Source organism: Pseudomonas sp. NPDC087598 (assembly GCF_044743525.1).
Classification (GTDB): Bacteria; Pseudomonadota; Gammaproteobacteria; order Pseudomonadales; family Pseudomonadaceae; genus Aquipseudomonas.
The window spans coordinates 1-41,420 of the sequence record NZ_JBIUWQ010000058.1 but is presented as its reverse complement, the minus strand read 5'-3'; the positions used below and the strand labels follow the sequence as shown (position 1 = coordinate 41,420).

At 57.1% G+C, this 41,420-nt stretch carries 44 protein-coding genes and 1 pseudogene; 19 read left to right on the top strand and 26 right to left on the bottom strand.

The genetic code is table 11. From position 1 onward, the window contains the following. Positions 1–189: 189 nt before the first annotated feature. Both ACIOWE_RS24590 and ACIOWE_RS24585 read right to left on the bottom strand, forming a co-directional pair. Positions 190–795, bottom strand: coding sequence for a pyridoxamine 5'-phosphate oxidase family protein (locus tag ACIOWE_RS24590; protein WP_401396880.1), 606 nt, complete (start codon positions 793–795; stop codon positions 190–192). Between the two features lie 19 nt (positions 796–814). Continuing rightward, the gene (locus ACIOWE_RS24585) at positions 815–1,300 is read right to left on the bottom strand and encodes a GNAT family N-acetyltransferase (RefSeq protein ID WP_401396878.1); all 486 of its coding nucleotides are present in this window, start codon (positions 1,298–1,300) and stop codon (positions 815–817) included. A gap of 141 nt (positions 1,301–1,441) precedes the next feature. Between ACIOWE_RS24585 and ACIOWE_RS24580 the strand changes: the two genes are divergently transcribed. Genes ACIOWE_RS24580 through ACIOWE_RS24570 form a run of 3 tightly spaced genes read left to right on the top strand, consistent with a single transcriptional unit; the run spans position 1,442 to position 3,474 of the window. Beyond that, positions 1,442–1,867, top strand: a complete 426-nt coding sequence (locus ACIOWE_RS24580; protein WP_401396875.1) for a YybH family protein — start codon at positions 1,442–1,444, stop codon at positions 1,865–1,867. Between the two features lie 40 nt (positions 1,868–1,907). Continuing rightward, positions 1,908–2,252 (top strand): YciI family protein, encoded by a 345-nt coding sequence (locus ACIOWE_RS24575; protein ID WP_008081988.1) that lies wholly within the window; start codon positions 1,908–1,910, stop codon positions 2,250–2,252. Beyond that, on the top strand, positions 2,245–3,474 hold the full coding sequence (locus ACIOWE_RS24570; protein WP_401396872.1) for an RNA polymerase sigma factor: 1,230 nt from the start codon (positions 2,245–2,247) through the stop codon (positions 3,472–3,474). The genes ACIOWE_RS24575 and ACIOWE_RS24570 overlap by 8 nt, the downstream gene beginning before the upstream one ends. A 122-nt stretch (positions 3,475–3,596) precedes the next feature. Here the strand turns inward: ACIOWE_RS24570 and ACIOWE_RS24565 are convergent, their stop codons facing one another. Next, on the bottom strand, positions 3,597–4,322 hold the full coding sequence (locus tag ACIOWE_RS24565) for an SDR family oxidoreductase (protein WP_166219071.1): 726 nt from the start codon (positions 4,320–4,322) through the stop codon (positions 3,597–3,599). 111 nt (positions 4,323–4,433) lie between these two features. Between ACIOWE_RS24565 and ACIOWE_RS24560 the strand changes: the two genes are divergently transcribed. Beyond that, entirely contained in the window at positions 4,434–5,270 is an 837-nt protein-coding gene (locus ACIOWE_RS24560) for a LysR family transcriptional regulator (RefSeq protein WP_401396869.1), read from the top strand. A gap of 98 nt (positions 5,271–5,368) precedes the next feature. Here the strand turns inward: ACIOWE_RS24560 and ACIOWE_RS24555 are convergent, their stop codons facing one another. Then, on the bottom strand, positions 5,369–6,223 hold the full coding sequence (locus ACIOWE_RS24555; RefSeq protein WP_401396866.1) for a LysR family transcriptional regulator: 855 nt from the start codon (positions 6,221–6,223) through the stop codon (positions 5,369–5,371). An 89-nt stretch (positions 6,224–6,312) separates the two neighbouring features. On the opposite strand from ACIOWE_RS24555, the gene ACIOWE_RS24550 reads away from it, so the two are divergent. Next, positions 6,313–6,753 carry a multidrug/biocide efflux PACE transporter gene (locus ACIOWE_RS24550; protein ID WP_201237121.1) on the top strand — a complete coding sequence of 147 codons (441 nt, stop codon included), beginning with the start codon at positions 6,313–6,315 and terminating at the stop codon, positions 6,751–6,753. A gap of 164 nt (positions 6,754–6,917) precedes the next feature. Here the strand turns inward: ACIOWE_RS24550 and ACIOWE_RS24545 are convergent, their stop codons facing one another. Continuing rightward, a complete protein-coding gene (locus ACIOWE_RS24545; RefSeq protein WP_401396864.1) occupies positions 6,918–7,676 on the bottom strand; it encodes an SDR family NAD(P)-dependent oxidoreductase in 759 nt (252 codons plus the stop codon). 121 nt (positions 7,677–7,797) lie between these two features. On the opposite strand from ACIOWE_RS24545, the gene ACIOWE_RS24540 reads away from it, so the two are divergent. Next, complete coding sequence (locus tag ACIOWE_RS24540; RefSeq protein WP_401396862.1) at positions 7,798–8,694, top strand: LysR family transcriptional regulator; 897 nt, start codon at positions 7,798–7,800, stop codon at positions 8,692–8,694. A gap of 124 nt (positions 8,695–8,818) precedes the next feature. Here ACIOWE_RS24540 and ACIOWE_RS24535 read toward each other — a convergent pair whose 3' ends face one another. Together ACIOWE_RS24535 and ACIOWE_RS24530 are read right to left on the bottom strand one after the other, a co-directional pair. Next, positions 8,819–10,432 carry an inorganic phosphate transporter gene (locus ACIOWE_RS24535; RefSeq protein ID WP_401396860.1) on the bottom strand — a complete coding sequence of 538 codons (1,614 nt, stop codon included), beginning with the start codon at positions 10,430–10,432 and terminating at the stop codon, positions 8,819–8,821. Positions 10,433–10,707: 275 nt separating this feature from the next. Beyond that, positions 10,708–11,730, bottom strand: coding sequence for a transporter (locus ACIOWE_RS24530; RefSeq protein WP_401396857.1), 1,023 nt, complete (start codon positions 11,728–11,730; stop codon positions 10,708–10,710). 276 nt (positions 11,731–12,006) lie between these two features. On the opposite strand from ACIOWE_RS24530, the gene ACIOWE_RS24525 reads away from it, so the two are divergent. Together ACIOWE_RS24525 and ACIOWE_RS24520 are read left to right on the top strand one after the other, a co-directional pair. Further along, the gene (locus ACIOWE_RS24525) at positions 12,007–13,629 is read left to right on the top strand and encodes a methyl-accepting chemotaxis protein (RefSeq protein ID WP_401396854.1); all 1,623 of its coding nucleotides are present in this window, start codon (positions 12,007–12,009) and stop codon (positions 13,627–13,629) included. A gap of 110 nt (positions 13,630–13,739) precedes the next feature. Further along, a complete protein-coding gene (locus ACIOWE_RS24520; protein WP_401396851.1) occupies positions 13,740–14,180 on the top strand; it encodes a hypothetical protein in 441 nt (146 codons plus the stop codon). Between the two features lie 278 nt (positions 14,181–14,458). Here the strand turns inward: ACIOWE_RS24520 and ACIOWE_RS24515 are convergent, their stop codons facing one another. Further along, positions 14,459–14,764 carry a PepSY domain-containing protein gene (locus ACIOWE_RS24515; protein WP_401396848.1) on the bottom strand — a complete coding sequence of 102 codons (306 nt, stop codon included), beginning with the start codon at positions 14,762–14,764 and terminating at the stop codon, positions 14,459–14,461. Positions 14,765–14,934: 170 nt separating this feature from the next. Between ACIOWE_RS24515 and ACIOWE_RS24510 the strand changes: the two genes are divergently transcribed. Then, a complete protein-coding gene (locus ACIOWE_RS24510; protein WP_401396845.1) occupies positions 14,935–15,813 on the top strand; it encodes a sterol desaturase family protein in 879 nt (292 codons plus the stop codon). 1 nt (position 15,814) lies between these two features. Here the strand turns inward: ACIOWE_RS24510 and ACIOWE_RS24505 are convergent, their stop codons facing one another. Together ACIOWE_RS24505 and ACIOWE_RS24500 are read right to left on the bottom strand one after the other, a co-directional pair. Beyond that, on the bottom strand, positions 15,815–16,498 hold the full coding sequence (locus tag ACIOWE_RS24505) for a helix-turn-helix domain-containing protein (RefSeq protein ID WP_401396842.1): 684 nt from the start codon (positions 16,496–16,498) through the stop codon (positions 15,815–15,817). Then, the gene (locus ACIOWE_RS24500) at positions 16,499–17,617 is read right to left on the bottom strand and encodes a glycerophosphodiester phosphodiesterase (RefSeq protein WP_401396839.1); all 1,119 of its coding nucleotides are present in this window, start codon (positions 17,615–17,617) and stop codon (positions 16,499–16,501) included. 223 nt (positions 17,618–17,840) lie between these two features. Here ACIOWE_RS24500 and ACIOWE_RS24495 point away from each other — a divergent pair, with 223 nt between their 5' ends. Next, positions 17,841–18,167 carry a DUF2025 family protein gene (locus ACIOWE_RS24495; RefSeq protein ID WP_401396836.1) on the top strand — a complete coding sequence of 109 codons (327 nt, stop codon included), beginning with the start codon at positions 17,841–17,843 and terminating at the stop codon, positions 18,165–18,167. A 126-nt stretch (positions 18,168–18,293) separates the two neighbouring features. On the opposite strand, the gene ACIOWE_RS24490 is transcribed toward ACIOWE_RS24495, so the two are convergent. Together ACIOWE_RS24490 and ACIOWE_RS24485 are read right to left on the bottom strand one after the other, a co-directional pair. Continuing rightward, complete coding sequence (locus ACIOWE_RS24490; protein WP_401396833.1) at positions 18,294–18,602, bottom strand: antibiotic biosynthesis monooxygenase family protein; 309 nt, start codon at positions 18,600–18,602, stop codon at positions 18,294–18,296. Further along, on the bottom strand, positions 18,599–19,300 hold the full coding sequence (locus ACIOWE_RS24485) for a CTP synthase (protein WP_401396830.1): 702 nt from the start codon (positions 19,298–19,300) through the stop codon (positions 18,599–18,601). Before ACIOWE_RS24485 ends, ACIOWE_RS24490 begins: the two co-directional genes overlap by 4 nt. A 185-nt stretch (positions 19,301–19,485) precedes the next feature. On the opposite strand from ACIOWE_RS24485, the gene ACIOWE_RS24480 reads away from it, so the two are divergent. Next, complete coding sequence (locus ACIOWE_RS24480; RefSeq protein WP_401396827.1) at positions 19,486–20,400, top strand: LysR family transcriptional regulator; 915 nt, start codon at positions 19,486–19,488, stop codon at positions 20,398–20,400. Here ACIOWE_RS24480 and ACIOWE_RS24475 read toward each other — a convergent pair whose 3' ends face one another. The 4 genes from ACIOWE_RS24475 to ACIOWE_RS24460 all read right to left on the bottom strand — a co-directional run bounded on the left by ACIOWE_RS24475 (position 20,401) and on the right by ACIOWE_RS24460 (position 24,423). After that, a complete protein-coding gene (locus ACIOWE_RS24475) occupies positions 20,401–20,934 on the bottom strand; it encodes a DUF1003 domain-containing protein (protein ID WP_201237135.1) in 534 nt (177 codons plus the stop codon). A gap of 140 nt (positions 20,935–21,074) precedes the next feature. Continuing rightward, on the bottom strand, positions 21,075–22,394 hold the full coding sequence (locus tag ACIOWE_RS24470; protein ID WP_401396824.1) for a methyl-accepting chemotaxis protein: 1,320 nt from the start codon (positions 22,392–22,394) through the stop codon (positions 21,075–21,077). Between the two features lie 187 nt (positions 22,395–22,581). Next, positions 22,582–23,658 carry a diguanylate cyclase gene (locus ACIOWE_RS24465; protein ID WP_401396821.1) on the bottom strand — a complete coding sequence of 359 codons (1,077 nt, stop codon included), beginning with the start codon at positions 23,656–23,658 and terminating at the stop codon, positions 22,582–22,584. A 156-nt stretch (positions 23,659–23,814) separates the two neighbouring features. Next, a complete protein-coding gene (locus tag ACIOWE_RS24460; RefSeq protein ID WP_401396818.1) occupies positions 23,815–24,423 on the bottom strand; it encodes a TetR/AcrR family transcriptional regulator in 609 nt (202 codons plus the stop codon). Positions 24,424–24,639: 216 nt separating this feature from the next. Between ACIOWE_RS24460 and ACIOWE_RS24455 the strand changes: the two genes are divergently transcribed. After that, on the top strand, positions 24,640–25,695 hold the full coding sequence (locus ACIOWE_RS24455; RefSeq protein WP_401396815.1) for an MBL fold metallo-hydrolase: 1,056 nt from the start codon (positions 24,640–24,642) through the stop codon (positions 25,693–25,695). A gap of 21 nt (positions 25,696–25,716) precedes the next feature. Here ACIOWE_RS24455 and ACIOWE_RS24450 read toward each other — a convergent pair whose 3' ends face one another. The 3 genes from ACIOWE_RS24450 to ACIOWE_RS24440 all read right to left on the bottom strand — a co-directional run bounded on the left by ACIOWE_RS24450 (position 25,717) and on the right by ACIOWE_RS24440 (position 27,174). After that, positions 25,717–25,986: an XRE family transcriptional regulator gene (locus ACIOWE_RS24450; RefSeq protein WP_401396812.1), complete on the bottom strand. Its 270-nt coding sequence runs from the start codon at positions 25,984–25,986 to the stop codon at positions 25,717–25,719. Between the two features lie 9 nt (positions 25,987–25,995). Next, positions 25,996–26,313, bottom strand: coding sequence for an XRE family transcriptional regulator (locus ACIOWE_RS24445; protein ID WP_401396809.1), 318 nt, complete (start codon positions 26,311–26,313; stop codon positions 25,996–25,998). Between the two features lie 93 nt (positions 26,314–26,406). Continuing rightward, positions 26,407–27,174: an AraC family transcriptional regulator gene (locus ACIOWE_RS24440; protein WP_401396806.1), complete on the bottom strand. Its 768-nt coding sequence runs from the start codon at positions 27,172–27,174 to the stop codon at positions 26,407–26,409. Between the two features lie 112 nt (positions 27,175–27,286). On the opposite strand from ACIOWE_RS24440, the gene ACIOWE_RS24435 reads away from it, so the two are divergent. From ACIOWE_RS24435 to ACIOWE_RS24415, 5 genes are all read left to right on the top strand, one after another. Then, a complete protein-coding gene (locus ACIOWE_RS24435) occupies positions 27,287–28,099 on the top strand; it encodes a sulfite exporter TauE/SafE family protein (RefSeq protein ID WP_401396803.1) in 813 nt (270 codons plus the stop codon). A gap of 75 nt (positions 28,100–28,174) precedes the next feature. Continuing rightward, a complete protein-coding gene (locus ACIOWE_RS24430; RefSeq protein WP_401396883.1) occupies positions 28,175–28,537 on the top strand; it encodes a hypothetical protein in 363 nt (120 codons plus the stop codon). A gap of 32 nt (positions 28,538–28,569) precedes the next feature. Beyond that, positions 28,570–29,244 (top strand): DUF6933 domain-containing protein, encoded by a 675-nt coding sequence (locus tag ACIOWE_RS24425; RefSeq protein WP_401396800.1) that lies wholly within the window; start codon positions 28,570–28,572, stop codon positions 29,242–29,244. A 110-nt stretch (positions 29,245–29,354) separates the two neighbouring features. Next, the gene (locus tag ACIOWE_RS24420; RefSeq protein ID WP_401396798.1) at positions 29,355–30,251 is read left to right on the top strand and encodes a hypothetical protein; all 897 of its coding nucleotides are present in this window, start codon (positions 29,355–29,357) and stop codon (positions 30,249–30,251) included. 349 nt (positions 30,252–30,600) lie between these two features. After that, on the top strand, positions 30,601–31,797 hold the full coding sequence (locus tag ACIOWE_RS24415) for a hypothetical protein (RefSeq protein WP_401396795.1): 1,197 nt from the start codon (positions 30,601–30,603) through the stop codon (positions 31,795–31,797). A 3-nt stretch (positions 31,798–31,800) separates the two neighbouring features. Here the strand turns inward: ACIOWE_RS24415 and ACIOWE_RS24410 are convergent, their stop codons facing one another. From ACIOWE_RS24410 to ACIOWE_RS24390, 5 genes are all read right to left on the bottom strand, one after another. Beyond that, a complete protein-coding gene (locus ACIOWE_RS24410) occupies positions 31,801–32,787 on the bottom strand; it encodes a hypothetical protein (RefSeq protein ID WP_401396792.1) in 987 nt (328 codons plus the stop codon). A 57-nt stretch (positions 32,788–32,844) separates the two neighbouring features. Further along, positions 32,845–33,177 (bottom strand): hypothetical protein, encoded by a 333-nt coding sequence (locus ACIOWE_RS24405; RefSeq protein WP_401396790.1) that lies wholly within the window; start codon positions 33,175–33,177, stop codon positions 32,845–32,847. A 136-nt stretch (positions 33,178–33,313) separates the two neighbouring features. Then, on the bottom strand, positions 33,314–34,021 hold the full coding sequence (locus tag ACIOWE_RS24400; RefSeq protein ID WP_401396787.1) for an HNH endonuclease: 708 nt from the start codon (positions 34,019–34,021) through the stop codon (positions 33,314–33,316). A 119-nt stretch (positions 34,022–34,140) separates the two neighbouring features. Then, positions 34,141–34,674: a Bro-N domain-containing protein gene (locus tag ACIOWE_RS24395; RefSeq protein WP_401396784.1), complete on the bottom strand. Its 534-nt coding sequence runs from the start codon at positions 34,672–34,674 to the stop codon at positions 34,141–34,143. Positions 34,675–35,262: 588 nt separating this feature from the next. After that, positions 35,263–35,457: a hypothetical protein gene (locus ACIOWE_RS24390; protein ID WP_401396781.1), complete on the bottom strand. Its 195-nt coding sequence runs from the start codon at positions 35,455–35,457 to the stop codon at positions 35,263–35,265. Between the two features lie 1,207 nt (positions 35,458–36,664). Between ACIOWE_RS24390 and ACIOWE_RS24385 the strand changes: the two genes are divergently transcribed. Next, complete coding sequence (locus ACIOWE_RS24385; RefSeq protein WP_401396778.1) at positions 36,665–37,912, top strand: type II toxin-antitoxin system RelB/DinJ family antitoxin; 1,248 nt, start codon at positions 36,665–36,667, stop codon at positions 37,910–37,912. Next, positions 37,909–38,745, top strand: a complete 837-nt coding sequence (locus ACIOWE_RS24380) for a hypothetical protein (RefSeq protein WP_401396775.1) — start codon at positions 37,909–37,911, stop codon at positions 38,743–38,745. The genes ACIOWE_RS24385 and ACIOWE_RS24380 overlap by 4 nt, the downstream gene beginning before the upstream one ends. Here ACIOWE_RS24380 and ACIOWE_RS24375 read toward each other — a convergent pair. Both ACIOWE_RS24375 and ACIOWE_RS24370 read right to left on the bottom strand, forming a co-directional pair. Next, a complete protein-coding gene (locus ACIOWE_RS24375) occupies positions 38,742–39,968 on the bottom strand; it encodes a hypothetical protein (protein WP_401396772.1) in 1,227 nt (408 codons plus the stop codon). The two genes, ACIOWE_RS24380 and ACIOWE_RS24375, sit on opposite strands and share 4 nt — an antisense overlap. Before the next feature lie 999 nt (positions 39,969–40,967). Next, positions 40,968–41,366, bottom strand: a pseudogene (locus ACIOWE_RS24370) (ribonucleotide-diphosphate reductase subunit beta); the annotation flags it as partial. Positions 41,367–41,420 lie beyond the last annotated feature (54 nt).

The window sequence follows — 41,420 nt, the reverse complement described above, 5'->3', positions numbered from 1 at the left end:
TCTCCCACGGATCTGTACTGCGTCAACAGTCAGAATCTGGCTTTGTCCCTTCTCCTCCCTTCAAGTACCAGCATACAAGCTGGCTTGCCAGCGATAGCGGTTGGTCAGTCGACATCAATGTTGGATGTGCCGACGTCATCGCTGGCAAGCCAGCTCCCACAGGGTTCTGCGTTGTTTGTAGTTCCGCGTTTAGTAGAGCGTGTCGAGCACCCTTTTTGGCGCTTCGCGGTCGTAACTGTCCGCATCGAACTGACCGTCATTCAAGCGCTTGTGAAAGGCCCCGGCCGTCGGCAACGCCGAACGCGGTAAATGCGTTTCAGGGTTCCACGCATCGGAGCGCACAAACGCTTTCGAGCAATGAAAGAACGCTGCTTCCACCGTCACCAGCAACACGGTTTTCGCCGGTTTGCCATTCACCGCAAAGCTTTCCAGCAACTCCGGATCAGCGCTGATCTGCGCCGTGCCATTGACCCGCAAGGTCTCGCCAATCCCCGGGATGATGAACAGCAGCGACACCCGTGGATCGTGCAGGACATTGCGCAAGGTATCGATGCGGTTGTTTCCCGGGCGATCCGGCAGGGCCAGTGTGCGTTCGTCGATGATCCGCACAAACCCCGGCGCATCGCCACGCGGTGAATTGTCGAGGCCATCGGCGCCGACCGAGCTGACCACCACCAAGGGCGAGACGCGGACCATTGCCTGATAGTCGTCGTTGAGAAAGGTGATCTGCTTGCGCACCGCACGTTCGTGAGGCAATCCGTAAATAGCTTCCAGTGCTTCGATTGAATCGATCATCGTGTATCCCCTCGATGACTTAAAAGAACAGTCCCATACGCCGCTCGTAACCGATTCGACCCTTGTACGCTTCGCCGCTGTCGACGTAGCCGTATTTGGCGTACAGCGCGATGGCGGCGTCGTTGTCGGCATCCACCGACAACTCCAGTCCCTTGATCTGCGGCCATGCCTCGCGCGCAACTTGCGGCAGCGCTTGCAGACATGCCTTGCCGTAACCCTTGCCCTGGGCGCGATGATCGACCTGCAACGCATGCAACGTGGCACTGTGTTCGTCGGCCCAGGCGGGCAAGACCGGCGGGCGTTTGAGCAACAGGAACGCCACCGGCACGTCATCGGCCAACAGCGCAAAGCCTTTCACGCCCGGGCCGGGTTTCGACAGCAAGGTGTGCAGGGCGCCGTGAATGTCGCCGGAAAACTTGATCTGCTCGGGATGGATCTCAATCGCCTCGACCTGCTGACGCTGTAAAGCGTTCAGGCTGTCGTACGGCACGAGTTGGGCTGACACGGGAATTTCCTTTTTCCTACAAAGATGAGCCTCGGATTCTAGCGATTTTGTCTGCGGCGGAAATTTTTTGTTTCGTCTGTCGATCCGTCCATCCTCCGAGCGACTAAAGGTGTCTTCACAACAAAAACCACGGAGAACACCATGAGCGCACAAAGCGATATTCAGACCCTGATCAATACCTACCGCGAAGCCGTCATGACCAAGGACGTCGAGAAAGTCATGGCGCTGTACGCCGACGACATCGTTTCCTTCGACGCGATCAAGGCCCCGCAATTCAAGGGCAAACCGGCCTACCGCGCGCATTGGGTGGCATGCATGGAAATGTGCCCCGGCCCGCACATTTTCGAATTCCACGAAATCGCCATCGAGAGTGCCGACAACATCGCTTTCGCCCACTGGGTGGCCAATTGCGGCGGCACCAATGACAAGGGCGAAACCCAAAGTTGCTGGATGCGCGTCACCGCCTGCTATCGGCAAGTCGGTGGGCAGTGGCGGATCGTCCATGAGCACTGGTCGGCGCCGTTCGATCCGATGAGCGGCGCCACCCTGTTTGATGTGCAACCCTGATCTTCAGCCATAGTTGATCCGTTCGAATCGGGAGAACGCCATGAAATATCTATGCCTGGTCTACAGCGATGAACGCCTGCTGCATTCCTCGCCCGACAGCCCGGAAGACGCTGAATGCTGGGCCTACGCCGAGTCGATTCAAGGCAGCGGGCGGATGGTTGCCGCCGAAGCGCTTGAGTCGGTGCAGACTGCGACCACCGTGCGCATGCGTAACGGCAAACTGTCGATCACCGACGGTCCGTTCGCTGAAACCAAGGAGCAGTTGGCCGGGTTCTACCTGATCGATGCCAAGGATCTCAACGAAGCGATTCAGGTCGCCGGGAACATTCCGGCGGCCCGGGTCGGCAGTGTCGAAGTGCGTCCCGTGCGGCAGTTGAATGTCTGAGGTCAGGGCGCGGGTCGAGCAGGTCTACCGCGAAGACTCACGGCGGATTCTGGCAACGCTGATTCGCCTGCTCGGCGATTTCGACCTCGCCGAAGAAGCCTTGCATGAGGCGTTCTTCGTCGCGGTCGAGCGCTGGCAGCGCGACGGCGTGCCCGACAACCCGCGCACCTGGCTGGTGTCCACCGGGCGCTTCAAGGCGATTGATGTGTTGCGCCGACGGGCGCGCTTCAAGGCTTCGCAACCGCTGCTGCTGGCGCAACTTGAAGAGCTGGAACAGTCCGACTGGAGTGGCGAAGACGTGGAAGACGATCGCCTGCGGCTGATCTTCACCTGTTGTCACCCGGCACTGGCGGCGGATGCGCAAGTGCCGCTGACCCTGCGTGAAGTCTGCGACCTGACCACCGAAGAAATCGCCCGGGCGTTTCTCTCGGCGCCGGCGGCGATTGCCCAGCGCATCGTGCGGGCGAAAGCCAAGATTCGTGACGCGAAAATCCCCTATCAAGTACCGAGCCTGAGCGAACTGCCCGAGCGCCTCGACAGTGTGTTGCGGGTGATTTATCTGGTGTTCAACGAGGGGTATTCGGCGTCGGTCGGCGCTGAGTTGACCCGCGAAGATCTGACGCGTGAAGCGATCCGGCTGGGGCGCTTGTTGATGGAGTTGCTGCCGGAGCCGGAAGTGATGGGGCTGTTGGCGATGATGCTGCTGCATGAGTCGCGACGGTCGGCGCGCACTTCGCCCAGTGGTGAACTGGTGCTGCTGGATGATCAGGATCGTGCGCAATGGGACACCGATCTGATTGCCGAAGGTTGTGCGCTGGTGGAGCGGGCGCTGACCACGCGACGGTTCGGGCCGTATTGTTTGCAGGCGGCGATTGCGGCGGTGCATGCCGAAGCGCCGACGGCCGAGGAGACGGATTGGCAGCAGATCGTCGGGCTGTATGACGTGCTGTTGCGGGCGGTGCCGTCGCCGGTGATTGAGTTGAACCGTGCAGTGGCAGTGGCCAAGCGTGACGGGGTGTTGGCCGGGTTGCGCTTGATTGAGGGGATTCTGGATCGCGGCGATTTGCAGGATTACCACCTGGCGCATTCGGCGCGGGCGGAATTCTGTCGGCAGTTGGGTCGGGTGGAGGAGGCGCGGGCGGCGTATCGGCGAGCCTTGGAGCTGACTCGGCAAGAGCCGGAGCGGCGGTTTATCGAGGCGCGCCTGTCGCAATTGGATTGATCCGAAACCTTCAATGGCAGTGCCGACCCTTTCGCGAGCAGGCTCGCTCCCACATTTGGAATGAGATCATCTGTGGGAGCGAGCCTGCTCGCGAAGGGGCCAGTCAAGCCAACATCAAAACATCAGGCTTGCTGGCGGGTCGCGGCCATGACGATCTCGCGGATACACACGCCCTGCGGCTGCTCATACGCATAGGCAATCGCCGTCGCCACATCCTCGGCACTCAACACCGTACCGCCCATCTCCTGCTTCCACGCCTGATAACCGGTCTTGATCGCCTCATCAGTGGTGTGGCTGAGCAACTCGGTCTCCACCGCCCCCGGCGCAATCGTGGTCACGCGCACGTTGTGCGGTGCCAGTTCTTCACGCAGGTTTTCCGACAAGCCATGCACGGCAAACTTGGTGCCGACATACGCCACATGATTGGGGAACGTCTTGCGCCCGGCCACCGAGCTGACGTTGATGATCGTCCCGTGTTTACGCTCGACCATCCCGGCCACTACCGCGTGCACACCGTTGAGCAGACCCTTCACATTGACGTCGAGCATCTGCTCCCACTGCGCCGGATCCTGCTCGGTCATCGCCCCCAGCAGCATCACGCCAGCGTTGTTGATCAGCGCGTCGGCCGGGCCGAAGCGAGCTTCTGCTTCAGCCACTGCGGCGAGCAGCGCAGTGCGATCGGTGATGTCGACCTGACGGCTGAGGCTGTTCGGCAGCTCCAGCGCTTGCAGGCGTTCAACGCGGCGCGCCAGCAACAACAGTGGGTGGCCAGCTGCGCTCAAGCGGCGTGCAGTGGCTTCGCCGATGCCCGAACTGGCTCCGGTGATGATGATCAATGGCTTGCTCATGGTCGAACTCCTGAAATAAGAATTTCAAATGACTGACGAATGGGGGCAGTATATTTAGCCCTTTCGAGGCTGAAAAATGCCTTATTTCTCTGTCAGCTATCGGAATCGTCTATGGATATCCGCCATCTCAAAGCCTTCCTCGCGGTGTTCGAAGAACGCAACATCACCGCCGCAGCGCAACGCTTGTTCATCAGTCAGCCGACGCTGTCGGTAACGATCAAGCAGCTGGAAGACGAACTCGGCGCGGCGCTTTTCGTGCGGCAGCCGCGCGGGGTCGAGGTCAGCGCTGAGGCGCGGCTGTTGTACCCGCAGGCGCGACGGATGGTGGCGGAAGCTGAGGCGTTGAGCCGGATGTTTCGTGGCCGGGAAAATCGTGCGCCGTTGACACTGGGCATCGAGGGCGATGTTGCCGCCAGTCATATCGAAGCGTTCGTGCGCATGGCGCATCAGGCGTTGCCGAACTTGCTGCTGACGCTGGAGGAGGGCTGCATCGGTGACGGTCGCCTGGCGGTCGAAGAGATGTGCTGCGAGGACGAACTGTTTCTACCGCTGTGGGAAGAACCCTATGTGCTGGCGCTGCCGCTGGGGCATCCGCTGGCATCGGCGCAGTCCGGTTGGGCGCCGATTGAGGACTGGATCACCTGCCCGCAACATCCATCGCATCAACGCTTGATGGCGTTGTATGGACGCTCGCCGGAGGCGGTGGCGGGGCATGCCGGGTCTTTGCACCAGGCGTTGCACATGGTCGCGGCCGGGGTTGGCGTGGCGATGTTGCCGCAGTCGCTGGTGAACGGGCATGCGCGAGTGGCGGTGCGCGCTCTGCATCTGCCGGCGCCGACCCGGCGGGTGGGATTGTGTTATGCGGCGCAGGCGCTGGAATTGCCGGCGATGCGTGGATTGCATGAGTATTTTCAGGTGAACCGGCCGGCAGCGATCGAAGCGGCTTGATCGGTTGTCTGGGCTGACGCCTTCGCGAGCAGGCTCGCTCCCACATTTGGAGTGCATTCCCCTGTGGGAGCGAGCCTGCTCGCGAATGGGGTCACCGCCTATTCCAGCATTTTGCTCAGCAACCAACTCCCCGCCGGCCCCGGCGGATACAGCCGCGACCACAACGCATCGACAAACACCGGTTTCGGCCAGCCGCGCACGTTCAGTTCCACCAGCGTGTCATTGCCGAAACGCCCCACCAGCCAACGCGGCAGCGGTGCCCAGCCGAAGCCCATTTCAGCCATTTCCATCAGCATCAGGTAGCTCGGCGCCGACCACACACGGCCCTTTGCGCGACTGTCGTACGGATTGACGATGGTCGCCAGGCGCAGCTCGCGATGTTGTTCCAGAAGGGCCTGATCGATGTGTTTCAGCGTTGTCAGCGGGTGTTCACGGCTGACGAACAAGGCGATATCGGTGCGTTCGGCGACGGTCGAAGTCACCAGATCCGGCGGGTAATGCTCCTGCATTTCGGCAAAAGCCAGATGCGCTCGGCCGCGCTGGACCAGTTCGATCAAGTCATCACATTCGGCAATCAGGCATTCCAGCTCCAGATCCGGATAACGCTGCTCGAACTCGACCAGCGCCGCTTCGAAACGCGCCGATTGATAGGTGTCGGACAGTGCCACGGTCAGCTTCGGCTCAACGCCCTGGGCCAATTGCCGCGCAGTCATTTCCAGACGGCTGTTGGCCGCCAGAATCGCCTCGGCCCGTTGCAGCATGACGTGGCCGGCCGGGGTCAGGGTTGGCTTGCGGCTGCTGCGGTCGAACAGCACCAGGTCCAAATCGATTTCAAGACTCGCCACCGCCGCACTGATGGTCGACTGACTGCGCCCCAGCTTGCGCGCCGCCGCGGAAAACGAACCCTGCGTTGCTGCTTGAACAAACGCCAACAGCACTTCTTGCGAAGCCATGAACTATCGCCTTGATCGATGGTTATTGGTTATGAAGTATCGGCGTGAGGATGGATCATGGCAACCATCTTCACTCAAGGAGTCAGGTCATGACTGCCAACAAGTCCATCACTGAACGTATCTTCCAGGCCATCGGTTTCGAACTGCTGGCGATCATTATCTGTACGCCGCTACTGGCGTGGATCATGCAAAAACCGCTGCTCGACATGGGCGCGGTCACGGTGTTGATCGCCATGTTGGCGCTGGCCTGGAACGTGGTGTTCAACCGCTTCTTCGACCGCATGCTTGAGCGCATGAACATCGCGCACAACGGCTGGGTGCGGGTGGTGCACGCGTTGTTGTTCGAGGGTGGTTTGATCGTGATGGGCGTGCCGCTGATTGCGTGGTGGCTGTCGGTCAGTCTGTGGCAGGCGTTCTTGCTCGACATCGGCGTGTTGCTGTTCTTCCTGCCGTACACCTACGTGTATCACTGGGGCTATGACGTGCTGCGTGAACGCTTCATGACCCGCCACATCTGTGAGGGTCAATAAAAACTGTGGTGAATATAAAACCTGTGGCGAGGGGATTTATCCCCGATGGGGCGCGCAGCGGACCTTCTTTTGATCCAGAAAAGAGGGGCCTGCTGCGCAGTCCATCGGGGATAAATCCCCTCGCCACAAAGGCTATCACCAACAGATTTTTAGTGAGTTGGGGGTTAGAGAAACATCCCGCCGGATGCCTCAACCCGTTGCCCGTTGATCCACTGCGCCCCCGGCGACAGCAGCAGTGATAGCGCGCCTCCAATGTCATCCGGCTGGCCGGCACGACCCAGCGCGGTGTTTTCGGCAACCATTGCATTCACTGCCGCATTGTCGCGCACGGTGCCACCGCCGAAGTCGGTTTCAATGGCGCCCGGTGCCAGGGTATTCACGGTGATATGCCGTGAGCCCAGCTCTTTGGCCTGATAGCGGGTCAGGACTTCAATCGCACCTTTCATCGCCGCATAAGCACTGGCGCCCGGAATGCTGAAACGCGCGAGACCGCTGGAGACGTTGATGATCCGCCCACCATCGTTGATCAGTGGCAGCAGTTGCTGAGTGAGGAAGAACGGCCCTTTGAAATGCACGTTCATCAGCATGTCGAATTGCTCGACGGTGGTCTCGGCGAAACTGACATGCAGACCAAACCCGGCGTTGTTGACCAGAAAATCGAAACGCTGGCGCTCGAAGGTTTGTTGCAGCGCCTGCTCAACCTGCGCACCGAACGCGGCGAAGGTTTCACTGCGGCCGACATCCAGTTGCAGCATCACGGCTTTGGCGCCGAGTTTTTCCAGTTCTTTGACCAGTGCCTGCGCTTCGTCGGCGCGGCTGTTGTAAGTGCCGATGATGTCCACGCCCTGAGCGGCGAGGTGCAGGGCGGCGTTCTTGCCCAAGCCACGGCTGGCGCCGGTGATCAATGCGATTTTGCGGTCCATGTGAAGTCCTCGATGGGTGGTGAGTGGTGATGATGCAAAGTTTATTTATCCGCCCTGAGGTGATAAACAGAGCAAAACCGGAATCACTGGTCGGATCGGCCGAACAATTAACAGGTGGCTCATGAACAAACTGGAATTGCTGCGCACCTTCGTCCGGGTCAGCGAGTTATCGAGTTTCACCCTCGCCGGGGAAAACCTCGGCCTGCCGCGTTCGACGGTGTCCGAGCATGTGCAGGCGCTGGAAGCTCTGCTCGGCACACGATTGCTGCAACGCACCACGCGCAAGGTGCAAGCGACGCAGGATGGCCTGGTGCTGTACGAACGCAGCAAGGATCTGCTCTCGCACATGGACGAAATCGAAGGTTTGTTTCGTCAGGATGAGGCCTCGCTGACCGGGCGCATTCGCGTCGATATGCCCAATATTCTGGCGCGGCGGCTGGTCATGCCGCGGCTGCCCGAGTTCATGGATCGCCATCCGAATCTGGAACTGGAAATCAGCAGCACCGACCGTCGCGTCGACCTGCTGAGTGAGGGCTTCGATTGTGTGGTGCGGATTGGCGCACAACCGGATCAATCCGTGGTGGCGCGGCACTTGGGCGATTTTCCGATGATCAACTGCGCCAGCCCCGCCTACCTCGCGCGCTACGGCGTGCCGCAGACGCTGGAAGACTTGGCGCAGCACCGATTGGTGCATTACGTCGGTGTGTTGGGTTCGCGTTCGGAAGGGTTTGTGTATGAGCAGGACGGTCAGGTGAAACGCTTGCCGATGGCCGGCAGCGTCACGGTCAACAGCACCGATGCCTATGAGTCGGCATGCCTGGGCGGTTTCGGTCTGACGCAGGTGCCGCGCACCGGCATGCAGCCGCATCTGGAAAACGGCGAACTGGTCACCGTGCTGCCGCAGTACACGGCACCGGCGATGGGCATTTCATTGTTGTATGCGCGGCAGCGGCATTTGCCGTTGCGGGTGCGGGTGTTCATGGACTGGCTCGGCGATCTGATTCGCTCCGCGCTCTAAACCTGATCACCGTTCAAAACTGTAGGAGTGAGCCTGCTCGCGATAGCGGTGTGTCAGTTTAATCAATGTCGACTGATACACCGCTATCGCGAGCAGGCTCACTCCTACAGGGGACTTTCTCCGGTCAGAAAATCTGGGTGAATAGCCAGTAGAGACTGCCCGACAGCAGGATTGCCGCCGGCAACGTCAGCACCCAGGCCATCAGCAAATTGCGGATGGTCTTCATCTGCAAACCGCCGCCATTGGCAACCATGGTCCCGGCCACGCCCGAGGACAGCACATGGGTGGTCGACACCGGCAAACCAAACATGTCGGCGGCGCCAATGGTCAGCATCGCCACGGTTTCCGCCGACGCACCTTGCGCGTAAGTCAGGTGGGTCTTGCCGATCTTCTCGCCCACCGTCACCACAATCCGCTTCCAGCCGACCATGGTGCCCAGCCCCAGGGCGATGGCCACGGCGATCTTCACCCACAACGGAATAAACCGTGTGGCGTTGTCGATCTGCTGCTTGAACAGTTGCAGTTTGCTGCTGGTGTCAGCGTCAAAGTTGCCGACCTTGTTCTTGTCCATCAGGCGAATGCTTTCGCTGGCCAGGTACATGTCGTTCCGCACGTTGCCCATGGCTTCCGCCGGGACTTTCGCCAGCGAGCCGTAGCCTTTGACTTCTTCGCCGATGTGCCCGGTGAGGGAGGCGAGTGCGGGGATCAACTGCGGCGTGGCTTCCTTGCTGCGCACATAATCGGAGAGCACGGCGCGTGGATCGGCCGGTGTCGGCAGCGGCGCACTTTTCACCAGTGCTTGCTGGGTTACTTGCGCGACGGCGGCGAACTGCAGCGATTGTTCTTCGGGCATGGTGCGGTTCAGCGCGTAGGCCATTGGCAAGGTGCCGACCAAAATCAGCATGATCAGGCCCATGCCTTTCTGGCCGTCATTGGAGCCGTGGGCGAAGGACACACCGGTGCAGGTCAGAATCAGCAAACCACGAATCCACCACGGTGGCGGCGCGTTGCCTTCCGGTGCCTTGTACAGCGAACGGTTCTTCACGAAGGCGCGCAATGCCAGCAGCAACAGCGCCGCGCAACCGAACCCCACCAGTGGCGACAGCAGCAGCGCGTAACCGATCTTGGTTGCCTGCGCCCAATCGACACCGCTGGTGCCGTCGCGCCCGTGCATCAAGGCATTGGCCACGCCGACGCCGATGATCGAGCCGATCAGCGTGTGCGACGACGAAGCCGGCAGGCCCAGCCACCAGGTGCCGAGGTTCCACAGAATCGCGGCGATCAGCAGGGCGAAAATCATCGCGAAGCCGGCGGACGAACCGACTTGCAGAATCAACTCGACCGGCAGCAAAGCGATGATGCCGAACGCCACCGCGCCGCTCGACAGCAGCACCCCGAGGAAGTTGAAGAACCCCGACCAGACCACCGCGACATTCGGCGGCAACGAGTGGGTGTAAATCACCGTGGCCACGGCGTTGGCGGTGTCGTGGAAACCGTTGACGAACTCAAAACCCAGCGCAATCAACAGTGCCACGCCGAGCAGCAGGAACGGTGTCCAGGTGGTGACCACCGTGCCCAGCTCGTGCATGTCATGCATCAGGCTGTAGGCGGTGAACAACATCCCCATGGCCAGTACCGCGAAAAAGATCACGTAGGTGAAGGGGCCGGTTTTCTTGTCCAGCGCTGGCCTGCCGCTGGGGGCGGACGCCTGGCTGGTGGTCAGGGAGGGAGTAGCCATGAGCGGACAATCCTGAGCGAGGGAAGGAGTGTCGCCCATGATCGTTGCAGAATGTTACAGAGAGACTGCGTCAGGTCAGTGTTTGCTCCATTAGCCTGACCATTGATCTGAAGATGAGCGAGAACTCCTGTGGCGAGGGAGCTTGCTCCCGCTCGGCTGCGCAGCAGTCGTAAATCAGCCAAAGCGGTCTCACTGATACATTACGGTGAATGGTTTCGGGGGCGCTTCGCACCCCAGCGGGAGCAAGCTCCCTCGCCACAGGGGACGGTTCAGCCTTAATAATCGCCGCGTTTACGGAAGGCCCAGCGCCCGGCAATCACCGTGAACGTCGCCACCAGCGCCACCAATATCCAGAACCCTTCCGGATCCTGCGACAGCGGCACGCCGCCCACATTCATCCCGAAGAAACCGGCAATGATGTTGATCGGCAGCGCCAGCACCGTGACCACGGTCAGGGTGAACAGGGTGCGGTTGCTCTGTTCGTTGAGGTTGGCGGCGATCTCTTCCTGGAGCAGTTTGATCCGCTCGCCGAGGGCGGTGAGGTCGTTGATGATCAGCGCAAACTCTTCGGTGGATTTGCGCAACTCCTTGACGTCCTCCTTCTGCAACCACGGCGGCGGGCGATTGAGCAGGCGCAGCAAGGAACCCGGTTCCAGCGCCAGCAGCCGCTGCAAGCGCACCAGCACCCGGCGGTTGGCGCCGAGTTCGGCGCGGTTGGTCGACAGCCGCGAGGAGAGCAATTCGTCCTCGACTTGATCGACGCTCATGCTGGTCTTGCGCACGATCTGCGTCAGCACTTCGCCCTGATCGCGCAGCAGGTGCACCAGCAGTTCCGACGGCGAACGAAAGCGCTCACCGGCCTTCACCGACGAGCGCAGTTTGTCCACCGAGTGCAGCGGTTGCAGGCGTGCGCTGACAATCAACTTGCTGCGCACGCAGACCCACAGCGTCGAGACATCCGAGGAGACCATGCTGCTGAGGTTGAACACCACGTCGTTGACCACCGCCAGCAACGCCGAATCGACATGCTCGATGCGTGTCGAACGCGAGCCTTCGTGCAGCGCTTCGAAAAACTCTTCGGGCAATTGCAGATGACTTTTCATCCAGCGCTCACATGCCGCGTGCGCCAGGTTCAGGTGCAGCCAGAGGAATTCGTCGCTGTCGCTGTCGTCTTGCAGGCAGCGCAGAGCGGTCGCCGAATCGACTTCGCGACCGCGTTCACCGGGCAGGAAACGGAAACCGTAGAGCAAACCAAACAGGTCAGGATCGCGATGGCTGGTATCGAGGCTGTGGTTCATGAAGGCTCGCTGCGAAGAGGGCGCGTGTGTCGCGGGAATGGCAGGTTCACTGAGCCGAATCATCGCAAGCGGATGTGACATTTATGTGTCGATAAAGTGACGCCAGATCAATGTCTTACCGGCGGTCGAATTTTCTTCAAGAAGCGCTCTGGCACGCCGATCACGCTTAGGTTACGTTGCGCGCGCTTGGCCATGAGCCAAGGCTCGCCGACATGGATGTCCGGCACAATCCCACGCCTTATCGGGCGTGCCTCATCCCTGTCATGAGTACCTGCGATGCTGCAAAAATCCCTGAGAGCGCAAATTCTCGCCCTGCTGAGCGGCAGCCTGCTGGCGATGCTGTTGATCGCGCTGGCCTGTTTTCATTTCCTGTCCAACGGCGTGCAAAGCTACAGCCAGTTGATCACCGGCCCTCTGCACACTTCGCAACTCATCGACGAAGCCAACCTGCAATTCAAGGTGCAGGTCCAGGAATGGAAAAACGTTCTGCTGCGCGGCAAGCAACCGGCGGATCTGGCCAAGTACTGGGGCCAGTTCGAAGACCGTCAGCGCGATGTGCAGAACATCCTCGGTGAGCTGGCCAGCCAGAAAGGCATCGAGCCGAGCCTGAAAAGTCGCATCGAGCGTTTGCGCGAAGAGCATCGTCAGTTGGGCAACGCTTACCAGAAGGGCCGCGATGCCTACGTGGCAGCGGGCAGCGATCCAACGGCGGGCGACACCGCAGTCAAAGGCGTCGACCGCGCGGCCAGCGATCAGATGAGCGAACTGGTCAGCGAATTGCGCAAGCAGGGCACCGAGCAGTCGGCGCAGATCAGCGCCGAGGCTGATCGCACGGTGTTGCTGGGCATTCTGGTGATGCTTGCTTCGGGTCTGCTGATTGGCCTGTTGAGCCTGTGGCTGGTCAACCGCAAGCTGGTCGAGCCGATCCGCAACCTGATTGATTACGTCAGCCAATTGAGCCGCGGCAAACTCGCCGAACGCGTGGTCAGTGACCGTCAGGATGAATTGGGCAACCTCGCCGCTGCGGCCAATACCCTGCGTGATTTCCTCGCCGACACTTTTACCCGCTTGCAACGCAGCGCCAGTGATCTGGACAGCGCCAGCGGCGAGTTGAACGCGATCGCCACGACCATGGCTGGCGGCACCAACGAGCAGTTCAACCGCACCGATCAAGTGGCCACGGCGATGAACGAAATGTCCGCCACCGCCCAGGAAGTGGCGCGTCACGCCGCCGATGCGGCGCGTGCCGCCGACGATGCCGACCAGTCCGCCCAACAGGGTGAGAAGGTCATGCAGAGCACCATCCACAGCATCACGCAGATGCGCGGCGAAATCGCCAACACCGCCACGGTGATCCGTCGTCTGGAAGCCGACAGCGGCCGCATCGGCAAGGTGCTGGAAGTGATTCGCGGGATTGCCGAGCAGACCAACTTGCTGGCGTTGAACGCAGCGATTGAAGCGGCGCGGGCGGGTGAGGCCGGGCGTGGTTTTGCCGTGGTCGCTGACGAGGTGCGCAACCTGGCGCAGCGTACGGCAGAGTCGATCATCGAGATCAATCAGATCATCCAGAGCGTGCAGACCGGCGCGGTGGACGCGGCCCAGGCCATCGACAGCGGCCAGACCCGCAGCGACGAAAGCGTCGAGCAAGTGACTCAGGCGGGCGCGATGCTGGAGCGCATCACCCACGCAGTGGAGGCGATTCGCGACATGAACCGTCAGATCGCCACGGCGGCGGAAGAGCAGACATCGGTGGCCGAAGATATTTCGCGCAACCTCACCGAAATCACTTCGATCGCGAGCACCAACCTCGACAACGTCCAGCGCACCGAAACCGCCAGTCAGAACCTGCATGGTTTGTCCGGGCAACTGAACGAAGTCACCGCGCGCTTGAGCGCCTGACGCGATTGAGCGTGTACCGGTTCGGATACCGAGTCGGTACACAGTCGATCTCAAGTTGCGCTGACCCGCGACGATGACCGGTTATCTATAACCGGCATTGGAGCATTCCCATGGTCAGCATCACCTCTGTTTCGATCAACCAGACTGTCACCACACCCACCAGCAAAACCTCGATCACTGATGTCGGCGACGACACTTCCACCAGCGCAACCGCCAGCACTGGCGCAGCCACCGACGCGCCGAAAGCGGCTGGCGGCGCAGCACCTTCGGGCGGTAGCAGTTCCAGCAACAGCGACGAATCTGACACGGTGAAAGAACTGCGTAAGCAGATTGCCGAGTTGCAAAAGCAATTGCAGGAACAGCAGCAGGCGTTGCAAGCAGCCCAGGCGAAACAGGAAAGTGCCGACGCCAAGGCTACCGAAGTGGCCTCCGCACAAGCGCAGGTCACCGCCACTTCGGCCTCGCTGTCCACCGCAACAGCTTCATTGTTGCAGGCCTTGCAGGATTCCGATTCAAGCACCTCGGGTTCGCTGGTCAGCACCTCGGCGTAATCCCTGTAGGAGCTGCGGTACGCTGCGATCTTTTGATCTTGATTCTAAAGATCAAAAGATCTCAGCCTCGTTTCACTCGACAGCTCCTACAGAATATGGATCGGCCATAAATCCTCCGGCAGGCAGAAAAACCTGTAGGAGTGAGCCTGCTCGCGATGGCGGTGGATCAGTCGATGACCCACCGCCATCGCGAGCAGGCTCACTCCTACAGGGGATTTGTGTCGGGCATGAAAAAGCCGCACGATCGGTGGATCGTGCGGCTTTGGATGGGCGTTGAATCAGGTGTCTTGCTTGTTGGTCAGCACTTTGCCGGTAGTGGCGTCGAAGTCCACGTCGAATTCTTTGCCGTCAGCGGTTTTCAATTCAACTTCGTACTCGTAGCCGTTGAAGTGGTTATCCAGGTCGGTGTCGGTGATGGTCGCACCCGGATGCAGTTTCAGCGCTTCGGCGTTCATCGACTCCAGCGACTTGATCTTGCCGGACTTGACCAACTCAGGGATCTGGTCGACGCGGACATCAGCCTGGGCCAGGCCAGCGGTGAGGGTCAGGGCAGCGGCGGTAAACAGGGCAGTCAAGGTTTTCATCGGTTCAATCCTTTTGGGTGTTTATCTAAGCGGATGTGCTGTTTCAGTGGGTTCAGATTAATCGTCGCAACTTAACTCACCCTTAATCTCGCCTCGGCGGTTTGCGTCGTTTGTTCAATTACTTCACATCGTGAAGTTTCATGCTGTGCCTTCGATCAATGGAGGTGCACATGAAACGTTTGATGGCCGGGTTATACGCGCCGCTGTTCTGGGGCGGCTTTATCGGGCTGGGCTTGTGGCTGGCTGATGTCTCGACCCTGTGGCTGTTGCCGCTGTTTGTTGCCGCGCTGGCGGTGTCGTTTATCGCGGAGTGGGCAATGCCTTATGAGGTGCGCTGGAATCGTCCGGCCGGTGATCGCCGCCGCGACATCCTCCACGCGCTGGTCAATGAAGCGTTGAGTGCCTTGGGGTTACTTGCACTACCGGGGCTGGTCGCCGTGCTGGCGATTGACGGTGTATGGCCAAGTGGCTGGCCGTTGTGGTTGCAACTGGGGCTGGCGATTGTCATTGCCGATGCCGGTATCAGCCTGATGCATTACGCCAGCCATCGCGTGTCGTGGTTATGGCGATTGCATGCCGTGCATCACAGTGTTGAACGTTTATACGGTTTCAACGGATTGATGAAACACCCGTTGCATCAACTGCTCGAAGCCTCGGCGGGGTTGCTGCCATTGCTGGTGCTGGGCATTCCGTTGCAGGTCGCGACACTGCTGGCGTACGCCATCGCGATCCAGCTGTTGTTGCAGCATTCGAATGTCGATATGCGCCTCGGTTTTCTACGCTGGATTTTCGCCTGGGCACCGCTGCATCGTTTCCATCACATGAAATATGGTCGTTCCGGCGACGTTAATTTCGGGTTGTTCTTCACCGTGTGGGACTGGCTGCTGGGCACCGGTTTCTACACCGAGGATTACCGCATCGGCCAGGACGATTTGGGGATTGGCAGTCGCCCGGATTTCCCCCGCGACTATGTGGCGCAATTGTTTGATCCGTTCGCAACAGTGGGGTTGAGTCGCGAGCCGCGAGTGCCCGATGCGCTGCGCCGCTGACTCAGTCGAGCAGTTTCAGATCGATGTGTTGCAAGGCCTGACGTGCAGTGACGCCGAAGAGTTTTTTCAGGCTGCGGGAGAAGTGCGCCGAATCGGCAAAGCCTGCGTTGTGTGCAGCGGATGTCACCGGGTCGCCCGCCAGAATCGAGGCCATCGCCCTGCGCAAACGCCGCCACAACACCAGCCTGCGCACCGGCAAACCGACCTGGCTGACCAACAGTCGCTGCAACTGACTCAGGGATAGATTCGCTGTGTCGGCGACGGCGCGGGCGGCGACCTTATCGGACAGCGAAGCGTCCACTGCGGCCAACGCACGTTCGATGCGCGGGTCACTCAGCGAACGACGCGAGCATTGGCGTATCGCCCGATCAAGCGCGGGCAACGTCAGTTCGGCGTTAAACAACGCATCACGCAACGTGTCTGCTGCAAACATCAACGGTTCGGCGTAAACGGTGAACAGCGGATCCGGCGCTTCAACAATCGCATGGCGCACGTTGGAGGCAATCAACAGCCGCGGGGCGCTGACGACTTCACCCTCGAGCAACACCGTCGCCGGTCGCTCGGGGGCAAGCATGATCTGGTGGGCATAGTGGCAATGGGGCGCAGTGCGCCCCGACACTCCGTGGATCAGGCCATAGTCGTGCCCCAGCCAGAGGCGGCCTGTCCACTCGGTGTTTGTTGTCACTCAGAAACCGTTGTTCTTCAACACCTGATCGACACTGGCAGCGGCCGGGCGTTTATAGAACTTCAACAGTTCGCTGGCGCGGTTGGTGAAAATGCCGTCCACGCCTGCGGCCATGACTTTCTCGAAGTCCACCGGCTCATCGACGGTGTAGACGTGCACCAGCAGGCCCTGATCGTGGGTGTATTTATTCATCCACGGTTGCACCAGATCCGAATAGCTCTGGTCGCCGCCCTTGGTCAGCTTCGCCGAAGGACCGGTGCCGATTGCACCTTGCGCCTTGGCGTAATCGATCCACTGCTTGAATTCAGCTTCGGATTTCGGTTCCTGCTTGCCGTAGAAAACGTTCTTGTCCTTCTCGCCGGAGTCGGCAAAGGTCACCTTGGATTTTGGTTCGATGCTGCCTTCGCCGACCCACAGCAGGAGGATCTTCGGCACTTGCGGCATTTCCTTTTGCAGCAGTTCGAGGCTGTTCTTCTCGAACGTTTGCAGGATCACCTTGCCTTTGCCCTGACCGACGCCCAGTTCGCTTTTCGCCAGTTTCGAACCGGTTGGGCTCAGCCAGCCGCGATCCTGCAGTTTTTCTTTCAGGTCTTTCTCGATCCCGGGGAACAGTTGCGGCTCCTTGGTCTCGATGTACAGGCCCGGCTTGTGTTGCGGGTTGGCCTGGGCGATGTCGATGATTTCATCGAGGGTGAGGATTTTCAGCCCGGCGTAGGACGGGCGGGCGCGATCCGGGTAAGCCTTGTTGTACCAGCTGCCGGCGTCGAGGGTTTTCAGTTCGGCCATGGTGAAAGCTGTAGCCGTGCTGTCCTTGCGCTCCGGGAACTTGGTCGCGACGTCGGTGGTGCGTTGCAGGTTGTTGTCATGCAGGGCGAACAATACGCCGTCCTTGCTGCGTTGCAGGTCCATTTCCAGATAGTCGGCACCCAGGTCGCGCGCGAGTTTGTAGGAGGCGGCGGTGGATTCCGGTGCATCGAACGACGCGCCACGGTGGGCGATCACCGCCGGGTGCGGAATGCCGTGAGCGGCGGCCAGTGCATCGACATCGGCGGCGTGAGCCTGACCGAAACCGAGCATCAGGCTCAGCATGAGGGCGCTTTTGGTGAAAGTGGCGGGCATGTTCGAGTTCCTTTCGCAGGGCATTTTCAGAGACGTATCTTTTAACAACTGAATCGATTGCGTGCTATCGCCAGACCGACATAAACGTATTAAAAGCAATTTTTCCTGCACTTTTGTGGCGCTGTTTGCAGTACGCTTGCCCTCGGCAGCCGCCCCGGCAGAGGGCGCGCCCACTGTTTCGCCCTGCGTGTAAACCATCGATCAACATTTCGTGAGGTTTACCATGCGCATCACCTCCCAACTCATCTGCCAGGCGGCCGACGACCTCAAGGGTTTTGTCGGCCTCAACCGCAAGACCGGTCAATACATCGTGCGCTTCAGCGAAGACTCGTTCGGCATGGACGTGGCGGATGACGGCATCATTCCCACCAGTGAATTCGTCTGGGCGCAGGTTTCGGACACGACCATGGCGCTTAAACGCGAGTTGATCCAGTTGCTGCTGGATCAGAATATCGATGACCGGATCCACATCACCGAGCCGTTGCGGGTTTATATGAGCAAGGTTGAAGTGCCGGAGATTGTCGCGGTGCGGAGTTTGGTGCGGGGCTGAAGTTTTGCTGTGAGAGTGAGGGCCTCTTCGCGAGCAGGCTCGCTCCCACAGGGGGGCTGAGGTGTTCACAAGTCCCCTGTGGGAGCGAGCCTGCTCGCGAAAGCGGCCGAAAGCATGACACTGCAATTACTGACTGAATTGGTACTCACGCTCAACCCGACACACCCGCGTCTGAAACGCCGAATACCAGACCGCCCGGCCACGCTCCTGAATCACCCGATGCTCGGGATGCTGCCGCCACGCCAGAATCGCCGACTCACTGTCCCAGTACGAAATCGTGATCCCCACCCCATCGGCCCTACGGATCGAATCAATGCCAAGAAATCCCGGCTGTTCGCTGACCAATTCCATCATCCGTTCGGAGGCTGCGGCATAGCCGTTATCACCCTCGGTACGGGTCGAAGTGAAGATCACTGCGTAACAATCTGCTTTCATCGACGTTGCTCCGCGCACGCTTCGACAAACGTCCGCACCAGTGGCGGCATCTGGCCCTTCAGCGCGGCGCGTTCCGGCTGGAACAGCGTGGCGACGAAAAACGGATGCCCGTTCAACTCAATCGCCCGCAGGTCTCCCGTCGAATCATGGCCCACCGCGTGTAGCTGATGGCTCAGCAACTCGCTTTCGAACTGCGGATTCACACCAAAGCGACAGCGATAACCTTCACGAATCTCGGACGTTTCGTACGCCTGGGCGATCAACGATCCGGTCACCAGATGAATGCTGTCCACGGCCTCGACCAGCGAACAGGTCAGCGGCGTGAGCACGGCTCTTGCGGAATCGGGCGAGGTTTCGCCATGTTCGGCATCGGCCCAGCCCAGCACGTTGCGGGAAAATTCCAGCACCGCATGCTGAAAACCGCCGCAGGTGCCGAGGAAAGGGCGCTGTTGCTCGCGGGCAAAACGGATCGCCCTTAGCGCACCCTCTTCGCTTTTGTAGGGGCTGGCGGGGACGCACCAGAAACCGTCGAAGTCTTGCAGCGCGGTGTTGGCGTCGATTTGATCGGTGGCCAGCCAGTGGAAAGTCAGCGGACGATCGAGGTGTTCGGCTACCTGCCCGAGGGCTATGGGAATGGCCTGGTGCGCGGTCACTTGCGGGTCGTAATCGCCGATCAGGGCGATGGAAATGGCGTCCATGGGATTTCCTGTATTTGAAGACAATGGAGCATCTTTGTGGCGAGGGAGCTTGCTCCCGCTCGGCTGCGCAGCAGTCGTCGCGTTTCAGCATGAAAATGCTTGGGACCGCTTCGCAGCCCAGCGGGAGCAAGCTCCCTCGCCACAGTGGATCTGCGCAGTTGTGTGCTGCCGGTGCTCACTATAGATTGGCGTTCACGCACTCAATATTGGCGTTTCCCCAAGTGATCAATGCAGCAACGCACTATCGGCTCGACTACCCGGATCTGGCGCTGATCCTCGCCCTGGTGCGCGGCGGCTCTCTGGCCCGCGCTTCGCAGCTTTTAAAAGTAGACGTGTCGACCGTGTTCCGCGCCGTACGCCGTCTCGAAGCCGCCCTCGGTCAGCAACTGTTCGAAAAAAGCCGTGCCGGTTACTTGCCGACGACGCTGGCACAAACGCTCGCCGAGCAGGCAGAACGTGCCGAACAAGCACTCGAAGCTGCGCGTATCGGTGTCGAGCAGGGCGGTGAAGTGGTCAGCGGCACGGTGCGCCTGACCTGCACCGACTCGGTGTTGCAAGGCTTGCTGTTGCCCGCGCTGGCGCAGTTCATGCCCAACTACCCGGCGCTGACCATCGAGTTGAGCACCTCCAACGATTTCGCCAACCTCAGCCGCCGTGACGCCGACATCGCCCTGCGCCTGACACGCACACCGCCGGAGCATCTGGTCGGACGGCAATTGGCGAAGATTTCCTACAGGGTCTGCTCCAGCGAGCGCTATTTACAGCAGGTTGATACGTCAGATCTGGCCGCGCTGACCTGGATCGCTCCGGACGACTTTCTGCCTGATCACCCGACCATCGCCTGGCGTCGCCAGCAGTTGCCCGGTGTGATCCCGGGTTATCGCTGCAACAGCATGCTTTCAGTCACCGAGTTGGTGCGCGCCGGTCTCGGGGTTGCGGCGTTACCGGATTTTCTGATTACCGACGGTTTGCAGGCCTTGAGCGAACCGTTGCACGGCTACGACACCGCGCTGTGGCTGCTGACCCGCCCGGATTGCCGGGCATTGCGTTCGGTGGTCACGCTGTTTGATGAACTCGGACGGGCGTTGCGTCTGCCGTGATCAACGTTGCGGGTTCTGACACACATGTGCGTGTAGTTCGCGCGTCAGGCCTTCGATGCGTTCGGTCAGGCTCTTGGTCATTTCGGTAAGGCGGGTGTTCTGCTCCAGCAGTTCAAGTAACTGCGCGGTGTTATGCGCCGCCTGAGCCTGGCGTTCGGTGTTGGCTTGCGCCAGGGCTTCGCGGTGCAGCGCGTCGGCGTCCGCTTGCGCCTTGTCACGCGCAGCCTGCCGGGTTTGCGCGAGCAGGATCAGCGGCGCGGCGTAGGCCGATTGCAGGCTGAACGCGAGGTTTAGAAGAATGAACGGGTAAACGTCGAACGTGGTCACGCCAAACACGTTGAGGCTGACCCACAACAAGACGATCAGCGTTTGCGCACCGAGAAACGTCGGTGTGCCGAAGAACCGTGCGAACGCCTCGGCGCGCAATGCGAATGTGTCATTGCCGAAGGTTGTCGCCAGATGAGCGTGGGGGCGGTGAAAACGCAAGTGATCGACGGGGGCTGATTCCGGTGTTGCGGTTTTTTCAGTGGTCATGGTGCACTCGGCAGGGCTTGGGACTGAAGCTCACTATAGCCCTGCATTGTGGCGCCTGACCCTTTCGCGAGCAGGCTCGCTCCCACACAGGATGGTATTTCCCAGTGGGAGCGAGTCTCGGTCTACTGACCCTGAATCGATTACCCCGGCGCCCGCTCATTGGCAAACATGCTCACGGCATCCACCGCTTCACTGGCGCCGTCGCGAATCTGCAGAATCACCGTCCCTGCCTGATCCGCCAACTCGACCCCTTGAGCCGCGCGACCACGGGTGCCTTCCATGCTCTTGATCGCCTGGCGGGTTTCCGTCTGGATCAAACCGATCATGTTGGAAATTTCCGCTGTCGAGCCACTGGTGCGTGCCGCCAGCTGCCGCACTTCATCGGCCACCACCGCAAATCCACGACCCTGTTCGCCGGCCCGTGCCGCTTCGATGGCCGCGTTCAGCGCGAGCAAATTGGTCTGATCGGCAATCGCCCGGATGGTGTTGACGATGGCAGTGATCTGCTCGGAGCGCTCGCCCAGTTGCGCGATCAACGTTGAAGATTGGGCAATGTCCTGAGCAATTTCACGCATCTCGCTGGCTGCTTGTTGAATCACCTGCGTGCCTTGTTCAGCGACTTTTCGGGTCTCGACCGAAATGTGATAAGCCGCGCTGGCGCTTTGTGCATCCTGTTCATGCTGCTCAACCCGCGCGGTGACGTCCGAGGCGAACTTCACCACTTTGCACAAACGGCCGGAGGCGTCGTAGACCGGGTTGTAATTGGCTTCCAGCCATACGGTTCGGCCGTATTTATCAACACGTTCGAACTGGCCGTGGAAGAGTTCGCCCTGATTCAGCCGTCGCCAGAAGTCCTGATAAGCGCTGCTGTTGACCAGTTCCGAGGTACAGAATAAACGGTGATGTTTACCTTTAAGCTCGGCGAGCGTGTAACCCATCCGCGTCAGAAAATTCTGGTTTGCCGTGAGAACACTGCCGTCGAGGTTGAACTCGATAACCGCCATCGCCCGGTCGATCGCTTGTAACTTGGCGTTGGCTTCACTCTCCTGCTGCATTTTGGCTGTGACGTTCATGGCGTATTTGACCACTTTCACCACTCGCCCCGACGCATCCTTGATCGGGTTGTAACTCGCCTCGAGCCAGACCGGTTGTCCCTTGCTGTCGACACGCTCAAACGTTCCGGACTGGAACTGACCGTTTTTCAGGCGTGACCATAATTCGCTGTACTGCGCACTTCGGCCAAACTCGGGGGTGCAAAACACGCGATGCGCTTGGCCGATCGCCTGTTCGGCGCTGTAACCCATGGTCTTGAGGAAGTTGTCGTTGGCGCTCGTTACCACGCCGTTGAGGTCGAACTCGATTACCGCCATGGAGCGATTGATCGCTTCCAGAAGGCCGTTCTGTTGGGTGAGGGTTTCTTGAAGGTCGTTGAGGGCGGTTTTGTGGCGATTGAAAAACATGGGCGCAGTACTCTGGAAGTAGGGAAAGGCTGGATTTATGTCCCTGTTCCCGCGTGGTCAGGCCAAATGGGTGAAAAAACATTCGGCAACGACTGCAAAATGCCAGCATCCCGACTGACGGCCCAATCTTATACAAGCTTTGTGATCTTGTACAAGAAATGGCGCTCTTCAAATGTTTTAAAAGTATTCAGTGGCTGAACTGGCTGGTGTCATTCGCAGATGAATGACTCAACGCCACGCTGATGGTGTTGCGGCCGGTATGTTTGGCGGTGTACAGCGCCTTGTCGGCATCTTCCAGCCAGGCAATCGCATCGCTGTAATCAGGTTGGAACCGAGCCAGACCGATACTCAGGCTGACGCGCATTTCTGGCACATCCGGATGACGGTATTGATCCAGCGCCTGGCGCAATTGCTCCATCAATACTTCGGCCTTGTTCAAAGGCAGATCCGGCAGAATCACGCAGAACTCATCACCGCCGTAGCGCCCGGCCAGTTCACCGGCATCGAGCAGGCGTTTCAATTCGCGGCTCAATTGCTGCAGCACCGCATCGCCGACGATATGGCCGTAGCTGTCATTGATCAGCTTGAAGTGGTCGATATCGATCAGCGCCAGCACGGCCTGCGTTTTGTGCTGACGGCATTGCTGAAACTTCAGGTGCAGCAGGTCTTTCCAGGCGCCGTGATTGAGTAATCCGGTCAGACTGTCGGTGCGACTCAGGGCGCTTAACGTGCGTTTGTGCTGCGCCAGTTTGATCGCCAATTGGTAACAGACCATGCCCAATGCCAGCGGATACAGGGTGAGCATCGGCAAGCAGGCCCAGACCTGGGTCTGCGTCATCATCGGGTTGAACTTGAAGCCGAAGATCAATCCACCGAGCAACATGCCCGCGACTTGAGCGATGGCACCCAGGACAAACAGGCGTCGACCGCCGGCGGCGACGTTGTTCATGGTCATCATCGACAGAATGGTTACGGTGGTCAGTGGATTGAACTGACAACACGCGGCCCAGAAACCGCCGCACAGCGAGTCATACAACAGGTTGCGGCGTTCGGCCTGATAGGGGAAAGCCGAGCGGGTCGATACTTGAAAGGCCAGATGCGGCCAGACAAACCCGTTGAACAGCAACAGCACCCAGAGCCAGGTCGGCATGTTCAGCGGATACAGCGCCGCGCCGACGCTGAAAAAACCAACACCCAAGCCGATGGCCCGGGGCAGGTAGATGCGTCTGGCGAATGACAAGCCTTTGCCGCGTTGGTTTTCCATGATGTCCTGCGCGCAATTCATTCTGAAATACTTTGCAGTATCTTTTTCAGGTCGACCGTCCGTCGGTCAATTGGCGACATTGTCATTTATTCCAACGGGAATAATCAGTGTCCTTCCGAGCCATTTAATCGCTGGTGCGCGCAGGACAAGGCTGTTTTAGAGCTGATAGTGCGCCAGAAACATCTCCAGCGCCGATTCGGCCACGGTGTTCTGCATGTCGGCATCCAGTGGAGGCTGACCCAGCGACATCTGCGGCCAGAAGCCGAAGGTCTTGAGCAGCCCCTGCACCTGGTGCGCAGCAAACTCCGGATCGACTGGCTTCAGTCGGCCATCGGCCTGCGCGGCGCGAATCCACACGGTCAACGCTTCCTCACGTTCGCCCATGCGCTCGACCATGTTTTGCGCGCGCTCCGGCGAGTGAATCGCTGCGGCAATCGCCACCCGTGCCAGCGTCAGGAAGTTTTCGTCCGCCATCATCTGCACCTTGGCTTGCAGCATCTGCCGTAACTGATCGCGCAACGGCTGATCAGGGCGATAAGTGACCGACTGCTCGGCGCTGATCCGCGTCCATAACTGGTTGAGAATTTCGGCGAACAACTCCTCCTTGCTGGGAAAGTGGTTGTACACCGTGCGCTTCGATACACCGGCGGTGGCGGCAATCTTGTCCATGCTGGTGATTTCGAATCCGTTGTCGCGGAATTCGGCAATCGCCGCCTGAATGATCGCTTCGCGTTTACGGTCGGTGAGTCTCTTTGGAGCTGTCATAAGTACGCTTCGGCAGGTAAATATTGGAATTACACTTGGCAGTTTACTTGTCAGCAGCTTTGCTGCAACCTAGAAACTACACCGACCAGTGTAATGTTGCGTTAATCCTCGCAACCTAAAAAACAGAAAGTTCGGCTGATGCGTGCGTGCCTTGGCCATTTATCGTCCCACCGTGAAAAACCGTGAATTGCGCGGTTTTTCTGGAGTCTTTCAGTCATGGCCAATCCAGTTTCGCTCCCGGATAAAATTTCCACGCCTGAAGCCTCTCGACAGGATCAGGGGCTGTTCCGCAACCATGCCCCAGTGCAACGCGAAGGCTTGCGCAAGATGCTGCGGATCATGTGGAACATGATTTTCCACAAACCGCGCAACACCCGGCCTGCCGCGCCGATTCCGGTGCAAACGCTGACCCGCGAAGATCTGCTCGCGGCGCCGAACCACAGCGTCTATCGCCTCGGTCACTCGACCCTGCTGCTGAAGATGCAGGACAAGTTCTGGATCACCGACCCGGTCTTTGCCGAGCGTGCCTCGCCTGTGCAATGGGCCGGCCCGAAACGCTTTCACCAGCCGCCGATCAGCCTCGACCAGTTGCCGCCGATCGAAGCGGTGATCCTGTCCCACAACCACTACGATCACCTCGATTACGAGGCCGTGCTCAGATTGGCGGTCAAGACCAATCTGTTCCTCACGCCGCTGGGCGTTGGCGACACCCTGATCAAATGGGGCATCGACGCCAACAAGGTCCGCCAGTTCGACTGGTGGCAAGGCACCGAAGTCGCCGGCATCCGCTTCATCGCCACACCATCACAACACTTTTCCGGCCGTGGCCTGTTCGACAGCAACAGCACCCTGTGGGCCTCCTGGGTGATGATCGACGGCGACACACGAATCTTCTTCAGCGGCGACAGCGGCTACTTCGACGGCTTCAAACGCATCGGCGAACAGTACGGCCCCTTCGACCTGACCCTGATGGAAACCGGCGCCTACAACGTCGAGTGGCCGCACGTGCACATGCAACCCGAACAAACCCTGCAAGCCCACATCGACCTCAAGGGCCGCTGGCTGTTTCCAATCCACAACGGCACGTTCGATCTGGCAATGCACGCCTGGCACGAACCGTTTGACCGGATACTGTCACTGGCCTGGGAGCGCAGTGTTTCGATCACCACACCGCAAATGGGTGAAGCATTCAACATCGCTCAACCACAACGCGGGGATGCCTGGTGGCTGGCGGTTGAAGGGGAGAGTGGGGCGGTGGTGCAGAACGCCTGATGTGTTGCAGCCGGTTCGCTCCTAAACGGGCGAACCGGTTATCTCGGAGATATTCACCAGGTAATCAGCCATTGCATGAACCGGTTCATCCCGGAAGTGCCCACGAAGAATTTCCTGAAACTTTTCCAGCGGTAACCCAATTTTTTTTGCTACCTCAGATTCACTGATATCAGTGGTCTCGATCAGCGAAACCATTTTTGCTACGTAGCTGGATTTGGTCAGCATGTCGTCAGCATTCTCAAGACCCAGATCTTGGTAGACGTTGCCGACGCTTTCTTCGATTTCATTCATGTCCTGTCCTTACTCCGCCATCGCATAATCCCCACGCCCCGCCGTTTCCGCAGTCATTGCGTTCAGACTCGCACTTCGCCCCGGCGCAAACCCGGGAAAGAACACCAACCCCTGCGATTCAAACCGATACGCCAATGCCAGACGCGCCGCGTCCGCCACCTCTTGCTGCGCTTCAAAGCGCTGAATGTCTTCCGCCGAAACCTCGGCCTCCCGCGACAGCTGATCCACGCTCCAGCCCAACATCGCTCGGGCCTGGACGCAGTGAGTCGGGGTGAACTGGAAAAGGGCAATGCGTTCGAGGATGTGATTCATCGCAAGAGAGGCCATGGTGTGCTCCGGGCTCAAGAGTGCTGATTGAAAATGTACTGTGTTTTTGTACAGTTGTTTTCGGCCCGGATCAAACGCATTTTTTGATTTGCGCTAATTTGCCGCCTCCAACCAGACGGACGGTGGCTGACCGAGAATGCGCCGGAACATCGTCGAGAACGCCGCGGGGCTTTCATAACCGAAGTCCAGAGCAATACGCGTCACCGCCTCACCCGCGGCCAGACGCGCCAGCGCCAGTACCACACAGGCCTGTTGCCGCCATTGACTGAAGCTCAACCCGGTCTGCTGACGAAACAATCTGTTAAACGTACGCAAGCTTATGTGTAACTGGTCGGCCCAGTGTTGTGGCGACTGATGGGCGTTGGGTTGATGCAGAAATGTCTGACACAACTCGAGGAGTTTTCCGTCAGTCGGCAACGGAATATGCAGCGGTAGCGGAGCGCTGCGTTCCAGCTCATGCAACAACAAGTCGATCAACACACCGTCTCGACCGTGAGCGTCATACACCAGCGGCACCTCCACAGCCTCCATCAGCAAGTGGCGCATCAACGGCGAGATGCTGATCACCTGGCAGCGCTCCCCCAAGTCCACCGCACCCGGCTCGATATACACACTGCGAGTGCTGACCCCCAGCATCAACACTTCATGCGCCACCCCCGGCGGAATCCACACAGCCCGCTGCGGCGGCACAACCCAGTTGCCGTCGTGGGTGCTGACCTGCATCACCCCGGTTGCGCCGTACAGCAATTGCGCCCGCCGATGCGTATGAAAGGGCAGCAAGTGACCGTGGGAATAATCCGTACCGATCGCCACCACCGCGCGCGGCGTGTCATCCAGCAGATTGATCGAAACATTGCGCATCGAGTGGCACTCAGCAGTTGGCGTAAACGCAAACATTATTGGCTGACTTGCTGAAGCAGGCCAAGCGCTGGCGCTCTATCGTCGACCACTCCCACCCCACGGACGACGCGCCATGTTCTACCTTCTACTGACACTCTTTGGCTGCCTGACCGGCATCACCGCCGTACTCTTTGGCTTCGGCGGCGGCTTCGTCGTCGTGCCGCTGCTTTATCGCATGCTCACCGCCAGCCACGTCGCCGACGACCCCATCGGCCAATCGGCCATGCACATCGCCGTCGCCACCTCGACCTGCGTAATGATCGTCAACGCCCTGATCGCCACCGACAAACACCGCCGCGCCGGCAACCTGATTCGTCATTACCTGTGGCCGTTGGGCGGGTTCATCGGGCTAGGCGCGGTTATCGGCGCGATCGCGGCGGTGTGGGTCAGCGGTGAAGTCATTCGCTATGCCTTCATCGCCTACCTCGGCGTGACCATCGTCGATTGCTTGATCAGGCGCGGATTCCTCACACACACGGAAGGCGTCATCCCACGTCGACTCGGCAATACAGAAACGTCCGCCGGCGGCGTAGGAATCGGCGCCATCGCTACCTTTCTCGGTGTAGGAGGAAGCGTCATGACCGTGCCGCTGTTGCGTCGTTGCGGGCTGAGCATGTCCCAGGCAACTTCCATGGCCAATCCGCTGAGCGTGCCAGTGGCACTGGCGGGCACCCTGACTTACATGGCGCTGGCCGGTTTCAGCGAGACAGACTTGGGGCCATGGTTTGTCGGGTATGTGGATCTGCTGGCGTTTGCGGTGCTGACGCTCGGATCGTTGCTGGGGATTCGACTGGCCACGCCGTGGATCGGGCGGATACCGGATCGGGTGCATGCCTGGATCTATATTGGGTTGCTGGTTGTGGTGATGCTAAGTATGTGGACGTAATGAGTTGATGCTTTGTATCGTTGAGGCATCAGACGACACATTCGAACGTTTCAAGAAAAAGTGCAGAGGGGAACCATTTCGATGATTGAAAGTGACTGGAAGAAGTTCAAGGAGCTGCGCAAGATTGCACTTGACCGATTTTGCCAAGGCGTTCTCGCCGACACCAAAACCATTACTCAGCACGGTGCTCTTTCGGCGCATTCCCGCTACGGCATGATTTACGGACTGATCAATGATCGGAATCGCGATATGGCTCGAATGTTCGATGGTCTCGCTCGATCCTCCGCGTCATGGAAATTGACCTTGATGGTCTCGCATGACCTGCTGACTGACGCGGAGTTATCGATATTGAGCGATGACGCCCGCAGGGCGTTTTCCGATATTGAGCGCCGACCCTACGAAATCGACTGGGTTGAAGAAACTGCTCATCACGACTGATTGATGCGCCCCATACTTACTAGAGAACCGGGATGTTGATCTTCAATTGCACCGAAGCTGCCAGCAAGTTTTTCAGCCGCATCCATAAAGGCAAAAAGATTACGCCGGTGGACGACAAACCGCCGTCGCGAGCTATCGAAGATGACGAGGCCAGCCGTTCCGTAGAACAGTGGCTAGTCCATGCGATCACTGTGCAACGTAAGCACGTTTTGTTTGTTATCCATGTGAAAACCCGTTACTGCATGGTCTTCGCCGATGCGAAAAAGGCTGACGCAGAAGGTTTTGTTGCCTGGTTTGCTGATCGTTGGCGTGAAGGGTTGATCCGCGATGCGATAAATCACGGCCTTATGGATTGGGTCGATGCCGGCATCATGCCGGGGCGTATGGACCAAGGTTGTCGCGAGTACAGCTTTTATCGGCGCAGCCATCGCAGCGCACAAAAACACATTGATGAAATCGCTTGGTATTTCCAGGGCAGTGCAGCTGAGTGGGGCTGTTTACCACAGGGTGAACGTGCAGCCATTGGTTTCGATGCCGCGATGAATGACACGCCCAGAAGTAGCAAAGGTCAGAAAGATACCTACTGGCCGAATGTTGAAATGGTCGCTCATTGGTTACGGGAATATTGCGCTGTTGACGAGGCGGGTATCGAAAGTGCCTTGGAGCGGCGTCTGGCGGCGTGGAGAGAGATCGAAGCTTTTCATTAAGCGCCAGGGTGCAGCCGAAATGTGCGGTTGCACTCGATTCTCTGATATAGCCTCGCCATAATCCGCGGCGTTTCTTTCGGGCGCCTGCTCGCTCACTCAAGGATGAATTGATGCATCGCGGATTGTTACGTTTTTCCGGCGTTTGTGTGCTCGCCGGTTTATTGCTCTCAACCCGGATATGGGCTGACAACAGCAAGCAGGTTTACACCGGCACATTGGGTAAAGCAGCGATTGTCCTGGAACTGGACACGCGCAATGGAGAGGGTCGTTACTTCTACAAAAAGTACCGCAGAGACCTTGCGCTCGACGGTAGCCGAGAGGGCGACGTACTGGAGATGGTTGAAGGCTCTCCAATGGACAGCGATTCGCGCCCGACCCTGCGTTTGCAGCCCAGGCTCAATGGCTGGACCGGTGAATGGAATAGCCCGAGCGGCAAATCCCTCAAGGTCGAATTGCAACCCGCCACGATCCCCGACGTCCCCGAAGGTGCATTGCCATACTTCGCCGAACTGCATGACAACTTCCCGTACGAATACCTGCGCCTGCAAGGTCTTCAACTTAAAAAGGGCAGCACCCAAACCTTCATGGGGTACACGCTGCAATGGTGGAGCGAGCCGACGTCGGAGACATCGCTGTTTGAAGTGGTCTCGGGCTACTCCCCTGAAGAGCGTCAGCGCATCAATCAACAGTTGATGGGGCGTTTATGGGGCGAAGTCGTAGCGTATTTCAGTTGCTCGGGGAGCTACTCACAATCCAGTCAGCCGCTGTGGATTGCGCCCGCTGTGATGAGTGTGCGCATTTCGACTGAATATTATTGCGGCGGCGCGTACCCGAATCAGAACAATGAATCGCTCAACCTTGATATCAAAACAGGGAAATTACTGACCCTTGAGGACGTTTTTTGGGTGGGCCAGGGCAAGCCATTGCATTACGAGTCTTACGAAGGATTTGTAGGGGCTTCCTCTGAGGACTATTACAATTATCGCTCCAAAGAATTCGCTCCTTAGCTCGTCACGCAGTTATTAAAACGCTATCCCAAAGAAATGACGGTGACGGCTGAAGGTGAAAACGACTGCGGGTACAACGAGCCAGAACCCTGGCAATTTCCTTCGTGGTACTTCTCGGAAAAAGGCATCACGTTTACACCGTCCTACCCGCATGTCTCAGCAGTTTGCGGAGACGTCGAATGGGGTCTTCTGCCTTATGATCTAGTCAAACATCACCCCGGCGGCGTCGCACTGCAATTGCCCTGAATCGATGTTTAAACAGAACCTCGATTCCTGAGTCTATCCCAGCCATAATTTGCCCCGGCGTTCAAACCCTGGCGCCGCCTCCGCCTCTTTCAAGGATCGATCAATGCTCAAGGGACTGATGCGCCTGGCTCCATGCGCTGCTGTGCTGTTCTCAATGCTGTCCACCGCGCACGCCGAAGACAACCGCATGGTATTCACCGGCACGCTGGGCAAAATGCCGATCGTCTTCGAAGTCGATACCAGCGACCCGGAGCAAGTTACCGGTCGCTACTTCTACGAGAAATTTCACCGCGATCTAGAGCTTAACGGCACCTATAAAAATGACGTCTTGCTGCTCACAGAGGGCAGCGATCGTATGGAACCGGGCAAACCGTTACCGACGCTGAAACTGCAACAGATAGATGGCGGCTGGAAGGGTGAATGGCAAAATCCGAAAGGAAAAAAGCTGCCCGTACTGGTCACCGATACGCCACTTCCCGAAGTGCCGGCGAATGCACTGCCTTACATCGCCAAGTTGCCCAAGACCGAGCCTTACGAATATCTGCGGCTTCAGGGCCTGAAACTCAAAACCGGTAAAAAGCAGGACTTCATGGGCTACACCCTGCAATGGTGGGAAGAGCCTGACACCAAGATGACCATGTTCAGCATCGAGTCCGGGTTGCCAAAAGAAGATCTGCAACGGGTTAACCAGCAATTGCTCGGGCGCTTGTGGGACGAGGCCATCAGTTACTACGGTTGCCAGTTGCGCGGTCGCGGTTATGCCGAATTCCTTCAGGACGTCACCCCGACGTTTATCTCGCCCAGTGTCATCAGCCTGAACATTTCCACCAGCTACGACTGCGGCGGCGCACACCCGGACTTCGGTGATTCACCGCTGAACATCGATGTGAAAACCGGCCACCCGTTGTCGCTCGAAGACGTGCTCTGGGTAGGCGAGGGGCAGCCAATACTTCACGCCGATCGTTACAGAGGCGGTGACCAGCCGTTGACCGAGGCCGAAGATGCAGCACGCTCCAAGTACCAACGTGAAGTATTTATGCCGTGGCTGATCAAACAACTCACCGCGCTGTACCCGGATGAAATGAAGAAACCGGCGGAGGGAGATGAAGACAGTTGCGACTTCACCAATGAAGACAACTGGAGCTATTCCAACTGGCACTTCACAGAAAAAGGTTTGTACTTGGGCGCATATTTCGCCCGCGTAGAGCGAGCCTGCGATTCACCTGACTGGTCGATCCTGCCGTACTCGCTGATCAAACAATACCCCGGCGCCGTCAAACTGCAACTGCCCCAGGGCTAACCGTCACTCCAGACCCGGCGCTTCACGAATAATGAAGTGATCCAGGTTCTCGATATCGGCATTGAAGACCTCGAAAGGCTTTTCGGGGTTCTTCTTGCCCGGCACCTGCTTCAACTCCGGCGTCACCCCATAGAAGAAACAGAACAATGCCTTGTCGCTATCCACCGCGTGCTTGATCTCTTCCAGAAACGCCTTGCGCTTGCGGTAGTTGTCGATCAGCTTCTTGTTCAGATAAACGCTGACCGGATACGGCTTCTTCTTACTGTCCTCGGGCTTCTTGAACCAGACCTTGTCCTCGAAATCGATACGAAAACTGGCGCTGTGGAAGTCCTCGATCTTCTTGATCCGCCCCCAGTAAATCAGCCCCTTGTTGTCCGTCAGATACTCGATCTTCTTGAAGAACGAACTGTACGGCGCCGAATGCTCGCCGACCTTCAACGGCATCCGCTTGAGCAACTCCTTGTCCGCGAAGTTCGAAACAAAACACTCCACCGGATGCGCAAACACACTGGTCTTGTCCGGCGCCGACTCACGACTCGCCGACTCTTTGCCACCGTCCGCCGCCACCCGCACCGGATCATCGCGCAACACATCCGCCGCCCCCGCTGGCGCGACAGGCTTGCGCACATACTCACGCCGGGTGAGCAACAACTCCGATGGGAAGTGCTCCTCTTTCCCGTCATCAACCTCGCCATCCGCCGTTTCAACACCAGACGCCGACGCCTTCAAACTCACATACGGACAACCCGCCACATGCTGCGTAGTGGGCAGATTCTTAAAGTGCGGCGTGCGCACGTAATTCACGTTCTTGGCGTTGAACGTACCCAACTCGTTGGACGCCTCGAACGCTGAACGACAGGCATCGTTGGAGCATTGGAAGTGTTCCTTCGCCGAGTCAAACGCCACCGTCTCATCGAAATTGAGATCGCGAACATCATAGATCGACAACTTGTCGTCGAGGCTGAGGCAGTAGGCGAGATCGAATTTCATGGTGGGGCTCGGATCCTTGAGTGGGGGAGGGGTATTAATAGCGGGAGGTGGCGCGGGTTACCAGTAATGGATCTCGCCACCCAGCATCAACATAACAGCAATAAAACCGAGATTGCCAAACAGGAAGGGCAGGATGGTAATGACGATTTGGATAACAACTGCGATTTTAAAGCCAACGGAAAGGCCATAGCGCTTCCAGTAAATAGCATGCAGCACCATGGTTAGTGCATTTGCGACCCAGACTGCTCCAACTGCCATGATTTCGTTCTTTTGAATGATGCGCAGGGCCATCATGAGCAAGCCAAAAAAAACGATGAGGAATGAGGCGACTAAAAGTCGCGATGGACTTGCTTTGATTGAGTTGGCTGGCGGCATGTGATGTTCGTCCATGTGTGTGTTCGAGAGTGCTCTCGGTCACGGTAAGCATTGTTCAGCAGCACACAAAATTGTGGCGAGGGAGCTTGCTCCCGCTGGGCTGCGAAGTTGCCCCAAAACCAGCAAATACGGTTAACGAGGTACGCCGCAATTATTCCTTTTCTAGTCTTCCAACGTTGTCATAAAGCCAAGTAGTGAAATCCTCTCTGTCATCCGAATGGTGGCAACGCTGGTGACAGTTGGGACAAAGCGCCACGACATTCGAAGGCTGGTCTGATCCTTCTTGCGACATATGCTTAACGTGATGCACTTCCAGAAATGGTTCCCCATCCTTCTTAAATGGCGCTGCTTTGCCACAGCCTTCGCACTTCCCATTGGCTTGCTGACGAACCCAGCCCCTCAATTCAGGATCGCGAAAGTAAACCCTTCTGGTGGATTCGGTCCAAACAGGATTTTTTATTCCTTTTGGTATGTATAGGAACGGTTGCCGCTCAAATTTGACCGCCCGTTGTTCGAGCTTTTCTTCATCCGCTGTGGGATCAAAGTCCTCAGGAGTAACAACACCGGAAGCATCGAGCGCTGTACGAATGCTACGCGCAACATTAGCGCCGACATTCTTGGCAGGTTTGTAACCCTTGATAGGTTCACGGCCCAACTCGACCATGACTGAAGAAATGTTCTGCATCCGAAATTCGATAGAGCTCTTGGTTCGGTCAGCCAGTACGCCCTCGCGAAGTACGCGGTTCTCGTGGGCCTTGTTGTATGCCTGTTCTTTCTGTTCACACGACCACATCCGGAGATAGGCATCGACCGCCGCCTGAATCTCTACGTCACTCCAGTCGCTGTTACTTTTTTCCATAACCATACAGTCGCCGAGGGTTGAAAATCCTCGGACGATACTGAGTGGCCATCACATCTGTCTACGAAAAATCCTACAGAAAAAAACGACGAATCCTGCGCGATCCCACGAATCCATCCCTAGCCCATTGAGTGCTTAGAGAACTGAAACACCTGCGTAACCCTTCGCCACCAGGGTTTCTCTAGAGATGCTCGTCGTGGATTTTGATCGTTCAACAGGTAAGGCATATCCCGAAGCCGAATCCATCCCTCATCTTGCCAATGCAGCAAACTCAAAGACATCTCCGGCCAATCCAACAAGCTCAACATTGGCCGATTCGAATCTCCTGAATCCGCAGCATCGCGCAAGGTTGGCACGACCTCGTTGGTCAGCCACTCACGCAACAACCGGTTACCCGGAACGTAGTGATAGACCAACAGCGCATACACCCCAGATTCACTGAGCATCAGATGCTGTTCCGGTTCTCGAAAATACTCAATCCACACGACGCGGCGCTGATCGCTATCCAGTTTGTTGACCACCCGATCATTCAGATGAAAACCCATCAAGCGGCCGACATCGCGGGCGGAGAACCAAGGCTGGTTCTCTAATAGAAGGGCATGCAGAGAAAGATTGTGGCGAGAGAAGACTGTTACCGAGCATGGATCAGACATATTTATGACCTCTACGTTTTAGACTTTGGGAGGGCCTGACCCCAACGTAGAGCGGACTTAAGAAATCCCAACGAGCAGATCTGTTGTCACCGACGAATTACGCGTCTGTGTCACTGACCAAGCTTTCTACGTTGGGCGTTTCTTAGGCACCTGCGATAGAGCTTAGTAGTGCTCGTGGCAGGCTTCAATGTGAAGAGGCTGTAAGTGCTGTAGGAGATTGGGCGCTGTGATGTGGGCGAAAAAAGGCTTACCTATCGACCATAAAAAACCACTGGTCAGGTCAAGGGTTTTAGCTTTTTTGACTGAAGTGGCAATCGACAAATGGTGGCGAGAACCCTGATCGTCGGTGGCTGCCGTCGCGTGGTTTAACAAATATCCGATTATGCGCAGCGCGGTTCAATATCCCATTTGCCCTTCTGGTGATCGACTCCACGTTTTCAATGCGTGGCGACCGTTCATTGTGCTTCCCGTACTGCCCAGGCAGGCATGAACCGAGTTGAATGTCTTCGCGACGTCTTGGGGATGCTCTGCAAAGGAGCCGTGCGCTAACGCTTGCCGTCAGCCCAGCGATTCCCACCCCTTCACCCGTCAGTCCTCTGGGGTGCCAGCGAGCAGCTGTTCCAGAGTCAGCTTGTTGCGAACCGGCCTCACGATCAGAATGTCCGGATCGACCATTGAACACTCCACGACCGAGCCCACTGTCAGGCGATTCTGCGCAACAAATTCATTTGGCAAGGTAAGTGTCAGTGCACCTTTGAAGCGACGAAGTACAAGCGTATTCATCGGTATGTCCTCAGGCTCAAAATCGATGGATGCCGAATCAGCCAACCAACTGCGCGTGACGGCATCGACAGAGTCTGCGTAACCCTGTTGTTTTGCGTAAACCTCAGGGGTTTACGCAAAAATTACAGGGTTACGCAGAGCTAATTCGACGGGGACGGCTTCACTCGACTCACGCCGCAGCAGCGATCCAGCGTACACGGAAGCATCAACCAACATCCCTGTCGACAGCAACTAGATCGAAACGGATTGCTTGCTCGGTTCAGTCAGGCTCGGTAATGACTGGGATGTGAAAGGGCTGCATAGCGCTAGAGTTTGCCATCCTGTCTTTAACCGATACCGTGTTATGCGCACAACGGTTCGAGTCCTCCCGCGTAGCGCGGTGTGGTTCATAACCTCTACCAGTGTTTAGCGTGAACAGGGGCCTTTACGCTAAAAACTGCTCTACCTAGCGTGAGGGAGTACCACGACGCTTGAGTAAGGCGCTTGAGGGTTTACTAGCGTCTGTCAGACCTGATTAACCTCCGGATTTCATGATTGCCCCTTTTGGTCGTCGCCGCATTCTGGCGCGAGGTTCCCGTGGTGTCACTTGATATGTATACATGGCCGGATGGGCTGGTGATCTATCTGCCGTGCGCTTTACGGAGTGTGGGCTGCGCGTAATTGGACGTTATGGTCAATCGCACCCTCATTTGACCTCCATCTGTCGTCAGTACCCGCTAGTAATGGTGGTACGCCCTGGATCGCTTGTGGACTGGAAGAGGAACTGGCGGAGGGCAAGTCGGACCGCTAGCTTGTCTGGCCTCGGAGCGGGTGAGTGGGGCGGCGGCCTTCATGAAAATGCTCGAGCAGGACACGCTTGTGACGTTGATCATAAGCGGCGCGACGCGGGAATTGCGCGTCACACTTGGACCGAACGGCTAGAGCTGGAGCTTCGATACACGGTTAGGGCTGCTGTGGTTGCCAATTAGTCGCTTGCGCAAGGAGCTTGAAGCAGCCGGCACGCATGAAGGAACTGGTCCATACGCCTATCTCAAGGATGTGCCACCACGACTGCTGACGCAGAAAGCTTATGATCTGCCTGGACGGTTGCCGCATAAAGGCTATCCGCCACCAGGTGTATGCCTATTCACTTCCCACTTGGATTAGGAAATGGTGGAGCCACCATTCATGAGGTGTGCTACATTGTATGTCACCAGTAGGAGCAAGAATGTCGACCAAACCCACTACGACCATACGCATCGACCTAGACGTGAAGAAACGCGCCAGCGAAGTGTTCGACGAGATTGGCATCGGTATGTCCGCCGCAATTAATACATTCCTTAAAGCGGTGGTTCGCGAGGGCAACATGCCATTTGATATGAAGATCGAACGACCAAGACTGTCCTCGAAATCCGGAAATGCCTCACTTAATCATGCGTTCATAGTAAAAAAAGACGAGTTTTATACGCAGTATGAAGATGTGGCTAGGGAAATGGTAAAGTATCGGGAGCAACTTAGAGGAAAGACCATACTTTGTAACTGTGATGACCCTTTTGAGTCGGCTTTCTTCCGATTTTTTGTATTGCATTTTAATAAAATCGGGCTAGCGAGTCTGATATCGACTTGTTACACCGGATCGCCTATCGCTGGACAGGAGTATCCACTAGAGGGTAATACAAGTGCTTACAAAGCGGTAGTTAACGAAGTGCCTGACGAGACTTTAGTTAGGCCGGACGGCTCGCTTGATTTAGAATCGTTATTTGCCATGCCCTGCAACTCTCTCGTGCATCTCGCTAGTGACGGGGATTTCCGGTCAGATGAATGTGAAGCATTGCTTAAGGAAACTGACATAGTGGTAACCAACCCACCTTTCAGCCTATTTCGTGAGTACCTTAGCCTCCTTGAACTTCACAAAAAAGATTTTATTATTCTTGGCAACATGAACGCAACAACATACAAGGAAGTCTTCCCGCTCTTCCGCGATAATAAAGTTTGGTACGGGGAATCTATCCGCTCAGGCGATCGTAAGTTTTATGTCCCCGACAGCTACCCGCTAAACGCCGCCGGTTGCGGTATAGACGATAAAGGACGACGTTTTATCCGAGTTAAGGGTGTGCGCTGGTTCACAAACTTGGATAATAGCAGGCGCCACGAGCCCATAGCATTGTCCCGCAGATACAGTCCGGAAGAATACCCTCGTTACGAAAACTACGATGCTATCGATGTTGGACGCACCCAAAATATTCCTATCGACTACGACGGGTTCATGGGTGTTCCGATCACGTTTCTCGACAAATACAGTCCGGATCAATTCGAGATTGTGATGCTTGCCAACGGCAACGCACGCAGCAACGTGTCATCCAAGACCCTTGCTGAGGTAGGGTACCGCCCGCACTCTGAGGATAGGGGAGGTGTAGGCATCATAAACGGGCGGCGCGTTTACGTACGCATCCTGATTCGCAGGAAATCTTTATGATTCACCGGATGCGCGTACCCTGTGCATATCAGGGCGGCAAGCAGCGCGTAGCGGCCCAGATTGTCGACCTTCTTCTCGAGGCTGCACCTGGACCGAATTCGCGATTCTATGACCTGTGCTGCGGATCTGCGGCAGTGTCCATCGAACTGGTAAATAGAGGTGTCGATCCATCACGCATTTGGATGCTAGACCTCAGCTCTTGGGGTTCCTTTTGGTCCGCCATTGGCACCGGTACGTTCAATATGGACGCTTTTGATCAGTTGTTGTCCGAATTACCGAGTGATAAACACGATATTAAGGCACACATGTTGGCGTTGTCTGCGATCCCCGTGGGAAACCGTGAGGCAGAACTTTATCCTCTGCTTCAGGCTTGCTCCTTTGGCGGCAAGCAAATTTGGCGCAACGGAGATCGCTGGGCGAATGCCTGCTTCCGAGATTACTGGCAGCCAACCGCAACTAGCATACGTCGCAGCCCTGCGAATCCGATGCAACCATCCCCGACCGAGCTACGTCGCCGAGTCGATGCACTCGTGGGAGGAATGAAAGGAGTGACCTGTCTCAACATGGATATCATGGGGCTCCTTAGCAACCCCTTACCCAACAATGCAGTCGTGTATGTAGACCCGCCATATCAAAGCACGACGGGTTATGCATTCGGCTTTGATATTAAATCGTTCATAAACCGCTTCCGTGAGGTAAATCAGGTTCCGTTGTTCGTTTCCGAAGGGGCCCCGCTGGGCGATAACGCTTTAATGCTCACATTCGGAGGGGCGAAGGGTGGCATTAGCGGGAATAGGAAAGGTAAACACCAAGAATGGCTAAGTTGCTTCTAAATCAGTCCAAGCCTCTTAGAATTCCTTCCAGACCCGTTTCGAGCCAAAATACGTGAAGCTTCCTCGAAGTCATCAAGCTCAGATTCTGGGGATACAGATATGGAGTAGTAATCATCTTCAATCTTGTTGAAGGTGATTACCTTCTCGACCAAGTAGTACTCCTCACCTTTGGCTCTGAAAGCGTCAGTGATCTTCACTCCAGAAGAGCTAACTCCCTTAATCTGTAGTCGCCAGGTACCGTTAGCTTTTCCTCCAGCTGGATAAAGTATTGTGTTGCCCGGATAGTCAACCCCTTCGAAGTTGAGAATGATATTTTTGGTCTTGCCAGTATCTATAGGATCTAGACCAAAAAAACCGACCCCGCCGCGCATAAAGCCTGGTTCGTTAAGGTCAAAGGGGGTGCCTATAGGGTTCCCGCGCTCAATTAGTGACTTCATTGACAGATCAAGGATGTTTCGTGAGCCGCCGGTCAACTTCTTGGTTTCAAACCAAATAGTCTGCCACCCCTTGTTTTGGGTAAAAACGACTGTGCTAACTGGTGTTACCGAAACCGCCGCCGTTTTCTTTTTCTTCGGCATGAAGACGGGTGGCAGTTTTGCTGTAACACCATAACCGAATAAACGTTTCCCAGTTCCTTGCTGTCTAGCGGCTTTAGCGAGACGCACTTGCTCGGCGACCTCTTTAAATACATAGCCATTCTCAAGAAGCTTATCTATGTCGTCTTGTGCGCTTATCGACATCAATGAGTCTTTGAGTGACGTCAGCTTCCCAATGTAATCGTCAATCCCCCTTAGTATTCGCATCTCCTCGACACTCGAACTATCTACCTTGATGATTACTGAGCTTTCAAAGTTAGTCCACAAGCCTCCACCCGTAAGATTGTGTGATCCAACGACCATCAACCCCTTATCCTTCCCTAAAAACTGGTAGATTTTGGCGTGGAATGTCTGGGCTTTTTCAGAGTGCACAACATTCAAAGAGTCTGTATGAAGGAGCAAAGCAGCAAGAGCTTCGTACGATGTCCCACCAAGATCGACACCTACGTAGGCATTTACTTTTCCACCTCGTTCTCTGAACTTTTCGAGTGCATCCTTGATTCTGAGGACGCCGCTATTCTTTGCGAAAGCGACTACGATGTTCAGAATATCAAAATCCGGAGAGTTAAGTGACTCGATCAGACGATCTCCGAGCTGTCCGGTAAAAGGCTGGTTCATCAGCTCCATTAAGTCATCCTGTGCTTATATTCGATGAGGGCAAGACTCGAAAGCTGGCTTATGGACATCAATATACGAAATTCAAACGCCATCCGCAAACCTGCCGAGCCACGTACACTTCGATGTCAGCCCGCTTCCAGGGAATTTGCCAGAGGAAGATGCCCAGCACACGCTTGGTACGTAGAGAATGGTGGTCAGTAGAAAGCACGACGCACAGCCATCGACGATTCCGTAGGGCAGGGCTTATCAAGAAAAGTGGGCTCGATTGTGCATGTCACCGCCACGCGAGTCCGAAGAATGCATCCATAAGTAATGAACAAACGCCGGAAGACCTTGTGGCCAACCGGTTTTTTAGTAGAGCGATTGGCCATTAACTTTGGCACGAGGACATAATTTTGCCCGCGTAAGCGACCATACAGGGATGCGGTTTTTGTCGATGAAGCCGCAACGGTATTCCATCACCTCGCCCGCAAAAAACCAGTTTTGGGCTTCAGAGCGTGATGTGTATTGCTTTGCATAGGGCTACGCCAAAAAGGAAACCCCGACATCAAGACTCGGGTTCTCCCTAGAAAGCGACAGTAACTCGCCCACATGCGAAACTTAACGTGCTCATCGACACCACTCGCGGCAGGCTCGAAATTTGCTCGGGCTCCGTTCTGTTCGATAAATACACGGGAAGATCTCGCTGAGTCGCTCAGGCAAGGCGCAGACTTCCAAAACGGACCGCGCGAACGCTTTCTTTCCCATCATGGGCAAAAAAGGGCCGCCAGTCGACAAACCTTTTCGCAATAACCGTTTCATTTTTGATAAGGCGTGTACAGGTTTTGATGCGACTCCACGACATTTTACCGGAGGATTTTGGTGTTTCTGTTTGGCTGGCAGGCTGCTCAATAATGTCGTTGGTTTTGCAACGAAAAAGGGCTGCGATTAGCAGCCCTTTTTGGTGCGCCCGGTTCACGTTTAGCGAAAAAGGGTTCGGTTTTTAGTGGTTTTGAGCGAACTAAACGATCAGTCCCAGCTAAGAGCCCCACCAGTCTGATACTCAATAACCCGAGTCTCAAAGAAATTCTTCTCTTTCTTCAAGTCCATAATCTCGCTCATCCAAGGGAACGGGTTAGTCGTCCCTGGATATTCCTCTTTCAAACCAATCTGCGACAAACGACGGTTAGCGATGAACTTCAGGTAGTCCTCCATCATCGCCGCGTTCATACCCAACACCCCGCGAGGCATGGTGTCACGCGCGTATTCGATCTCCAGCTGCGTACCCTGCAGAATCATCTGGGTCGCTTCTTCCTTCATTTCGGCATCCCACAGGTGTGGGTTTTCGATTTTGATCTGGTTGATCACGTCGATGCCGAAGTTCAGGTGCATGGATTCGTCGCGCAGGATGTACTGGAACTGCTCGGATTAGCCGTTGTTTTTTTTGCTGTGTCTCATGGAGATGTTTTTTGTGTTTTCTTT

Excerpts from the sequence above, each read along its gene's own strand:
- ACIOWE_RS24490 (WP_401396833.1), bottom strand. The coding sequence starts at position 18,602 with ATGAAAGCAGATTGTTACGCAGTGATCTTCACTTCGACCCGTACCGAG.
- ACIOWE_RS24555 (WP_401396866.1), bottom strand. The coding sequence starts at position 6,223 with ATGGCTTCGCAAGAAGTGCTGTTGGCGTTTGTTCAAGCAGCAACGCAG.
- ACIOWE_RS24410 (WP_401396792.1), bottom strand. The coding sequence starts at position 32,787 with ATGAAATTCGATCTCGCCTACTGCCTCAGCCTCGACGACAAGTTGTCG.
- ACIOWE_RS24420 (WP_401396798.1), top strand. The coding sequence starts at position 29,355 with ATGCATCGCGGATTGTTACGTTTTTCCGGCGTTTGTGTGCTCGCCGGT.
- ACIOWE_RS24545 (WP_401396864.1), bottom strand. The coding sequence starts at position 7,676 with ATGGACCGCAAAATCGCATTGATCACCGGCGCCAGCCGTGGCTTGGGC.
- ACIOWE_RS24465 (WP_401396821.1), bottom strand. The coding sequence starts at position 23,658 with ATGGAAAACCAACGCGGCAAAGGCTTGTCATTCGCCAGACGCATCTAC.
- ACIOWE_RS24485 (WP_401396830.1), bottom strand. The coding sequence starts at position 19,300 with ATGGACGCCATTTCCATCGCCCTGATCGGCGATTACGACCCGCAAGTG.
- ACIOWE_RS24375 (WP_401396772.1), bottom strand. The coding sequence starts at position 39,968 with ATGGAGCTGATGAACCAGCCTTTTACCGGACAGCTCGGAGATCGTCTG.
- ACIOWE_RS24540 (WP_401396862.1), top strand. The coding sequence starts at position 7,798 with ATGAACAAACTGGAATTGCTGCGCACCTTCGTCCGGGTCAGCGAGTTA.
- ACIOWE_RS24565 (WP_166219071.1), bottom strand. The coding sequence starts at position 4,322 with ATGAGCAAGCCATTGATCATCATCACCGGAGCCAGTTCGGGCATCGGC.
- ACIOWE_RS24460 (WP_401396818.1), bottom strand. The coding sequence starts at position 24,423 with ATGACAGCTCCAAAGAGACTCACCGACCGTAAACGCGAAGCGATCATT.
- ACIOWE_RS24525 (WP_401396854.1), top strand. The coding sequence starts at position 12,007 with ATGCTGCAAAAATCCCTGAGAGCGCAAATTCTCGCCCTGCTGAGCGGC.
- ACIOWE_RS24520 (WP_401396851.1), top strand. The coding sequence starts at position 13,740 with ATGGTCAGCATCACCTCTGTTTCGATCAACCAGACTGTCACCACACCC.
- ACIOWE_RS24475 (WP_201237135.1), bottom strand. The coding sequence starts at position 20,934 with ATGACCACTGAAAAAACCGCAACACCGGAATCAGCCCCCGTCGATCAC.
- ACIOWE_RS24515 (WP_401396848.1), bottom strand. The coding sequence starts at position 14,764 with ATGAAAACCTTGACTGCCCTGTTTACCGCCGCTGCCCTGACCCTCACC.
- ACIOWE_RS24435 (WP_401396803.1), top strand. The coding sequence starts at position 27,287 with ATGTTCTACCTTCTACTGACACTCTTTGGCTGCCTGACCGGCATCACC.
- ACIOWE_RS24495 (WP_401396836.1), top strand. The coding sequence starts at position 17,841 with ATGCGCATCACCTCCCAACTCATCTGCCAGGCGGCCGACGACCTCAAG.
- ACIOWE_RS24405 (WP_401396790.1), bottom strand. The coding sequence starts at position 33,177 with ATGGACGAACATCACATGCCGCCAGCCAACTCAATCAAAGCAAGTCCA.
- ACIOWE_RS24575 (WP_008081988.1), top strand. The coding sequence starts at position 1,908 with ATGAAATATCTATGCCTGGTCTACAGCGATGAACGCCTGCTGCATTCC.
- ACIOWE_RS24570 (WP_401396872.1), top strand. The coding sequence starts at position 2,245 with ATGTCTGAGGTCAGGGCGCGGGTCGAGCAGGTCTACCGCGAAGACTCA.
- ACIOWE_RS24400 (WP_401396787.1), bottom strand. The coding sequence starts at position 34,021 with ATGGAAAAAAGTAACAGCGACTGGAGTGACGTAGAGATTCAGGCGGCG.
- ACIOWE_RS24415 (WP_401396795.1), top strand. The coding sequence starts at position 30,601 with ATGCTCAAGGGACTGATGCGCCTGGCTCCATGCGCTGCTGTGCTGTTC.
- ACIOWE_RS24385 (WP_401396778.1), top strand. The coding sequence starts at position 36,665 with ATGTCGACCAAACCCACTACGACCATACGCATCGACCTAGACGTGAAG.
- ACIOWE_RS24580 (WP_401396875.1), top strand. The coding sequence starts at position 1,442 with ATGAGCGCACAAAGCGATATTCAGACCCTGATCAATACCTACCGCGAA.
- ACIOWE_RS24550 (WP_201237121.1), top strand. The coding sequence starts at position 6,313 with ATGACTGCCAACAAGTCCATCACTGAACGTATCTTCCAGGCCATCGGT.
- ACIOWE_RS24395 (WP_401396784.1), bottom strand. The coding sequence starts at position 34,674 with ATGTCTGATCCATGCTCGGTAACAGTCTTCTCTCGCCACAATCTTTCT.
- ACIOWE_RS24535 (WP_401396860.1), bottom strand. The coding sequence starts at position 10,432 with ATGGCTACTCCCTCCCTGACCACCAGCCAGGCGTCCGCCCCCAGCGGC.
- ACIOWE_RS24440 (WP_401396806.1), bottom strand. The coding sequence starts at position 27,174 with ATGCGCAATGTTTCGATCAATCTGCTGGATGACACGCCGCGCGCGGTG.
- ACIOWE_RS24380 (WP_401396775.1), top strand. The coding sequence starts at position 37,909 with ATGATTCACCGGATGCGCGTACCCTGTGCATATCAGGGCGGCAAGCAG.
- ACIOWE_RS24590 (WP_401396880.1), bottom strand. The coding sequence starts at position 795 with ATGATCGATTCAATCGAAGCACTGGAAGCTATTTACGGATTGCCTCAC.
- ACIOWE_RS24390 (WP_401396781.1), bottom strand. The coding sequence starts at position 35,457 with ATGAATACGCTTGTACTTCGTCGCTTCAAAGGTGCACTGACACTTACC.
- ACIOWE_RS24470 (WP_401396824.1), bottom strand. The coding sequence starts at position 22,394 with ATGTTTTTCAATCGCCACAAAACCGCCCTCAACGACCTTCAAGAAACC.
- ACIOWE_RS24500 (WP_401396839.1), bottom strand. The coding sequence starts at position 17,617 with ATGCCCGCCACTTTCACCAAAAGCGCCCTCATGCTGAGCCTGATGCTC.
- ACIOWE_RS24425 (WP_401396800.1), top strand. The coding sequence starts at position 28,570 with ATGTTGATCTTCAATTGCACCGAAGCTGCCAGCAAGTTTTTCAGCCGC.
- ACIOWE_RS24455 (WP_401396815.1), top strand. The coding sequence starts at position 24,640 with ATGGCCAATCCAGTTTCGCTCCCGGATAAAATTTCCACGCCTGAAGCC.
- ACIOWE_RS24450 (WP_401396812.1), bottom strand. The coding sequence starts at position 25,986 with ATGAATGAAATCGAAGAAAGCGTCGGCAACGTCTACCAAGATCTGGGT.
- ACIOWE_RS24560 (WP_401396869.1), top strand. The coding sequence starts at position 4,434 with ATGGATATCCGCCATCTCAAAGCCTTCCTCGCGGTGTTCGAAGAACGC.
- ACIOWE_RS24510 (WP_401396845.1), top strand. The coding sequence starts at position 14,935 with ATGAAACGTTTGATGGCCGGGTTATACGCGCCGCTGTTCTGGGGCGGC.
- ACIOWE_RS24445 (WP_401396809.1), bottom strand. The coding sequence starts at position 26,313 with ATGGCCTCTCTTGCGATGAATCACATCCTCGAACGCATTGCCCTTTTC.
- ACIOWE_RS24530 (WP_401396857.1), bottom strand. The coding sequence starts at position 11,730 with ATGAACCACAGCCTCGATACCAGCCATCGCGATCCTGACCTGTTTGGT.